This is a genomic window from Streptomyces misionensis (assembly GCF_900104815.1).
Lineage (GTDB): Bacteria > Actinomycetota > Actinomycetes > Streptomycetales > Streptomycetaceae > Streptomyces > Streptomyces misionensis.
Genome location: NZ_FNTD01000004.1, coordinates 7596209 through 7650761, shown reverse-complemented (window position 1 = coordinate 7650761; position 54553 = coordinate 7596209). Strand labels below are relative to the sequence as shown.

Genomic DNA, 54553 nt, shown 5'->3' with positions numbered 1-54553 from the left:
GAACAGGCCGACGGCGACCGGTCCCATCACGGCCCAGAACAGCGCCTGCGCGAGGGCGGTCAGCAGCCGCGCGAACAGCAGCAGCCCGTAGGAGTACGCCGACGCGGCGAGGAGGCTGGAGGCGACGAGGGCGGCCAGCAGTCCGGTGAGCACATGGCGCCGGGGCACGGCCCGGGTGCCGTGGGCGAGCGGCACGGAGGCGATCGCGACCGTCACGCCGTACCCGGTGACCAGGAGCCCCACCGCGGACAGCGGGACGTGCAGGCCGGCGGAGATCAGCTCCAGCAGCCCCACCGGCAGGTTCTCGGCCGTGTTGAAGGTGAAGGCGGCCAGCATCAGCGCGCCGAGCACCGCCGGTCCGCGCCAGGAGGCCGCCCGTCCCGCGACGGCATGGTCCGTCCTGTGCGCCGGTGCGGTGGCGCGTTCCGCTGCGTCCATGGGTCCAGCTCACCGAGGGCACCGGCCGCCCCGCAACACAATTCCCGGCCGCCGGGCGCGCCTGCGGCGGGAAGAAACCAGCCCCGCCGTGTGCGGGGAGGCTTCCGGACCTCGGGGCACGGCGGGGCGGTACGGCACTCACCCTGCCCCCGGAATCCCGGATTCGGAAGCGTGCGGTTGGCATATTCACGGCCTGCTCCGGGCCAATCACGGGCAAAAACACCAGGCCCGGGTGGCAGTCAGCCGGGCGGCCAGGTCAGGCGGTCCCCCGGTCGCCGCCGCGACGACCGGCGCGGAGCACGTCATCGACGGCGGAGCGGTCAAGACGGCGTAGCCCCCGCACCGGCCGGGCCGGGACGGCCCGGCCCGGATCAGCGGTCCGGGCCGCGCTCGCGGCGTCTGCGGGCCGTCACCCGGACCAGGTCGAGTGCCGCGGCCAGGGCGAGGACTCCGCAGATCACCGCGAGGGCGGTCAGCGGGCCTTGTCCGGGGCTGTCACCGGGGCGCTGGTGTGCGGCCCAGACGGCGAAGCCCGCGGTGGCGGCGGCGAACACGGGCAGGAAGAGGGCGGACAGGATCAGCCGCAGGCCGAGGGCGCTGCGCGCGGTGGCCGGCTCGCTGCCGCCGGGGGTGCGGCGGGCGGTGCCGGAGCGTGCGCGGGGCTCCGCCGGGGTCGGCCGTCCGTGCCGGTCGTCAGCCATGGGGGCCTCCTTCGGGTGACCACGCGGTGTGCCCTCCGCGTAGCCCGTGCCGATGCCCGCGAAACCGGCACCGGGCGGTGCTTGTGAGCAACCCCACGCGGGGCGTCAACCGGCGTACCGCAAGAGGGTGTTCGGGAGTCGTACGGCTCTGCCGGACGCGGTGCCCCGAGCGGTGGTCGCCCGCCGTCTGCCACGATGGTCGACGCCCTGACCGAATGGTCCGGCCGTGCAGCGCAGCCGGCCCGATGGCCACCGTCGGTCGCTTTCCCGACCCCCCTGGTTGTCGAGTACCCCGTCGTGCCCTCTTCCTCTGTCTCGGCCACGCCCGCCTCCCGTACCGCCCCCGCCTCGCGCGCTCCGTGGCGGTCCCTGCGCCACCGGGGCATGCGCTGGTGGTCGGCCGCGAACTTCGTCTCCAACGCCGGCACCTGGATGCAGCTCACGGTGCAGAACCTGCTCGTGCTGCACATCACGGGCTCCGCGGCGGCCACCGGTCTGTCGATGTCCGTGCAGGCCGCGCCCGCCCTGTTCGTGAGCCTGCTGGGCGGCGCCGCCGTGGACCGCTGGCCCCGCAAGCTGACGGTCGCCGTCAGCCAGGCCCTGCTGGGCGCGGTCGCCTTCACCACGGCGCTGCTCGTGGCGCTGGACCGGATCGACATGACGTCGCTGCTGGTGCTGGCCGCCGTGACCGGTGTCATCGCCACCGTCGACGGCCCGGCCTGCGCGCTGCTCGGCAACGACCTCGTACCCGTGGAGGACGTGCCGTCCGCGATCGGCGTCGGCGCCCTGGTGCACAGCGCGGGACGGCTCGCGGGCACCGCGCTGGCCGGGGTCACCGTCGCCCTCCTCGGCACGGGCGCCGCCTATGCGGCCAACGGCCTGTCCTTCCTGTTCGTGGCGGCGGTGGTGCCGTTCCTGCGGCCCGTGCGCGGGGCCGCCGAGCCGCCGGCGGGCGAGCCGCGGGCGGTGCCGGAACGGGCGGAGACGAGCGTGCGCGAGGGGCTCATGTACTTCGTGCGGCGGCCCCGGCTGATGGCGCTGGCCGGGATCACCGGCATCAGCTCGGTCTTCGGCCGCAACTACGGTCTCACCCTCGCCGTCCTCGTCACCGGGCCGCTCGCGGGCGGTGCCGGCTCGTTCGGCACCGTCTCCACGGTGCTCGCCGTCGGCGGCATCCTCGGCGCGGTGCTCGGCGCCCGGCTGCGCCGCCCGTCGGTGCGCACGGTGGGGCTGCTCGCGGCGGCGGGCGGCCTGCTCCAGGCGGTGGCCGGGGTGTCGCCGTCGCTCGCGGTGCTGCTGGTGCTGGTGCTGCCGATGGCCGTGGTGGAGTCCGTCTCCGACACCGCGGGCACGGCCGTGCTCCAGACCGATCCGCCCGCGCATCTGCGCGGCCGGGTGCTCGGCGTGTGGAGCAGCATCGGCACGGTGTGGAGCCTCGGCGGGCCGCCCCTGCTGGGCCTGCTGATGCAGAGTGCCGGGGCGCGCGGCGCCCTCGTCGCGGGCGGCCTGCTGATCGCCGCGTCGGTCGGCGCGGGCCTGCTGCTGCGCCGCCGTGGCGGTGTGCTGCCGGTGGCGGCGCTGCCCGCGGCGGACGGCGAGGTCACCGGGCGGGCCGCCCTGGGCACGGCCGCCTGACGCCCGCGTCAGCCCGGCCGGCCCGGCAGGTTGTACACGTGGAAGGCCTGTCCGATCACCGGCTGGGCGACATTGCGCACGCGTACGCCGCCGCTGGTCATGCCGTGTTCGGTGCCCGCGTGGGCATGTCCGTGGACGGCCAGGTCGGCGCCCGCGGTGTCGATGGCCTCCGCGAGGAGGTAGCTGCCGAGGAACGGGTAGATCTCCGGCGGCTCCCCGGCCAGGGTGTCCGGCACCGGCGAGAAGTGGGTGAGGGCGATCCGGACGTCGCAGCCGCACTGGTCCAGGTCCTTGAGGGCGCCGTGCAGGCCGTCGGCGCAGCGGCGGCTGTAGCGGACGAACTCCTTCATCAGGGGTTCGCCGAACTCGCCCGCGCAGCGGCCCACGAAGCCGCCGCCGAAGCCCTTGGTGCCGGCCACCCCGATCCTCGCCTCCCCGGCGGTGACCACGGCGGACTGGCCCTCCAGCACGTGCGCGCCGGCCTCGCGGAGGATCGCCGTGACCTCTTCGGGGCGTTCGTCGTGGTGGTCGTGGTTGCCGAGGACGGCGACCACGGGCACTCCGAGGTCCTCGATCTCGCGGGCGACGACCGCGGCCTCCTCGGGGGTGCCGTGCCGGGTCAGGTCGCCGGCCAGCAGCAGGACGTCGGCGCAGTCGGGCAGCGTTTCGAAGGAGGGGCGCAGCGTGCCCTGGCTTTCGGGGCCCATGTGGATGTCCCCGACGGCCGCGACGCGGATCATGTCAGGTCCTCTCCGTGGTCGGGCGAGGAGGTGCCGGCGATGAGCAGGTCGCTGTGGACCGGGTGGGGCGCCAGTTCCTCGCGGGCCAGGCGCAGGATCTCGTCCCGGCACTCGGTGGACGGGACGGTGCCGGTGAGCAGGACGGCGTCGCCGCGGGTCTCCAGGCGTACGCCGAGTTCGCCGAGCCGGCCGGCGGCGAGGCGCTCGGCGAGGTGGGCGACGCGGTAGTCCAGTCCGCTCTCCGGTGGTGGTGCGGCTGCGTCGGTCATGTCCGCTGCTCCCGGGGTGCGATCACGTCGAGGCGTTCGAGGAGGAAGAGGAAGGCGGCCGGCATGGGCTGGTCGCCGCAGGTGTCGCGGATCACGTCCCAGTCGACCTTCTCGCGCACCGCGCGGGCCACCGGCAGCACGGACCCGAAGTCGCAGTAGTGCTCGGAGAAGGCGCTGATCAGGCTGCGGATCAGATCGGTGGGGCAGAGCACCGGCATCAGCACCGAGTCCACGGGCAGCACGTGCGCGCGCTCCAGCATGTCCTTGGTGACGGGCTCGTGGGCGAGCGCGAAGATGATGTCCACGTTCTGCCCCTGGCACGTGGTCTTCAGCAGCCAGTCCTCCGGCGGGGTGCGGACGGCGAGCCCGGCCTCGCGCAGGGTCGCGGCCACCGCGTCGGCGTCGCCGGGCAGCACGCAGAAGTCGGCGTCGTGCTGGAGGTAGCGGCTGCCGCCGTGGGCGTAGACCGCGACGCTGCCGGCCAGGGCGAAGGGGTGGCCCGCGCGTTTGAGGAGGGCGCCGATCTGCTTGGCGGCCTCCAGGATGGCCTGGCTGCGGTCGTGCGGCAGGTCCGGCGCGTCGGCGCCCGGCGGGGTGCCGCCGTCCTGCGGCAGGTCCGCCGCGCCCGTCGAGGTGCCGCTGCCGTGCGGCCGACCCGGTGCTTCCTCGCCCGGCGGGGCGCTCCGGTCTCCCTGCGGGGCCTGGGGCCGCGGCCCGTCCGGCGGCAGCCGCAGCTCGGTCACCTCCTGGATCTGCGGCCTGCGCGCGGCCGCGGTCTCCTCCCCGTTGTGCGTCATGGGCCCTCCCTTCGCGCCGTACCTCCCCCGGGCGCGCGCCGGCCCGGGGGTCGTACGGGTACCCGGCGGTCCCGGGGCGACACTGCCCGAAGCGGCTCCCCGGCGACCGGCCCGGCCGTGGTGACCTGCGGGCATGGTCGCCGCTCGCGGTCCTTGGAGATCCGCGGACAGGTGCGGGCCGCCCTACGGCGGTGACGGCGGGCGCGGGCCCCTGCTCAGGCCCGCCCGTCGAGGACTCCCGGCCACCGTGCGGGAGCCGTCACGGCTTGCGGGCGACGGCTCCGTACATGGCGATGTCCTCGTCCCGGATGCCCTGCTCGCCCGTGCCGTCCGGGCGCCACTTGTGGACCTGCACGATGCCGGGCTCGATCAGGTCCAGGTCCTTGAAGAACTCCTCGGCCTCGGACATCGTGCGCAGACGCATCGGCATGTCGCGGGCCGCGTACTCGCGGGCGACCCGGCCCACCTCCTCGGGGGCGAACTCGGCGGTGCCGATGGACATCGCCAGGTGGCTGCCGGCGGGGAGGGGCTCCAGGAGACGGCGTACGGCCCCGACCGCGTCGTCCTCGTCCAGCATGAAGTGGACGATGGCGATGACCGTGAGGGCGACCGGGCGGTCCAGGTCCAGGGTCTCGCGCAGCTCGGGGGCGTTCAGGATGGCCGCCGGGTCGCGGAAGTCGGCCTCCAGGTACGCGGTGCGGCCCTCGGGGGTGCTGGAGAGCAGGCCCTGGGAGAGGGTGAGGACGATCGGGTCGTTGTCGACGTAGACGACGCGGGACTCGGGGGCCACGGCCTGGGCGATCTCGTGCAGGTTGGGCGAGGTCGGGATGCCGGTGCCGATGTCGAGGAACTGGCGCATGCCCGCCTCCTCGGCGAGCCAGCGCACGGCCCGGTTCATGAAGTCGCGGTTGGCGCGCATGTGGACGGGGAGCGCGGGCCACTCGCGCGCCATGGCGTCGCCCGCCTCCCGGTCGGCGGGGTAGTAGTCCTTGCCGCCGAGGACGTAGTCGTAGATGCGGGCCGAGTGGGCGTGCCGGGTGTCGATGCGGTCGGCCGGCCATCCGTTGTCGGGCAACGCCGTGTCTCCCATCCGGATCGGGGATGCGGACGGTGGCGGATTCCACCGTTCGCGCCAACTGTTCGGGCGTCAAAGGGAGTTCAGTTCTCTGCGGATCCTACCGAGCAGGGTCTCGGTCTTCGCGGCGGACGCCGCCTGCGCGCTCAGCCGGTCCAGGGCCTCGCGATAGGCCAGGACCTCGTCGGGCTTGTCGACGCGGACGGCGCCGAGCAGTCCTTCCACGTGGACGATGTCGGGCAGTTCCCGGGCCCGGAACCGGAAGAGGTGGTAGGCGCACGCGCGCATCGCGGGGTGCGGGCCGTGGTCGAACGGCATGAGCTGGACGGTCACATGGGGCAGCCGGCCGATCTCGACGAGGTGGTCGATCTGGGCGCGCATCGCCTCCGGGCCGCCGACCGGGCGGCGCAGCGCGGTCTCGTCCATCACCACCCAGAGCCGCGGGGGCGCCGCACCGGCCAGGAGTTCCTGCCGGCGCATGCGCAGGGCGACCCGGCGCTCGGTGTCCTCGGCGGACGCGTGCGGATGGCTCGCGCGCAGCAGGGCACGGGCGTAGCCCTCGGTCTGTAACAGCCCGTGCACACACTGGTTCTCGTAGGCGCGGATCTGCGTCGCGGCCTGCTCAAGGCCGAGGTGGACGGCGCACCAGCCGGGCATGACGTCACGGTAGGCGTGCCACCAGCCGCGCTTGTTGGCCTCGCGCACGGACCGCAGGAAGGCCTCGATCTCCCGCCGGTCGGTGACGCCGTAGACCTGGAGCAGCTTCTCCGCGTCGGTGAGCCGCAGCCGGGCCACCTTGGCGGCCTCCATGCGGCGGATCGTGGAGTGGCTGACCCCGATGGCGGCGCCCGCCTCGGCGTACCCGAGTCCGGCCCGCACCCGCAGCTGCTCCAGCTGCCGGCCGAGGATCATACGCAGCACGGAGGGGACGCCGCCCCAGTCGGTCTCCGCGGTCATCCCACCCCCTGGAACAGACATCAGGGTCCACCTTCACACACCGTCGCGCCGGGCGTGCCATGCGCACGCGTCCCCGGAGCGGGCAGCATGCACGGGACGCTGTGCAATTTTCAACTCGCAGGTTGCGAGCCGTTGTTGGCAGATGGGAAAGTGGGGCGACTGCTCCGGCCGACCGAGGAGCAGACGGTGTGGCCCGTCGGGGGAGACCGGGCCGCGGCACGGCTTCGTCCGAGGCGGTGCGTCGTCTGCTGCGCACGGCCGGCAGCCCGACCCCCCACCACGCACGGCCGGACGCATCCCACGCGAGGCCGGACGAAAGGCGCACGGCAATGGCTCCGCCCTCCGTCCCCCGACCACTCCACCGCCCCCTGAGCGACGTCGGCACGGACCGCTCCTCCGTCGAGGACGCGGGCCCCCGCGCGCCGATGGCGGCGCGCCCGCAACGGGTGGCCGAGGATCCGCACCGGGCCGCGTCCACGGCCCGGCCGCCGCACCGCGTGCCACCGGAACCGGCCGGCGCCCCGGCGGCGCGCGGCGTCCCGGAGTCCGCCGGTACCCCGGACTCCCCCGGCACCCGGACGCCGGGCGACGTCCCCGCGCCGGTCGCGGACCGGCGCCGCCCGCGGTTTTCCGGCCGGTCCGCCGCCGGGTCCGGACTCCTGGGTTCCACGGCCTCGTTCGACCTGCCGGCCCGGCCCACGGCCGTCGGCTCCGCCCGGCGGGTGGTACGGGAGCTGCTGACCGCGTGGGGCATACCGCAGGACGTGCGGGACGACGCCCTGCTGGTCACCTCCGAGCTGGTCACCAACGCGCTCGTGCACGCGGGCGGCGACCGGATCGCCTGCCGGCTGGACGGCACGGCGGACCGGATACGCGTCGAGGTCGAGGACGAGGCCGGGGACGAGGACGTCGCGCTCCCGGTGGCCTGCCGTCCCGGACCCGACGACCAGCACGGGCGCGGGCTGCTCCTGGTCGAGGCGCTGAGCCGCGGCTGGGGCGTCACCTTCCCGCCCGGCCGCCCCGCCCGCGTCGTCTGGGCCGAACTCGCTTCCGTCTGACGTCTGCCGACCGTCCGTCGCAGATCATCCCCCCACCAGTCCGGAGGACTTCCGTGCACCCCATCGCCCCCGTTCCCGTTCCCGTCCCCGCCGTCGATCCCTCCTGGACCGGCGCCCGCCCCAAGCCCGGCTCCGAGGAGCAGCCCGGCTGATCACCGGGCGGCGGGCCGGGGCTCCTGGGCCGGTCCCTCGCCGCGCACGTGGACCAGCAACGCCTCGGCGGCGGACCGCAGTCGGTCCGCCGCCGACGTGCAGGCGGCGGCCTGCCGGGCCAGCGCGGCCCGGCTCCCGCCGGGCGCCGCCGGACAGGTGCCGAGCGTGGCGGCGGTGGCGCGCAGGCGCCGGGCGTAACCGTCCATGAGGTCGGCGTCGGCCCGCAACCGGCCGGCGTGGGCGAGGAGTTCGTCGGCACGGGCCGTGCTCGCCCGGGGGGACTCGGTCACCATGGATACTCCCGGTCTGCTGTGGGGCTTCAGCGCGCGAGGACGGCACCGCCGCCGCGATGGGCCATGAACTGCGGGCAGGCCAGCACGAACAGGGGCCGGGCCGCGTCGATGCCGAGCCGGCGCAGCTGTCCGGCGAGGGGTTCGGCCGCCGCGGTGCCCAGCCGTACCCGCACGCCCGCGCCCGGGTGCAGCCGCAGTCCGCCGTGCGCCCGGACCAGGGTGCGCACCGTGCTGGTGGCGCGGCGGCCGTAGAGGGCCCGGTCGGCGTCGGGGCAGCGCACGCCCGGCCCGAGCCGGCCCTCGACCGCGAGGCCGAGGTCCTGGGAGCGGGCGCGGATCTCCCGGCCCGTCAGGTCGGCCTCGACGCGCATCCGCAGCGCGGGCTGCCCCCAGATCTCCCGGGCGACCACGCGGGCGGCCTCGGTGGTGACGGCGAGGGAGAGGACGTAGCGGCCGGTGCGGCGCAGGTCGACGCGGCGCAGCAGATCGGTGACGGCGTCGTGCGGGCGCGGCCGCCACAGGTCGTCCACCAGGACGGACAGGGCGATCTCGGTGTACGGGCCGATGGTGGTGCAGCGGTGCTCGTGCACGGACAGCACCGCGAGGGCCCGGCGGCCGAGCCGGCTCGGGGTCAGCCAGGGGGCGTCCGGCAGCAGGCTCCGGGCGGCGTCCGGATCGACGGGGAAGCAGAGATGGGCGGCTGCGGAGTCGTAGTAGCGCACCGGCACGTCGACGGGGCCGACCGTGGTGCGCACGGGCGCCGTGGCCAGGGTGAGGAAGGGGTGGCCCGCGGGTGGGTGGGCGTGGTCCTGGAGCCGGTAGGCCTGGGTGCGGACGACGGGGCCCCGGTAGGGCGTCAGCGCCTCGTCGATGTCCGCGCGGGCCACGGGCAGCAGCGTCCTGAGGTGTTCGATGTACTCGCGCAGCCGGTGGCACAGCGGGAACTCCCGGCTGGGACCGGCGTACTCGACGTCGTACCGGCCCGGCCGCGACGGGGTTGGTGCGGGATGGGTGTGGTCCGCGGGGGTGGCGGGGGCTGCGGGGGCTGTGTGATCCACCGCGGTTCCGCAGGCCCCCGGGGCCGCGCGGCCGCCGTCGGGGGCGGCCACCAGGTCGAACTGGTTGGTGACGGTGGCCACCCAGGTGCGCGGGTCGGCGGGTTTGCGGTCGCCGGCCGGGGAGCCCACGGCGATGACATGGGTGACCCGGTAGGTGCGGCAGAACTCCTCGTCCTGGGCGAGGTTCAGCACCGCGTTGCCGCCCTCGCCGTGCCCGATCAGCGCGAGTTCGGCGCCGCGCGGAATGCCGTGGCCGGCCACGGCCCGGGTGAGCGAGCGGGTGTACGGCGAGTCCGTGCCGCACAGATCGCGCCAGGCGCCGACGAGATCCTGCGGGGCGTCGCTGCGCGGGCGCCCGGGGGCCGTGCCGGGGGCCTGGAGCACATAGCGGACGACGCCGTCGGGGCCGCGCACGTTCTGGACGAGGATCCGCCCGTCGGTGGAGAGCACCTCGATGTTGCGCAGGAAGCCGAGGAAGGAGCCCTCGGTGGCGAGGGTCCGCCGGCGCTGGTCGGCGAGGTCGACGGCCTCGGCCCCGCCCTCGGCGCCGGCCGCCCCGCCGGTCTCGGACTTCCCGTCCAGCACGTCGCGCACCGCGAGGAGTTCGGCTATCAGCGGTGCGAGCCCGGACAGGGCGCGCTGGGCCGTACGGTCGTGCAGCAGGGCGCGCAGGGCCCGTACGGCGTCCCGGTCGCGGTCGGCGGCGACGGCCCGGGTCAGCAGGCGCATCCCGGGGGCGTGCGCCAGTTCGGGGTGGTCGGCGAGCACGGCGGCCACGCGCAGCCGCAGGGAGGTGAGCGCCACCAGGGCGGCCAGGCTTTCGCCGCCGAGCGCCCGGCCGGCGGCGCCCAGCACGCGGGCGACGCCGCCGCGGGGGCCGTCTGCGGTCGTGCCCGCCGGCTCGCCGAGTCCCTGACCGCCGGTGAGGGCCCGCAGCAGCGCCCAGCGTGCCGCGAGGCCGGTGCGGGGGCGGCGGGCGGCGGTCAGACCTGAAGCGCGCAGGGTGGTGGCGGTGCGCTCGGCCACCGCGCGGATGCCCTCGGCGACCTCCAGCACCTCCCGCGCGCAACCACGCAGCACTTCCCCTGGGTCAGGACCGCCCGGCGCGGGCCGTCCGGGTGCGGTGCCGTCCGCTCGCATCCGACGCTCCCTCGGCTCGACGACGTACGACGGCTGCGGCCGCGTCGAACGGGACACGACCCCGCGTCCATCGTGGGCCAGCGCCACCGGCGCCGCACCTTCGTCCGGGCCCGCGGCGGGGGTGGTCGCGGCGGTGCGCCGCGCCGGGTGCGGGCCGCTCGGCGCCGGACCGCCGGGCGGGCGCCTCCTACGATCCCGTGCGACGCCCCGTCACCCGTCCGGCCCAGTCGGCCCCCGGGGCGCCGGGAGCGCGGCGCTCGGCGAGGGGGTCAGCGGGCGCCCGGCCGGGCGAGCCCGTGGTCGTAGGCGAAGATCACCGCCTGGACGCGGTCGCGGGCGCCGGTCTTGGCCAGGACGCGGCCCACGTGCGTCTTCACCGTGGACTCGGACAGCACGAGGCGGGCGGCGATCTCGCCGTTGGTCCAGCCCTTGCCGATGGCGATCAGGATCTCGCGCTCCCGCTCGGTCAGCCGGCCGAGGCGGGGGTCGTCGGCGCCCGTGCGGGCGGCGCCGTAGCGGGCGAACTCGTCCAGCAGGCGGCGGGTGAGGGCGGGGGCGATCACCGCGTCGCCGGCCGAGACGGCGCGGATGCCGGCCAGCAGTTCGTCGGGGCGGGCGTCCTTCAGCAGGAAGCCGCTGGCACCGGCGCGCAGGGCCGCGTGCACGTACTCGTCCAGGTCGAAGGTGGTGAGCACGAGGACGCGCGAGCGGTGTCCGGCGGCGACGATGCGGCGGGTGGCCTCGATGCCGTCCATCCCGGGCATGCGGATGTCCATCAGCACGACGTCCGGGCGCAGTTCGGCGGCCCTGCGCACGGCCTCGGCGCCGTGCTCGGCCTCGCCGACCACCTCGGTGCCCGGCACGGAGCCGAGCAGCATGCGGAAGCCGTACCGTTGCAGCGGCTGGTCGTCCACGATGAGCACGGTGGTCACGCGGTGCCCTCCTGCGGGGTGAGGTCCAGGGTGGCCGCCACCGCCCAGCCGCCGCCCGGAGCGGGGCCCGCGCTGACCTGTCCGCCGTAGAGCGCGGCCCGCTCGCGCATGCCCAGCAGGCCCTGCCCTTCTTCCGTTCGCCGTCCCGTGCGGGTCCGGCCGGTGTCGCGGACGCGGATGCCGAGCCGGGTGTCCTCGACGTCGATCGCGAGGTCGACCCGGGTGCCGGTGCCCGCGTGCTTCAAGGTGTTGGTCATGGCTTCCTGCACGATCCGGTAGACGGTCAACTGCACGCCCCCGTCGAGGGCTTCGGTGTTCCCCGCGGTCCGGTAGACGACGTCGAGACCGGCGGCGCGCACGCCCTGGCAGAGCGCGCCGATGTCCGCGAGGCCGGGCTGCGGGCTGAGGTCGGACGGGCCGAGGCCGTACCGGCCGGGCGCGGGGCCGGCGGCCGGGCCGTCGGCGTCGCGCAACACGCCCAGCACGCGCCGGAGTTCGCCGAGCGCCTGGCGTCCGGTGTCGCCGATCAGCCCGAGTGCCTCCGCGCCGCGCGCGGGGTCGGCCGCGCAGGCGTGGGCGCCCGCGTCGGCGAGGGTGATGATGACGGACAGGTTGTGCCCGACGATGTCGTGCATCTCCCGTGCCATCCGGGCCCGTTCGGAGGCGGCGGCCAGTCTGCTGCGCTGGTCGCGCTCCGTCTCCAGCCGTGCCGCCCGGTCCCGCAGCGCGGCGAGCTGGGCGCGGCGGATCCGGATCACCAGGCCGAGCGCGAGGGCCGCGGTCGCCGTGCTCAGCAGGAAGAACAGCGCGTCCACCATGGACACGACCACCGAGGCCCGCGCCGCGACCAGGGCGAGGGCCACCGCCATCACCGCGCAGGCAACGGGCAGTCGGCGCGGCCGGCCGTGCAGGGCCAGGCTGTACAGGGCGAGGAAGAGGGCGACGTCCGCGTGCAGGGCCGCGCCCAGGGTCCATTGGAGGACGAACACGGCGGCGATCGCGCCGAAGGCGGCCGTGGGGCGGCGCCGGCGCCACAGCAGCGGCAGCACCAGGCCCGCCTGGAGGGCGAGCATGGCGACGGGCGGCAGCCTGGTGAAGGCGAGCCGGAACCGGCGCGGGCCGTCGGCGTCCACGACGCCGCCGTGCAGCAGGTCCGGCAGGCAGAACAGCAGGAAAACCACCGCCACCAGCGCGGTGTCCAGCACCCAGGGGCGGGCACGGTCGGCGCGCCGCAGCCGCCGGCCGGCCCGGCCGAGCCGGGCGGCGAGCGGCCCCATCGCGCCGAGGTCCGCCGTGGTGGTGGCGGTTCCCGCGCCGTGCGGGCGGTCAGACGTCACCGCGGCGCAGCCGGTACGCGGCGCCCGCGAGCGCGAGCGCGGTCCAGCCGAGGAAGACGAGCAGTCCGGTGCCGGGCGCCAGGGTGGTGGCGTCGTGGGTGAGGGCGTACATCGCCTGGCCCGCGTTGCTCGGCAGGTAGGGGGTGAGGTCGTCCCGCCAGGAACCCGGCAGCAGCGAGGCGAGGCCGGGGACGAGCATGAAGACGGCGACCAGGACCGAGATGCCGCCGGCCACCGAGCGCAGCAGGGCGCCCAGGGCGGCGCCGATCACCCCGACCAGGCCGAGGTAGAGCCCGGCGCCCAGCAGGCCCCGGACGACGCCCGCGTGACCGAGGGTCAGGGCGGCCGGGGTGTCGGCGACGATACGGCTGCCGATCAGGAAGGCGATCCAGGCGCCGACGGTGCCGACGACCAGCGCGACCAGCCCGTACACCGCCGCCTTGCACCACAGCACGGGCAGCCGGCGCGGCACCGCGGCCATGGTGGAGCGGATCATGCCGGTGGAGTACTCCCCCGCGGTGACCAGCACGCCGAGTACGCCGAGGGCGAGTTGGGCGAAGTTGGCGCCGAACAGGGACAGGCTCAGGGCCGTGGAGCGGGCGAAGTCCCGGTCCATCCGCGGCGATCCGGTCATGGACGTGTAGCGGCTCGCGGCGATGACTCCGAAGGCGACCAGGAACAGCAGTCCCAGGCCAAGGGTGATCCAGGTGGAGCGCAGGGACCAGAGCTTGGCCCATTCGGAGGCGAGGACCCGCCGTCCGGTGACGCGGTAGGCGGGGCGGCCGGGCGCGGCCTCGGCGCTCCCGGTGGGGTTGCCGGTCTCGGTGAGGGTGCTCATGCGGCGCTCCCGGTGCGGTCGGTGCCGGTGGTGGTGCCGTGGTACTCGACGGCGTCCCTGGTCAGTTCCATGAAGGCGGATTCGAGCGACACGACCTTGGTGGTCAGCTCGAACAGGGGGATGCCGTGCTCGGCCGCGGTCAGTCCGATCTGGCGGGCGGTGACCCCGGTGACCTGGAGTTCCTCCGAGCCGACCCGGCCGGTGATCTCCACGCCGGGTCCGGCGAGCACCTCCCGCAGCCGCGCCGGGTCCTGGGTGGCGACCGTCACGGTGTCGCCGCCCGCCTCGCGCACCAGGTCCCGGACCGTCGTGTCGGCGAGCAGCCGGCCGCGGCCCACCACGATCAGGTGGTCCGCGACCAGGGCGACCTCGCTCATCAGGTGGGAGGAGACGAACACGGTCCGGCCCTCGGCCGCGAGCGAGGTCAGCAGGTTGCGGATCCACAGGACGCCCTCGGGGTCGAGGCCGTTGACGGGCTCGTCCAGCATCACCGTGCGGGGGTCGCCGAGCAGGGCGGCGGCGATCCCGAGCCGCTGGCCCATGCCGAGCGAGAAGGAGCCGGCCCGTTTCCCGGCGACGCCGGCGAGGCCGGCGAGTTCGATGACCTCCTCGACCCGGCGGCGCGGGATGCCATGGGTCAGCGCGAGGGCGCGCAGGTGCTGGTAGGCGGTGCGTCCCGGGTGCACGGACTTGGCCTCCAGCAGCGCGCCGACCTCCTGGAGCGGGGCGCGGTGACCGGCGTAGCGGCGGCCGTTCACGGTGACGGAGCCGCTCGTCGGGGCGTCGAGGCCGACGATCATGCGCATGGTGGTGGACTTCCCGGCGCCGTTGGGGCCGAGGAAACCGGTGACGGTGCCGGGTCTGACCACGAAGTCCAGTCCGTCGACCGCCGTCTTCTCGCCGTACCTCTTGGTCAGTCGTCGCGCGTCGATCATTCGTACTCCCTCTGTCGCGGGCGTGGCGTCCGTCACTCCTGACGCCTCACTCGCCACGCTAGGCGCCGCGACCCCGCCAACCCGTGGTACCGGGGGCTGAACGGGGCAGAGGGGGTGGTACCGGGGTACTACAGCGGCCTGGTGTGCCGGTGCGGGTGGCAGTGCGGATGCCGGTGCGAGGCGCCGTCCCGGTCGGTGGCGACCGGGGCCGGGCGGGCGGTGGCGCACTGCGCCGAACGCGCCGTCACGACCATGCGCTCGCTGTCGGACGCGGCCTCGGCGAGGCTCGCGCAGCACAGCGCCAGCAGCACCGCGCCAGCCACGAACGGCAGGGCGCGCGGCGCGGGAGGGGGAGCCAGCAGCGCCCGCACCCGCTGCGGCACGGCGCCGCCGGTCGCGGCGAGTTGGCGGTGGCGGTGCGCGGCGGCGGAGGCCAGGGCGGCCCGGCCGACGGCGCGGGCGACCACCGTACGGCTGCCCACGTGCGTGGCGGCGTCCTCGTCGGCCCAGCGTTCCAGCACGAAGCCGCCCGCGTCGGCGAGGGGGCGCAGCAGCGGGGTGACGGCGGCCGTGAGCCGCCACAGCGCGAGGTAGAGGTGGTGCCGGCCGCGCAGATGGGCCCGTTCGTGGGCGAGCAGGGCGGCGCGTTCGTCCTCGTCGAGGCAGCGCAGCATGCCGCGGGAGACCACGATCCGGCCGGGCGCGCCGGGCAGCGCGAAGGCCTGTGGCACCTCGTCGTCGAGGACGGTGAGTTCGGTGTCGCCGGGCACCGCGGCGGCCTCCCGCCGGGCCCACAGCAGTTGCCGGGTCTGGCGTACGGCGGCCACGGCGAGCGAGCCGAACGCGGCGATCAGGCCGAGCGCCCCCAGTGCCGCGACGGCGAGGGAGACCGGGTCCTCGGCGCGCAGCGCGGCCACCGACCAGTGGCCCTGCTCGGCGACCTCGGGTATCTGCGCGAGACCGGTGAAGGCGAGCAGGGCGAGGGAGCCGAGCCAGCCGGTGGCCGTCACCAGCGCGGCGCAGGCCAGGGAGCGGGCGGCGGCGCGGGGCGGCAGCCGGCGGGCGGCGGGGGCGAGCACCGCGAGGACGACGGTCACCACCAGCGGCACGTAGACGGTGAAGGTCACCCGTTCACGCCCTCTCGCCGGGGCGGCCCGGGTCGGACCCGCCGAGCAGCCGCTGGAGCAACTGCTCGTCGGCGGCGGAGAGTTCGGAGACGAACCGGGCGAGCACCGCCTCCCGGTCCGAGCCGCGGTCCAGCAGGGTGCGCATCCGGGCGGCGGTGTCGGAGGCCTCGTCGCGGGCGGGGGCGTAGGCGTAGCCGCGGCCCTCGCGCCGCCGGACCAGCATGCCCTTGCCGTGCAGGCGGGACAGGATGGTCAGCACGGTGGTGTACGCCAGGTCGCCGGGGAGCCCGTCGAGGACCTGCCGGGCGGTCAGCGGCCGGTCCGCGGCCCAGAGCACGGCCAGCACGCCGCTCTCCAGTTCGCCGCGCGCCCTGCGGCCGGGCGACTCCCCGGCCGCGTCGCTCGCTCGGTCGCGCATTGTCTTCCCTCCTCGCGCCCCCCGTCGGGCTTTTGCCCGGCCTTGACGGTCCGGCGGAACAGCCTACCCGCCTGCTACTACATCTCGTACGAGACTATCTACTACATGTTGTAGAGTGCGGTCGCTCCGCCCGGCTCCCGCGCGGAACTCCCCCTCCTGCTGCTCCGCGCGGAAGGCACACCCATGCCCCACCTCGGAAGTACGGCCCATCTGCGTGCCCTGGCGGCCGCCACCCTGCGCACCGCACCGCCCGCCGGGCCCACGGCACCGGCCGAGCGGGTCACGCTGCTGTCCGCCGGCATCGGCGCCGGGCACGACGGCGCCGCCGCCGAACTGGACCGCCGGCTCACGGCGGACGGCTTCACGGTGGACCGGCTCGACCTGCTGGACCTGCTGCCCGCCCGCACCGGCCGGCTCATCCGGGACGGCTACCACCGGATGCTGCTCACCGCGCCCTGGGCCTACCAGCGCATCTACCGCAGCACCGAACGCGCGGGCGGCGGCGGCCCGCTCGCCGCGGCGCTGCTGCGCCGCACCGAGGAACGGGTGCTGCGGGCCCTGCCCGCGGGCACCCGGGCGGTCGTCTCCACCTATCCGGGCGCCAGCCGGGTCCTGGGCGGGCTGCGCCGCTCCGGCCGGCTGACCGTGCCGGCGCTCACCTATCTGACCGACTTCTCGGTGCACCCGCTGTGGGTGGCCGACGGCATCGACGTCCACCTCGCGGCGCACGCCGTGCCCGCCGGGCAGGCCCGGGGCGCCGGGGCGCGGGACGTGCGGGTGACCGGGCCGGTCACCGACCCCCGCTTCCGTCCGGCCGACGAGGACGCGCGCGCCGCCGCCCGGGCCCGCTTCGGCCTGCCCGCGGACGCGCCGCTGGCCCTGCTGGTCGCCGGTTCGTGGGGCGTGGGCCCGGTCCGGCAGGTGGCCCTCGAACTGCGGGCGTCCGGGGTCGCGGTGCCGGTGGTGGTGTGCGGCCGCAACGCGGCGCTGGCCGCGCGGCTGCGCGCCGACGGCGTCGAGCACGCCTTCGGCTGGGTGGACGACATGCCAGGGCTGATGCACGCCGCCGACGTGCTGGTGCAGAACGCGGGCGGGCTGACCTCCCTGGAGGCCTTCGCCGCGGGCCTGCCGGTCGCGAGTTACCGCTGCATACCCGGCCACGGGCAGACCAACGCCGCCGCGCTGGAGCAGGCGGGCGTCGCCGCGTGGATCCGGGACCCCGGCCAACTGGCACCGGTCGTCGCGGAGCTGGTCCAGGGGGCGCGGGGGCTGCGGCAACGCGCGGCCGCACTGGCGCTGTTCGCCGACGCCGGGCGCGGGCCGGCCGCCGAGATCGCGCGGATCGCCCGGAGGTCCACCGCGGGCCTGCCCGTACCGGCTGCGGTGCGGCGGCGCGCCGGCCGCCCGCGCCGGTTCGTCGCCGTCGCCTCGGCCGCCTGCGCGCTGTGGGCGACCGCCATCGGCACGGCGGTCGCCACCACCGACGACGGCCCCCGCCTGATCCACGCCCTCGGCCACGAGCTGCACTTCGAGGGCGCGGGCCACACCCCCAACACCGGCGCCCCGGGCGCCGCGCACCGCAGGAGCCACCGCTCATGACCGTCGTACCCGCCCTGCGCGGCGCCGCTCTGGCCGCGCTGCCCGTTCTCGCCGCCGCGCACGCCGCGCCGGTGGTCACCACGTTCGGTCCGCTGCGCAATCGCGTCACGCCCCGGCTGGCCGGGCGGGGCCGGGCCGGCCATGTCGCCCTGACCTTCGACGACGGTCCTGATCCGCACTCCACCCCGCTGTTCCTCGGCGCGCTGGCCGCGCGCGGGGTGCGGGCGACGTTCTTCCTGCTCGGCGGCGAGGCCCGGCGCAGCCCCGGGCTGGTCCGCGAGATCGCGGCCGAGGGCCACGAGATCGGCGTCCACGGCTGGCTGCACCGCCCGTTGCTGCTGCGCGGACCGCGGGCGACGTACGACGACCTCGCCCGCGCCCGGGACCTGGTCGGCGAGCTCACCGGCCGGCGTCCCACCCTGTTCCGGCCGCCCTACGGCGTGATGTCGTCCGCCGCCCATCTGGCCGCACGCCGGCTGGGCCTCACACCGGTGCTGTGGACCTGCTGGGGCGAGGACTGGACCGCCCGGGCCACCCCCGCGTCCGTGCACCGCACGGTCGTGCGCGATCTGAGCGGCGGCGGCACCATCCTGCTCCACGACTCCGACTGCACCTCCGCCCCCGGCTCCTGGCGCGCCACCCTCGGCGCGCTGCCGCGCATCCTGGACACCTGTGACCGGCGGGGCCTGGAGGTCGGTCCGCTGTGTGAGCACGGGTGGGCGGGGAGCCGGCGGACGGCGTGAGCGGCCGGGTCAGCCGGCCAGGCCCGCCGCGAGGGTGGCGCCCAGTTCCCAGCACGCCTCCGTGTCGGCCCTGCCCGGCGCTCCCGTCACGGTGACCGGTTCGGCCGCGCGGCGCCAGCCGAGGCCGGTGGTGATGGAGTCGAGGGCGCGCACGGCGCCGGTGACGTCGCTGCCCCCGTGGATGTAGGAGCCGAAGGGGCGGCCCCGGGTCTCGTCCAGGCAGGGGTAGTAGATCTGGTCGAAGAAGTGCTTGAGGGCGCCGGAGATGTAGCCGAGGTTCGCGGGCGTGCCGAGGAGATAGCCGTCGGCTTCGAGGACATCGGTGGCGGTGGCCGCGAGGGCCGCGCGCCGGACCACCCGGACGCCCTCGATCTCGGGTGCCGTGGCGCCCGAGACGACGGCCTCGAACAGCGCCTGACAGTTGGGCGACGGGGTGTGGTGGACGATCAGCAAGGTGGGCACGGCAGCACCCTGCCGGGTCCGGCGCCCGGTGCGCAAACGGGCCCGGCCCGCGGTCGTTGTGGGCGGCCGCGCGGGGTGCGAGGATGCGCGGCATCGATGCCGTGCGACGGGAGGAGCCGTGGTGGCCGAGGAGGAACGCCGGGCGCCGGCGGCCGAGGTGTTCGACGCGCTGGGACTCGACTACGAGAAGGCGTTCGCCTCCTCCGCGGCCCACCGGGCGTCCCTGCGGTGGCTGCTGGAGCGGCTGGCACCGGGCAGCCGGGTGCTGGACGTGGGCAGCGGGACCGGGCGGCCGACCGCCGAGACCCTCGCCGGGGCAGGCCACCGGGTGCTCGGCGTCGACGTCTCCCCGGTGATGGTGGAGCTGGCCGCCCGGCAGGTGCCCGGCGCCGAGTTCCGCCGCGCCGACGTCCGTGAACTCCCGCTGGACGAGGGGTCGTTCGACGCGGCCTGCGCCTACTTCTCGCTGCTCCAGATGGACCGGTCCGAGCAGGAGGCCGTGGTGCGCCGGCTGGTGCGGGCGGTACGGCCGGACGGGCTGGTGGTGCTGGCCACCGTGCCCTTCGACGTGGAGGGCGCCCAGGGGCTGTTCATGGGGCAGCCGGTGCGGGTGACGAGCTTCGCCGCCGAGGCCTTCGAGGACATGGCGGTCCGCGCCGGGCTGACCGTACTGGCGACGGACCGCGTCGAGTTCGCGCCGGCCCACCCCGCCGCCACGCCCGAGCCGCACCTGTTCCTGCACTGCCGGCGCCGCGCGGAGTGAGCACCGGCCGGCCTCTGGTCTTCCTCAAGCCGCTTGGCGCCGCCCGTCCTTGACGGCCAGGATGGCGGGCATGGCAGGACTGACGGGACTGAACAGGAAACACAACAGCGTGCTGGTCATCCGGGACGCGGACGTGGTGGCGGCGGCGCTGCGCGAGGCGCTGGCCGGAGCCTCGCCCGAGGAACGGCCGGGCCTGGAACGGGCCCTCGCGCTGGTGGAGTCCACCGCCGAAGCCACCGCGACACAGCTGCGCGCCGACTGGACCCGCTCCCGGCTGGCGGCCGTCGGCTTCACCGGCGACCTCTCCTCGGTCGCCGCGACGAAGGCGCTGCGGCAGGCGGAGCCGAGCCTGAGCCTGCTGGCGGCGGTGCAGTTGCAGAAGGAGGCGCTGACCCACCCCGCCTGATCCGGGCGGGAGCCGCCGTCACCCTCGGCTACAGTGACCGCGCTGAACCGGAGGGGAGACGGACATGCAGGTCGACGTGGGGGTGCGGGCGGTCGTGGCGGTGGCGCTCGCGGCGGTGCTGGGCGGCTGCGCCGGACAGGACGACGCGGGCACACCGCGGGCGAGCGGAACGAGAACCGGGGCCGCGGCGAAGGACCCGGCGGTGGTGAGCGGCGGCACGATCGGCGCCGCCGGTTCGCCCTGCGCGCTGCCCGTCCGGTTCGACGTCGCCGAGGACTGGAAGGCCGAGTCGGTCGACGCGCGGGGCGCGCAGGACGACGGGCTCGGGGCGGCGCTGCTGCGGCAGGGCCCGGTGACGGCCGCCTGCGAGATCGACGCCAAGCCGGCCGGCCACATCGGCTTCCTGCGGGTGTGGACCGGCCGGGCGGGTGACGCCGACGCGCGCGGCGTGCTGCGGGGGTTCGTGGCCGCGCAGGGCCACGTCGGCAAGGAGCGGTACCGGGCGTTCACGACGGGCGGCGGTCTGCGGGGCACCGAGGTGGAGTACTCCTCCACCAGCGAACTGCTGGACGAGACCAGGAAGGAGTGCGCCTTCGCCGTCGGCACTCCCGGTGGTCCGGTGGTCGTCCATCTCGGCGGGATGGACTCGGCGGAGCACGACGCCATGCTCCCGGCCTACGAACTGGCCAAACGGACACTGAAGGTGGCCGGCTGAGGGACCCGGTGGAGCGGCCGGGCAGAGCGCCGGAGGTCTCCATAAGGCGCCCCTGGAGAGGTCATAAGATGCCCTTATGAGGTCATAGACCGGACCCGCGTACCTGGTTAGGTCTGCCTTAGCTTAGGCTTCCCGATCGAGTCGACTGTTTCACGCTCGAAGGGAAACTGATCATGCCGCGCCCCCTGCGGGTAGCCATCGTCGGAGCCGGTCCCGCCGGGATCTACGCCGCCGACGCCCTGCTCAAGTCCGAGGCGGCCACCGACCCCGGTGTCTCCATCGACCTCTTCGAGCGCATGCCCGCCCCGTTCGGCCTGATCCGCTACGGCGTCGCGCCCGACCACCCGCGCATCAAGGGCATCGTCACCGCCCTGCACCAGGTGCTGGACAAGCCGCAGATCCGGCTGTTCGGCAACGTCGCCTACCCGACCGACATCAGCCTGGACGACCTGCGCGCCTTCTACGACGCGGTGATCTTCTCCACCGGTGCGATGGCCGACCGCGCGCTGTCCATACCCGGCATCGACCTGGACGGCTCCTACGGCGCCGCCGACTTCGTCTCCTGGTACGACGGCCACCCGGACGTGCCGCGCACCTGGCCGCTGGAGGCCGAGAAGGTCGCCGTGCTCGGCGTCGGCAACGTGGCCCTCGACGTCGCCCGGATCCTCGCCAAGACCGCCGACGAGCTGCTGCCCACCGAGATCCCGCCGAACGTCTACGACGGGCTCAAGGCCAACAAGGCCCTGGAGATCCACGTCTTCGGCCGCCGGGGCCCGGCGCAGGCGAAGTTCAGCCCGATGGAGCTGCGCGAGCTGGACCACTCCCCCAACATCGAGGTCATCGTCGACCCCGAGGACATCGACTACGACGCGGGCTCGATCGAGACCCGGCGCGGCAACAAGCAGGCCGACATGGTCGCCAAGACGCTGGAGAACTGGGCGATCCGGGACGTCGGCGACCGTCCGCACAAGCTCTTCCTGCACTTCTTCGAGTCGCCCGCGGAGATCCTCGGCGAGGACGGCAAGGTCGTCGGCCTGCGCACCGAGCGCACCGCCCTCGACGGCACCGGCAACGTCAAGGGCACCGGCGAGTTCAAGGACTGGGACGTCACCGCCGTCTACCGCGCGGTCGGCTACCTCTCGGAGAAGCTGCCCAAGCTGCCCTGGGACATCGACTCGGGCACCGTCCCGGACGAGGGCGGCCGGGTCGTCGAGGAGGGCGGCACGCACCTCCAGTCCACCTACGTCACCGGGTGGATCCGGCGCGGCCCGGTCGGCCTCATCGGCCACACCAAGGGCGACGCCAACGAGACGGTCGCCAACCTGCTGGACGACCACGCCAACGGCCGGCTGCACACCCCCTCCTCGCCCGCCCCGGAGGCCGTGGACGCCTTCCTCGCCGAGCGCGACGTCCGCTACACCACCTGGGAGGGCTGGTACCGCCTCGACGCCGCCGAACGCGCCCTGGGCGAGCCGCAGGGCCGCGAGCGCGTGAAGCTCGTCGAGCGCGAGGACATGCTGCGCGAGAGCGGCGCCTGAGCCGCGCCGGCTCCGTCCGCTCCGTTCCCAAGGCACCCGCCTGCGGGCGGAGCGGACGCGGCCGGGGGCGGTGCCCACGCGCCGTCCGTTAAACTCCCCGCCGAACATGGCCACTCGGGGGGAGACATATGTTCACCAGGCGCGCGACAGTGATCACCGCGGCGGCGACGACGGCGGTCCTGCTGACCGGAGCCGGCGCGTACGCCTACTTCGACCGCGACCGGCGCTCCGCTCCCGAGACCGTGACCGGGCTGCGCGACACCGTCCAGCACCTCACCGAGCGGACCACCCCGGCCACCCGGCCCCACCTGATCACCCGCTGCACCACCGGCACCCACCGGGTCAGGCACACCTCCCGCAGCGGATCGGGCGCCCACCGCACCTCCCGCACCTGGTACACCACCGAGCGCCACCGGGACTGCCACACGATCCGCAGCGGCACGGAGACGTACCTGCGCGTGCTCCGGCCGGAGCGGTGGTGCGTGCGGCTGGACGACGTCGACGGGGACACCGGCCGGGACGACGTCTGGTACCGCGTCGAGCGCTCCGACTACTACACGGCCCTCGCCGCCGACGACCACGCCCGTCTGGAGTTCGTCCCGCTCGACCAGGTCCCCGCCTGCTGAGCACGCGTCCGGCCGCGGCGGGAAGCCGCCGGGCGGAGCGCGCGGCACGCGGCGCGCGGGGCCGTCTACGTTTCGGCGGGCCGAGCGGTGATACTGGGAGGCGCACCCGCACCCATCAGCAGATTGGCCCATGTCGAACTCCGCCACCGACCGCGCCGCCATCCCCCAGACCGTCTGGGCGGCCCGCGGCCGTCACACCGGTCCCGATCCCGACGACGTCGTCCGCCGTACTCTGCGCCGGCACAAGGAGAGCGGGGACCTCGACGACTTCGCCGAACCTCCCGCGCCCGAGGACTCACCCGGCACGGTCTTCGAGGCGCGCTGGCGGGCCGGCGGCACGGTGACCGTGCGGGCCCGGCTCACCCTCGTACCCCGGCACGGCAGGCCACAGGGGCACGAGTGGCGGCTGGTCGCGGAGGCCGAGCAGCCGTGGGACGAGAGCTGGCCCTCGCCCGCGACCCTGTTCTGGCCCGAGGGCGGCTCCGGTGACGACGGCTCCTGGGACCATCACCCCACGGTCGCCGGGCTGCGCTTCCGCCAGGTCAACGCGCTGCCCGCGGACGACAAGGAGATGCGCCGCCGGCTGCGCGAGGCCGCCCAGGAGGCATGGTGCGTCAATCTCGTCGTGCACGAGGCGATGACCCCCGACGAGCAGGGCAAGCTGCCGCTGGCCCGGCTGCTGCCGCCCGGCCTCAGGCACCGCGTCGTGGAGCACCGCGCCGCACCGCACCAGCTGCGCGGTGTCAACTGGGCGCTGAAGGACCTCGATGTCGAGGTGCCGCGCGGCGGCGCCGTGCTGCTGCCCCCGAACCCGGCCCCGGAGGACTACGACGGCGCACCGCACCGGGTGCGCAACGTCTTCCTCGACGGCTCCGAGCCGGCCGAACTCGTCGCGGCGCTGCGGCACTTCGTCGCCCTGCCCCGGCCCGCCCCGCAGGACGCCGCCGAGGCGCTGGCGGACCTCAGGGACAACTGGACGCTGATGACCCACCAGGAGGAACTGGACCGGGAGCGGCGGCTGGTCGCCATGTACGCCGAGGCGCTGGAGGCCATGACCAAGTCCCGCGACCTGTACAAGCAGGCCGCCGAGCAGGCCCTGGAGGCACTGGCGGCCTACCGCGACGTCCCCGCGCCCGCGTTGCCGCAGCAGCGGCCCGCGGCCCGGACCCCCGCCGCGCTCCAGCAGCTCACCCAGACCTTCGGACGGCTGAAACTGCCGGGGTTCACCGGCAGGGCGAAGGCGGTACCCGAGGACACCGGGGACGGCGCGGACCTGCCGTCCCCGGACCGGCCCTCGTAGGCCCCGACAGCGCCCAAGGAGCCCCGATGGATTCCACCACCACCCTGCTGCTGATCGCCGGCGTCCTCGCGGCCGGCCTGCTCGCCGGTGCCGTCGCCCTGCTCGTGCGGCTGGTCCGCACCCGGCGCACGCTGCTGCGGGCCGGGCTGCCGACGGGCCCGCGGTGGGTGTTCTGGGGCGCGGTGGCCTATCTGGTGCTCCCCACCGACCTGCTGCCGGACCCCGTCTACCTGGACGACATCGGCGTGCTCCTGCTCGCCCTGCGCAGCCTGCGCTCCGCCCTGCCCGCCTCCTCGGAGCCGACCCGGCTGCCCTGAGCGCCGCCGGGCGGGGCACCGGACGGGGCACCCGTGCCGGGGTTCGGCCTCGCCAACTCCCCCGCCCGGCTGCGTGCACCGGACGTGCGCGGCCGGACGATCGTGCAGTGCACGACCGCCGGCACGGCCGGGGCGCTCGCCGTGGCGGACGCCGGTCCGCGGCCGCCGGGCGGCTCGCCGAGGGCGTGCGGCGCGGCCGGGGCGGGGTGCACCCCGAGGACGTGGAGCTGTGCCTGGAGGCGGACGGCGACCCGTTCGCGATGGCCGCCGCCCGTCCGGGCGGGCATCTGGTGCCGCGGCCGGTGAGCTGACTCAACTCCCGCCGTGCGCGCGGCTGCCGGGGCCGAGCAGCACGGCCAGCACCACCCCCAGCGCGGCGCACGCGGCCGCGGCCGCCGCCGTGCCGGCCAGCCAGGGCGGGGCGAGGGTCGCCGCCCACAGCCGGGCCGTATCCGGCAGCCCGAACCGGCCGCCGAGCACCTGGCCCGCGCCGAGCACCGTCGTGACCGCGACGGCGGCCGTCGCCGCGGCGAGCCGGGCCAGCGCCGCGCGCGCGGGCAGGGCGAGGCCCAGCAGCATGCACAGCGCGGAGGCGACGAGGGTGGCGCCGAGCAGGCCGTGCGAGAGACCGGCCCAGTAGCGCGGGGCGTGGGCCGCGCCGCACAGGAACACCAGCGCCGCGGCCGCCCGGGTGCGGGTACCGGCGAGGGCGGACGAACCGGTCCGGGGCTGGTCGGCCGGTTCCGGGGCGGGCGGTGCGACGAGGGCGGCGGGCCCGGGGTCCGCGATGTCGTGGGCGGCCGGTTCCGGCTGCCGCTCCGGGCCCTCGGCGGCCAGGTGGCCGAGCAGTTCGGCAACCTCCTCGACGGGCCGGCCGGCCGCGGCCCGTACGGCGAGCCGCGCGCAGCGCGGCGCCAGGGGCGGCCGGTGCAGCATCCGCAGCAGCCGGCCGACGTCCCGCGGGGGGCGGAGCCCGGCGGCGGCGCGCACCACCGCGTCCGCGCCGTCCGGTTCCCCGGACGGCCGGCCGAGCAGCGCCACCAGCCGGGTGACGTCCGTCACGGACCGGACGACGCCCGCCGAGCGCAGCGCCTCCGCCCTGGTCAGGGCGTGCTCCGGCGAGCTTTCCAGCAGGGTGAGGAGCCGGACGACGTCCTCCAGCGGACGGTCGGCGACGGCCGTCTGCACCAGGTCCAGCAGCGGGTCGCCGTACCGGTCGTCGTCGTTCCCGGCGCCGTCCCCGGGCGGCCCGCCGACCCGCGACCCGGGCGGCGGCGCGAACCGCGTCAGGACCCGGACGGACGGGAGGCGCACCCCGGCCGGGACCGGGCGTATGAGGGAGTCGTCGGAACAGGCGGACGAAGAGCGGGTGGTCATCTCGGCTCCAGTCGAGGAGTGCGGCCGCGTCTGACACCCCCGCACGCGGCACGCGCGGTACGCAGTCCATTACTAGGAGCGGCCGCCGCGCGCCGCCACCCGGGTGCGGCACTGGTGTGAGCCCCCGTCACCCCGGTCCGCGGCCGAAGTGCGGCCCCCGCCGTCCCTGGCGCATTCTTGCTTGTGTGATCCATCCGGAGGCGCAGGGGACGAGGTAGGACCGATGGCGGGGAGCGGGGAGCAGGCGGTCCGCGGGCGGGCCCGGCTGGCCGCGCTGCTCGCGAACGCCGCGACCGCGGCGCTCCGTGCGACGGACGGCCGGGTGGCGGGCGTGTATCTGCGCGGGGGCGGCCCGGGGCACGGCGAGGTCCCCGAGCTGGTCGGCCCCGCCGACTCCCCCACCGTCCTGCGCCTGGCCGTCCTCGCCGGTCTCCCGGGCCCCCTCTTCCGCCCGTGGTGGCGGCTGCACGCCGCCCGGCCCTTCCCGGTCTCCGACGCCTACCGGCTGGGCGGGCCGGTGGTGCTGCCGAACGCGACGGAGACGGTGCGCCGCTACCCGCAGTTCGCGGCGGGCCTGCCGTTCCCGTTCGGGTCGGTGCACATGCCCGTGCCGGGCGGGCGCGCCCCCTTGGGGGTGCTGAGCGTCCTGCGCCCGTCGGTGGCCGGCGCGGAGGAGTCGCTCGACCGGGAGCTGCTGGCGCGGCTGGCCGAGGGCCTGGGCGTGGAGCTGCTCGCGCTCGCCGACGGGGACGCGAGCGCGCTGGTCTGGGACGGCGAGCCGCAGTGCGTGCGGCCGCCCGCGCGCCGGCCCCCGCAGGCCGCGATGGGACGGTTCACCTGGGACCCGGTGACCCACGCGGTACGGGTCGACGACCGGCTGCACGCCCTGCTCGGGCCGGCGCCCGAGGGGTTCGAGGGAACGGACACCGCGCTCGCCGAGGCCCTGGCCCCGGCCGAGGCGTACCGGGTGCTGGGCGCGCTGCGCGACACCGCCGCCGGGAAGCCGCCGCCCGCCCCGCTGAGCCTGCGGGCCGGCGACGGCGCCCCACGGCTGCTGGACCTGTGGCCGGCCGGCGAGGGCAGCTCGGTGCCGGCGGTCGGCGGGGTGGTGCTCGACCCCGGTTCCGTCTCCCTCGCGGACGGCGCGGCCGACCTGCTGCCGCAGGGGGTGTTCTGCCTGGACCGGCTCGGTGTGATCGTGTACGCCAACGACGCCGCGGCCCGGCTGGCGGGGGCGCCGGACGGACTGCGCGGGCGGCCGCTGTGGGAGGCGATGCCGTGGCTGACCGCAGCGCCCTACGACGACCATCTGCGGGCCGCCCTGCTGTCCCCGGAGCCGGTGCACTTCCATGTGCGGCGCAAGGGCGGGGAGACGGGCGGGTACGACGGGCTCGCCGTGTCCGTGCATCCCGGCGAGGACCTGCTGACCTGCACACTCGTTCCGGCCAGCCGGATGGAGACGCCGGCCGGGCCGGTGCCGCCCGCGGAGCCGGTGGCGGACGATCCCGCGACGGCGGCGGTGTACCGGCCGATCGCGCTGGCCATCGCGCTGACCGACGCGGTGACGGCCCAGCAGGTGTCGGCGGTGGTCATGCGGGAGCTGCTGCCCGCGTTCGGGGGCCGCCGGCTCGCCATCTACCTGCTCCAGGACCGGCACATGTACCTGGCGTGGGAGACGGGTTTCCCGCCGGGTTTCCTGGAGCAGTTCGACGGCGTGGGGCTCGATGTGCGGATCCCGGGCGTGGAGACCCTGTCGACGGGCCGGCCGCTGTTCTTCGAGTCGATGCCGCAGCTCGCGGCGACCTATCCGGGGATGCCGCTGGACGCCGAGGAGGGATCGCGCGCCTTCCTGCCGCTGATCGCCTCCGGCCGGATGGTCGGCTCCTGCATCCTCGGCTTCGACCGGCCGCGCCGTTTCAGCACGGAGGAGCGCACCGTGCTGACCGCGCTCGCCGGGCTGATCGCGCACGCCATGGAGCGGGCGCGGCGCTACGACAGCGAGGCGGCCCTCGCCCGCGGCCTCCAGCAGGCGCTGCTGCCGAGCCGGCTGTCGGCGCATCCGCGGGTGGAGACCGCGGGCCGCTATCTGCCGGGCACCGACGGCCTCGAGGTGGGCGGCGACTGGTACGACGTGGTGGAGGCCGGCCCGGGGCTGGCGCTGGTCATCGGGGACGTGCAGGGGCACGGGGTGCAGGCGGCGGCGACCATGGGCCAGCTGCGCAGCGCGGTACGGGCGTTCGCGCTGGGCGACCGGCCGCCGGACGAGGTGCTGAGCGGCACCAACCGGCTGCTGATCGGCCTGGACCCGGGCCAGTTCGCCAGCTGCTGCTATCTGCGCCTGGACCCGGACACCGGGCGGGTCCGGATCGCCCGGGCGGGTCATCCTCCGCCGCTGCTGCTCTCCCCCGGCGGCCGGGCACGGGCGCTGGACGTCCCCGGCGGGGTGGTCCTCGGGGTCGATCCGGAGGCCCGGTACCCGGTGACCGAGCTGGAGCTGGAGCCGGACGCGATCCTCGCGCTGTACACGGACGGCCTGGTGGAACGGGTGGGCGCCGACATCGACGAGGGGATCGCGGAGCTGTGCGCGGCCCTGACCCGGGCGGGTGCGGCGGCCGGCCGGCGCGACGGGCTGTCCCTGGACGGGGTCGCCGACCGCCTCACCGCCGCGGTCCGGCACGCCGGTGCCCGCCCCGACGACGTGGCCCTGCTGCTCGCGGCGCGGAGCCTGCGCCGTGCGTAGCGGCGACCGCGCGGTGTCCCCGGGCGGGGCGCGCCCGTCGCCCGTCACCTCTTCCGTACCCCTGTCACCTGCCGCGACGGCGGCGGCCGGGGTGACGGCCTCGCCTGACGGCGTCGGGCAGTGTAGACATGGGCACATGGTGCGACTGCCCGGCCGGCCCGTGTCCCGGCCGCCCCGACCTTTCGGGCAACCGCGCGCACCACTGGCCCCGCCGCCGGACGGCCCCGGCGCGAACGGCGACCGGCCGGGGGTGCTGTGGGCGGCGGTGACCGGACGCAGCGTGGCCGGTCAGGTGTTCGTGCTGCAAGTCGTGATCGTGCTGCTGCTGGTGGTCTCCGCGGTGGTGGCGCAGGTGCTCCAGGTGCGGCACGACACCGAAGCCGAGGCCCGCAACCGTTCCCTGGCCGTGGCCCAGACGTTCGCCAACGCGCCCGGCACGGCCGCCGCGCTGCGCACCCCCGACCCGACGGCGGTGCTCCAGCCGGAGGCCGAGGCCACCCGCAAGGCGACCGGCGTGGACTTCGTCGTCGTGATGAACACGCAGGGCGTGCGCTACACGCATCCCCTGCCCGACCGGATCGGGAAGAAGTTCGTCGGCACCATCGGCCCGGCGGTGGCCGGGGGCACGGTCGTGGAGCAGGTCAACGGCACGCTCGGCCCGCTGGTGCAGAGCGTGGTGCCGGTCAGGGACGCCAGTGGCACGGTGGTGGGGCTGGTCTCCGCGGGCATCACCACCGCGCACGCGGGCGGGGCGGCCGACCAGCAGCTGCCGTTGCTGCTCGCGGCGGCCGCCGCCGCGCTCGCACTGGCCACCGCGGGCACGGCGCTGGTCAGCAGACGGCTGCTGCGCCAGACACACGGTCTCGGGCCGTACGAGATGACCCGGATGTACGAGCACCACGACGCGGTGCTGCACGCGGTCCGCGAGGGGGTGCTGATCGTCGGCCGCGACGGCCGGCTGCTACTCGCCAACGACGAGGCGCAACGCCTGCTGGACCTACCCGAGGACGCCGAGCGACGGCACGTGCTGGAGCTGGGCCTGGACGACGAGACGGCGCGGCTGCTGGCGTCCGGGCGGACGGCGACCGACGAGGTGCGGCTGGTCAAGGACCGGTTGCTGGCGATCAACCAGCGGCCCACCGAACTGCGCGGCGGCCCGGCGGGCAGCGTCACCACGCTGCGCGACTCCACCGAGCTGCGGGCGGTGTCCGGGCGGGCCGAGGTGGCCCGCGAGCGGCTGAACATGCTGTACGAGGCCGGGGTGGGCATCGGCACCAGCCTGGACGTGACCCGTACCGCCGAGGAGCTGGCCGAGCTCGCGGTGCCCCGGTTCGCGGACTTCGCCACCGTGGACCTGTACGAGCAGGTGCTGAACGGGGAGGAGCCGCGGCCGGGGAGCGCGCTGCGCCGGGTGGCCTGTGTGGGCGTCCGCAAGGACTCCCCGCTGTACCCGCTGGACGAGCGGCTCCGGTTCGTGCCGACGTCGCCGCAGGCGCGCAGCCTGACGAGCGGGCGGTCGGTGGTGGAGCCGCGGCTGCGCGACGCGCCGGGCTGGCGGGCGCAGCAGCCGGAGCGCACCGACCAGGTGCTGGAGTACGGCATCCACTCGCTGATCACCGTGCCGCTGCGGGCGGGCAGTCTGGTGCTGGGGCTCGCCACCTTCTGGCGGTCGGAGAAACCGCAGCCGTTCGACGCCGAGGAGCTGGCGCTCGCCGAGGAACTGGTGGCGCGGGCGGCGGTGTCCATCGACAACGCCCGCCGGTACACGCGTGAGCACAGCATGGCGGTGACGTTGCAGCGCAGCCTGCTGCCGCGGACGCTGCCCGAGCAGGGCGCGCTGGAGCTCGCGTACCGGTATCTGCCGGCGCAGTCCGGGGTGGGCGGCGACTGGTTCGACGTGCTGCCGCTGTCCGGGGCGCGGGTGGCCCTGGTGGTGGGCGACGTGGTGGGGCACGGGCTGCACGCGGCGGCGACCATGGGCCGACTGCGCACGGCCGTGCACAACTTCTCCGCGCTGGACCTGCCGCCGGACGAACTCCTCGGTCTGCTGGACGAGCTGGTGAGCCGGATCGACCAGGACGAGAGTTCGGACGAGGGTGCCGCGGTGACCGGCGCGACCTGTCTGTACGCGGTGTACGACCCGGTGGCACGGCGGTGCACCATGGCCCGGGCGGGTCATCCGCCGCCCGCGCTGGTGCGTCCCGACGGGCGGGTGGAGTTCCCGGAGCTGCCGGCCGGGCCGCCGCTGGGCCTGGGCGGGCTGCCGTTCGAGACGGCCGATCTGGAGCTGGCCGAGGGCAGCCGCCTGGTGCTGTACACCGACGGTCTGGTGGAGGACCGGGAGCGGGACATCGACGTCGGCCTGGAGCTGCTGGGAGACGCCCTGCGCCAGGCGCCGGACGCCTCCCCGGAGGCCACCTGCCGTACCGTGCTGGAGCGGCTGCCGGCCCGGCCGAGCGACGACGTCGCGCTGATCGTGGCCCGGACCCGGGTGCTGGGGCCGGACCGGGTGGCGCAGTGGCAGGTGCCGTCCGATCCGGCGGCGGTCGCCGAGGTGCGCGCCTCGGTGACCCGCACGCTGGAGGAGTGGGGGCTCGACGAGCTGGCGTTCTCGACGGAGCTGATCCTCAGCGAGCTGGTCACCAACGCCATCCGCTACGGGCGGCCCCCGATCGAGGTACGGCTGCTGCGCGACCGCACGCTGATCTGCGAGGTCTCCGACCGCAGCACGACCTCGCCGCACCTGCGGTACGCGGCCAGCACCGACGAGGGCGGCCGGGGCCTGTTCCTGGTGGCGCAGGTCGCCGAGCGCTGGGGCACCCGCTACACGCCGAACGGCAAGATCATCTGGGCGGAGCAGCCGCTGCCGTAGACCCTGCCGTCCGGCCCGCCGTCAGGCGGCGGTGGGTGCTCCGGCGACACGGCGCTCGCCGCCGTTGCGGCGCTGCCACAACCGGTAGACCTCGACCGCGTCCGCGCGCGGCTCGTGCCGCATCGGCAGCCGGCGCTCGTCCCAGTTCTTGCCGAACTCCTCGTAGAAGGTGTCCAGTTCGAAGTACTTGCGGTCGTCGACGTAGTGCGGTTCGTAGGCGTCGCGGGTGGTGAGGAAGACGACCTCGTCGGGCGAGCAGTAGTACAGCGCGCCCAGGCACATGGGGCAGGGGTGGGCCAGGACGTAGATGGTGGTCCCGGTCAGGTGCTCGGTGCCCAGCCGCACGCAGGCCTCGCGGATGGCGAGGATCTCCGCGTGCGCGGTGGGGTCGTTGGTCTGGGCGACCTTGTTGGGGCTCTCGGCGAGGATCTCGCCGTCCTTGACGATGACGGTCGCGAAGGGGCGGCCGCCCTCCTCGACGTTGCGGCGGGCGAGGTCGACGGTGCGCTGGACGAAGTCCATGGTGGCCTCCGGAAATAGAAGGGGGTGGGCGGTCAGAAGGGCTTGGTCGGCAGGTACTTGCCGTCCAGGGTGATGACGGCGCGCTCGCCGCCCTCGGGGTCGGCGACCTTCTTGACGTCGAGCCTGAAGTTGATCGCGGAGATGATGCCGTCGCCGAACTGCTCGTGGACCAGCGCCTTGAGGGTGGTGCCGTAGACCTGGAGCATCTCGTGGAAGCGGTAGATCGTCGGATCGGTGGGGATGCCGCCGGGGATCGAGCCGCGGGTGGGGATGGTGGCCAGCAGCATGGCCGCGTCCTCGTCGAGGCCGAGGAGTTCGGCGACGGCCCGGGCGGAGTCCTCGGGCAGGGCGTGCTGACCGAGGACGGCGGCGGTGGTGAAGGCGACCGACAGTCCGGCGGTGTCGGCGATCCGCTGCCAGGTGAGGTTCTTGCGGGTCTTGGCCTCGACCGCGGCGGCGGCCAGCGTCTGGCGGGCGGCGGGGTCGAACTGGGCGTGGATCATGGGTGGGTGCTCCTTGTGTGGTGGAGGGGCGTGGTGGAGGAAGGGGGCCCGGGTCAGGCCGCGAGCGGGGCGCCGGCGGCGGTGGCGGTGGCGGTCAGTTCGTCGATACGGCCGGTGGCGATGTCGAAGACCCAGCCGCGCACGGTCATCTCGTGCCGTGCCAGGGCGCGGGCGACCGAGGGGTGGGTGGCCAGGTTGGCCAGCTGGGCCAGCACGTTCTGCCGTACCAGGGCGGGCACGTCGGCGGCGCCCTCGGTGCGGGCCACCGAGGTGTCGGCGAGCCGCAGCCAGTCGGCGACGGCCGGGGCGCCGCTGAGGTCGTGACCGTGGGCGAGGGCGGTCATCGCGCCGCACCCGGAGTGCCCGCAGACGACGATCTCCCGCACCCCGAGGGTGCCGACGGCGTACTCGATGCTCGCCGCGACCCCGTCGGCGCCCGGGGTGCGGGCGGGCACGAGGTTGCCGGCGGTGCGGATGACGAACAGCTCGCCGGGCTCGCAGCCGGTGATCAGCTCGGGCACGACACGGGCGTCGGAGCAGCCGATGAACAGCGTGTGCGGCGCGTGCCGCGCGGCCAGACGGGCGAACAGTTCCTGTTTGGCCGGGAAGACGTCCTGCTGGAAGCGCGCGACGCCCTGGTCGAGGTCATGCATGGGGTCACTCCCTTTCGTGGCGGCCGGACCCGTGGGGCCCGGCGAAATCCACCATGCATGACCTCGGCCTATAGCGTCCAAGACACACTGGACATCACCGCTATTGGTGTCATCTATAGTTCTGGTCATGGCCCTGGAACTGCGCCATCTGCGCTATCTGCTCGCCGTGGCCGAGCACGGCAACTTCACCCGCGCCGCCGAGGACCTGCACATCTCCCAGCCCACGCTGTCCCAGCAGGTCAGGCAGCTCGAACGGACCCTCGGCATCCAGTTGCTCGACCGCACCGGCCGTACCGTGCGGCTGACCGACGCGGGCGAGGCCTACGCCCATCACGCCCGCGGCGCGCTGCACCAGCTCGCCGCCGCCGAGCGCGCCGTCCACGACGTGCGGGACCTCTCACGCGGGCAGCTGCGGCTGGCGGTCACCCCGACCTTCACGGCCTATCTCGTCGGCCCGCTCACCGCCGAACTGCACGACCGCCACCCCGGCATCACCCTCACCGTGCGGGAGACGACCCAGGACCGCATCGAAGCCGGGCTGCTGGCCGACGAGTTCGACCTCGGCATCGCCTTCCAGGGCGCCCACCTGCCCGGCATCACCGCCACCGCCCTGTTCACCGAGACGCTCACCCTGGTCACCGGCACACTCCACGCCGCCACCGCCGAACCGGCCGCGCTGCCGGTACGCGCCCTCGCCGACCGGCGACTCGCCCTGCTCAGCGGGGACTTCGCCACCCGCGGCCACATCGACGCCTATCTGGAACGGCACGGCGTCAGCCCGCGCATCGCCGTCGAGGCCAACTCCATCCAGGCCCTGACCGAGGTCGTCCAGCGCACCTCCATCGCCACCGTCCTGCCGGACGCGATCACCCACGACCACCCGCGCCTCACGCCCGTGCCGCTCGACCCGGCCCTGCCGACCCGCACTGTCACCCTCCTCGGCCGCGCCGACGCCTACCGCAGTGCCGCCACGCGCGCCTTCACCCGGCTCACCCAGGAGCTGGTGCGGGCGCGCGGCTACGCCGGGGCCGCCTGAACGCACGACGGGGCGGGCCCCGGCGGGCCCGCCCTGAAGGTCCGGTCGCGCCCCGGCTGGGCGGCCCGATCAGGCGCTGAGCCGCGAACGCAGCAGCTGCTTGCCGAGTTCCGCGCCCTTGCGGCTGTCGGCCTGGGCCTTGCGGAACAGCTCCACGACCTCGTTGTCCTTGTCCCGCTCGGCGTCCTGGATGTACGTCTCCAGTCGCAGGGCGTTGTTCAGGCACGACTCGACGTACCAGATGAGGTTGTAGTCCTTGTCCCGGGTGCCGGTGACCTGGCCGGTCTCACTGGTGCTGGTCATACGGGGTCTCCTCCTTCTGTCGACCCTGTCGGTCGCCTTTCGCAGCCCCGGGTACCCCTGCGACCTGCGGACACACGGCCGCGGCCGGGTCAGCCGAGAGCGCGGTCGAGGTTGAAGGCGGCACTGATCAGCGACAGATGGGTGAACGCCTGCGGGAAGTTCCCCTGTTGCTCTCCGGTACGGCCGATCTCCTCGGCGTACAGGCCGAGATGATTGGCGTAGGTGAGCATCTTCTCGAAGGCCAGCCGGGCCTCGTCCAGGCGGCCGGCCCGCACCAGCGCCTCCACGAACCAGAAGGAGCAGATGGAGAAGGTGCCCTCGTCGCCGCGCAGCCCGTCCGGGCTGACCAGGGGGTCGTAGCGGTAGACCAGCGAGTCGGAGACCAGTTCCGCGGTGAGCGCGTCCAGGGTGGACAGCCACTTGGGGTCGGTGGGGGCGATGAACTTGGCGAGCGGCATCATCAGCACCGAGGCGTCCAGGACGTCGCCGTCCTCGTGCTGCACGAAGGCCTGCCGGCGCGCCGACCAGCCGCGGTCCATGATCCGCCGGTAGATGGTGTCCCGGGTAGCCCGCCAGCGGGGCAGCTCGGCGGGCAGGCCGCGCCGGTTGGCGAGCCGGATGGCGCGCTCGACGGCCACCCAGCACATCAGTCGCGAGTACAGGAAGTTCTTGCGCCCGCCGCGGGTCTCCCAGACGCCCTCGTCGGGCTGGTCCCAGTGCTCGCAGACCCACTCGACCAGCTGGCACACGTCGTCCCACTGATCGCTGGAGATGGGCTGGGCCCACTTGTCGAAGAGGTAGACGGAGTCGATCAGGGCGCCGTAGATGTCGAGCTGGAGCTGGTCGGCGGCGGCGTTGCCGATCCGGACCGGGGCCGAGCCCTGGTGGCCCTCCAGATGGGGCAGTTCCCGCTCGGGCAGCTCGGCGCGGCCGTCGATGCCGTACATGATCTGCAACGGGCCGGAGGCGGCGCCGTCGCCGGGGCTGATGTGGGTGGTCAGGAACCGCATGAAGGCCTCGGCCTCACCGCTGAAGCCGAGCCGCAGCAGTGCGTAGACGGCGAAGGCCGCGTCGCGCACCCACACATAGCGGTAGTCCCAGTTGCGCTCGCCGCCGAGCTGCTCGGGCAGGCTGGTGGTGGGAGCGGCGACGATGGCACCGGTGGGGGCGTACGTGAGCAGCTTCAGGGTGAGCGCGGAGCGGTGCACCATCTCGCGCCAGCGGCCCCGGTAGCGGGACTGGGCCAGCCAGCGCCGCCAGTAGACGACGGTCGCGTTGAACTCGTGCTCGGCCTCCGCGTGGGCGCAGCCGCGCGGGGCGATCGTCGCGCCGGCCTGGTCCAGGGCGAACACCGCGGTCTCGCCCTCGCCGAGCTTGAAGTCGGCGCGCGCGTCGCGGCCGTCGCACTCCACCGCCACGGTCGCGGTGAGCGCGAGCGCCTGCTCGGGGGATTCGAACAGCAGGACTCCGTCGAGATCGCGGACGGTGTGCGGGGCGGCGCCGTAGTCGAAGCGGGGCGCGATGAGCGCGCGGAAGGGCACCCGGCCGCGCACGCACACCACGCGCCGGATCAGCCGGTGCCGCACCGACTCGCAGGGCCGCCCCTCCTGCACGTCGACCGGCATGAAGTCCTGCACCTCGCCGACGCCCTCCTCGGTGAAGAACCGGGTGATCAGCACGTTGGTGTCGGGGAAGTAGAACTGCTTGGTGCGGGCCGGGACGGCCGCGGCCAGCTCGAAGCAGCCGCCCCGCTCCGCGTCCAGGATGGCCGCGAAGACGCTGGGCGAGTCGAAGGACGGCGAGCAGTACCAGTCGATCGTGCCGTTGCTGCCGACCAGGGCCACACTGCGCAGGTCGCCGATCAGACCGTGCTCGGCGATCGGCAGATAGCGGGGGCCCCCGGAACTGTCCGCGGGGAACGGCGTCTGGGTCATCGACGGCCTCCCAGGACGGGTGCGCGATGTATCCAGCTTAGGGGTGACTGGGGTGCCACGGGATGGGCACACGCATCTCACCCGTCGCCGGGGTGCCTTCCGGATGCAGGGTGCGCCGCGGCGGGCAATGGTGAGAGTGTGCCCCATTCGGCGGCACCGGCACGGATGCGGTCATCCGGACCGAGGAGGAGGCAACATGTCGACATCCGCACCTGGAGGGTCCCGGTCGTCCGACGACCACTGCACCCCGGACTCCCTGCTCCACTCGGCTCCCCAGCAGGACGTCACCCCGGAGGACCTGGTGATGGCGGCCGGCAGGGACGTGACTCCGAAGACGCTCGACTGGGCGCGCCGCAAGCTGGAGACGGAGGGTCCTGCGGCGATCGAGAAGCTGCTGCCTTAGGGGGTAACGGGGAACCAGGGCGGGCGGCGCCGTGCGGCGCCGCCCGCCCTGGTTCACGTCGTCCCGACCCCTGGGAGCCGGACGCCGGCCTACCCCGGCAATTCGGTGTCGTCGGGCACGACATGCATTGCGGCCTCCTCGGCGCCCGCCGCCCCGCCGTCGATGCCGACGTCCTCGGCGACCTCTTCCTTGGTGGTGTCGGAGTGCGCGCCCTCGTCGGGCGCGAGCAGACGTCCGGCCCGGGCGTCGCCCGCCTCCGGGTCGACCGGTTCGCCCTCGCCGCCGGGCAGGTCGCCGATGTCGTCCCCGGCCGGGGGGTCCGTGTCGGGCACCTCCTGACGGAGCCGCTCGTCCAGGGTCTCGCCCTCGCGCTGCTCGGCGGCGGTGGTGCCGCGCTTGGTGACGCCCAGCGGGCGCTCGGGCGGAGAGTAGCCCTCGTCGAGCATGTCGTCGTACGAGCGCCCGCCGATCGCGTCCTGCGGGTCCAGGGGCGCCGCGTCCTCCTGCTCCTCGTTGGTCCCGGTGGGCTGGTAGGCGTCGTCTCCCATCGGGGTCCGGTCGCTCATCGCCGACTCCTTCCGTGCGCGTACGGCGGTCACGGTCCGCGTTTCCCGCAGCGGGGAGATCAACCCCGCCGGGCCGGATTCAGTCGGCGGACCGCTCGGCGAGTCCCGCGCTCCACTTCTCCTCGATCCGGCCCGCCTTCCACACCAGCAGCGCCAGCGCCCAGGTGACGAAGAACAGGCCGACGATGACGAAGCCGACCGTGTTGAGGTCGAGGCCGGAGATCCAGTCCCAGAAGAAGCCGTGCAGGTCCAGCTTGTCGGCGAGCAGGCCGAGGAGTTCGACGGAGCCGATGATGAGGGCGACGGCGACGGACAGCCCGGTGATGGTGAGGTTGTAGTAGACCTTGCGGACCGGCTTGGAGAACGCCCAGCCGTAGGCGAAGTTCATGAACGAGCCGTCGATGGTGTCCAGCAGCGCCATGCCGGCCGCGAACAGCACCGGCAGGGTGAGGATGGCGTACCAGGGCAGGCCCGAGGCGGCGCCGGAGCCGGCGAGGACGAGCAGGGCGATCTCCGTCGCCGTGTCGAAGCCGAGCCCGAACAGCAGCCCCAGCGGGTACATCTGCCAGGGCTTGCTGATCGAGCCGGTGACCCGGCCCAGCAGGCGGTTCATGAAGCCCCGGTTGTCGAGCTGGGCCTCCAGGGCGGCCTCGTCGTAGTGGCCGGTGCGCATCCGGCGGAACACCTTCCAGATGCCGGCCAGGATGACGAGGTTGATCACGGCGATCAGGTAGAGGAAGGCGCCGGAGACGGTCGTGCCGATGAGGCTGGTGACCTGGTGCAGGTGGGAGTCGTCGTCGCGCACCGGCCCGGCCAGGGCCTTCATGCCGAGCGAGAGCAGCAGGGCGAGGCCGAAGACGATGCTGGAGTGGCCGAGGGAGAACCAGAAGCCGACCGAGAGCGGGCGCTGTCCGGAGCCCATCAGCTTGCGGGTGGTGTTGTCGATCGCGGCGATGTGGTCGGCGTCGAAGGCGTGCCGCATGCCCAGTGTGTAGGCGGTCACGCCGATGCCGATGCCGAAGGCCGCCGGTTTTCCGGCGGCCGTGGTGCCGACGCTGAAGTGCTGCGGCGCGATGATGCCGACCAGCGTGCCCCAGCCGATGACGTGCAGCGCGAGCACGAAGGCGGCCATGGAGCCGACCCTGATCCACTCCTGGCGCGTCATGGAACCGCGGACGCGTTGCCAGGCCGACGGCTTGGCGTCGGCCTGGGCGGGGAGGGGCGGAGCGGAACCAGGGGCGGCCGTCATCGGGAAGGTCGTTCCTCACGTCGTAGGGATGGTGCGGCCGCGCATCGCAGCCTCATGCCATCCTCCCGTACTTGCAATTGATGTGCAGTAAAGGGGGCGGCAGACCTTTCCCAATGGACAGGAAAAAGAGGAGGCGGGAAAGCGCCAAGAACAGGAAAAAACCGCTCCCCCCGGGGAGAGGGAGCGGTAATGGAAGGAGGGGGTGGGCGCGGGTCAGGCGGAGAACATGCCCCGGCCCAGCCAGTCCTCCTTGTCGCGGACCCCGGGCAGGGCGAAGAAGTAGCCGCCGCCGGTCGGCGAGATGTAGTCCACCAGGGGCTCGTCGATCAGCCGGGTCTGCACGGCCTCGAACTGGCGCTTGACGTCCTGCTGGTAGCAGCAGAAGACCAGGCCCATGTCGAGGTTGCCGACGTTGTCCACGCCCCGGTCGTAGTTGTAGCCGCGGCGCAGGATGCGCGAGCCGTCCGTCGACGCGGTGCGCGGGTTGGCCAGGCGGATGTGGGCGTCCAGCGGGATGGCGTTGCCGTGCGGGTCCTTGGCGTAGTTGGGGACGTCGGTCTCCTTGGCGCCGTCGAGCGGGGCGCCGGTGTCCTTGCGGCGGCCGAACATCTTCTCCTGTTCGGTGAGCGAGACCCGGTCCCAGAATTCGACCAGCATCCGGATGATCCGGATCACCTGGTAGCTGCCGCCGGTGGCCCAGGCGGGCTCGCCCTGGCCGTCGCCGACCCAGATCAGCTTGTTCGTCTCCCGGGCGGAGTTGACGTCCGGGTTGGCGATGCCGTCCTTGAAGCCGAGCAGGTTGCGCTGGGCGCCGGTGGGACGCGGCGCGTTCTGGAAGCCGTCGATGCGCCACTTGATCTGCATCGCGCCGCGGGTGTGCCGGGCGATGTCGCGCAGGGCGTGCAGCACGGTGTCCTGGCTCTGCGCGCAGATCTGGAGGGAGAGGTCGCCGTGGCACTCGGCCGGGTTGAGGTTGTCGTTCGGGAAGGTCCGCATCGGCACCAGCCGGGCGGGCTTCGCCTTGGCGAGGCCGTAGCGGTCGTCGAAGAGCGAGGGGCCGACGCCGAGGGTGAGGGTGAGGGCGTCCGCCGGGACCTCGGGGCCGAGGATGCCGTTGTCGGAGGGCGGCGCGCCCACGCCGAGGTCGGCGGGGGCGCCGCCGGAGGTGAGGAACCGGGCCCGCTCGGTGACGGTCTTCAGCAGGTCGGTGAGGCCCTTGCGGTCGTCGGCTATGACGTCGAAGGAGACGAACGCGGCGGCGGCCGGCTGCGGGGTGACGATCCCGGCCTGGTGGGCGCCGTGGAAGGGCACCTTCGCCCGGCCGTCCGGGCCCGCGGGCGCCGCCTGGGCCGTGCCGCCGCTCTCGCCGAGCGCGAAGCCGCCGCCGGCCAGGACCGCCCCGGCGGCACCGGCGCCCAGCGCGGTGCGCACGAAGGAGCGGCGGGCGGGACCGACGGGGCAGGACGGCGTGTCGGCGGTGGGCATGGGCGGGTTCCCTTCGGGGTGCGGGTGCTGGGTGGTCATCAGGCGGACTTCCGGATCTCCAGCAGGTCCGGGACGGGGGCCAGGTCCTCGAGCAGCTGGCCGGTGGCCCCGTCCAGGCGCTGCCGGCCGGCCGCGGGGAGCTTCTCGACGGGGGTCCAGTGGCCGCCGTCGTGGGCCGCGTCCAGCAGCTTGTGCACCCGGTCGATGTCGGCGTCGACGGTGGGCAGCAGCCGGGGCGAGCGGCTGGTGAGCAGCGGCTCGAGGACGGTGAGCAGCTCGCGGGTGCCGGTGAGGTTGGCGTCGGCGGTGGCGAGGTTCGTGCCGCTGCCCTCGTCGGTGTCGCCGGTCAGCTCGAACTGGAGGGTGTTCTCCAGGATCTCGTGGGCGCGCAGCGGCAGGTCGCCGGGGTCGAAGTCCTGGCTCGGGAAGGCCTTGCGCAGCCCGGCGGCGTCCGTGTCCAGCTGCCGGGCGGGGCCGGTCAGCTCCTTGGCCGACTGGCCGTGCCACAGGCCGTACTCCAGACGGAGGAAGCCGGTGAAGTCCTTGTCGTGCTCGCCTCCGGGCAGGCCGTCGGCGCGGCCGTCGATCTTCTTGTCGAAGTCCTCGAAGGTGCCGTAGGCGGCGCCCAGCGAGGCGTAGGTGCGGTGGGCGGTGAGCCAGTCGGTGCGGGCCTTGTCCAGGTGGCCGCCCTCGATGTCGCGGCGGAGGGTGCCGGTCTGGCCGACGAGGGTGTCCAGGCCGTGGCCGACGTACGCCTTGTACGCCTTCAGGGGGCCGGCGAGGTCCTGCTCGGAGACGGGGGTGACCGGCTTGGCCGCGCCGCCGCCGCGCACCGTGACCGGCTTGGAGGTGACGGCCTTGCCGCTGGCCGGGACGCAGCGCCAGGCGTAGGTGCCGCCCGCGACGGTGGCGACGAGGTCGCGGGTGGTGCCGGGGGCGAGGCCCTCGATCTCGCCGTAGACCGCGTTGGTGGACGGATCGACCAGGTAGACCTCGGAGGCCTGCCGGCCGGTGTTGTGCATCCGGAAGGTCTGCCGGCCGGGCGTGGGCGCGGTGAAGCCCTTGCCGCAGTCGGTCTCGGAGACGGCCACGGTCTGGTCCCCGGCGGGCTTGGGGCGGCCGAGGGCGACGACCAGTGCCGCGATCACGGCGGGTACGGCGACCACGGCGACCGGAACCACCCAGGCCGGGCGGCGCCCGGTGCGGGACCGCGGGCCGGCGGGCTCCTCGGCGGCGGGCCGCTCGGCGGGCTCGGGCTTCGGCTTCGGAGCGGTGGCGCGCACGCCGCGCACGAACAGGGTCATCACCACGACGAGGTAGCCGACGTAGGCGACGACCTGGAGCCAGGTCATGGTGGGCATCAGGTTGAAGACGCCCTGGACGAGGGTGCTGTACCAGGAGCCCGCGTCGATGCTGCCGGCGAGGTCCACGGCGTAGGCCGTCCTGCCGGGCAGCACGCCGCCCTCCTGGAGGTCGCGCAGGCCGTAGCCGAGCACACCGGCGGCGATCACGACGAGGACCACGCCGGTGGCGGTGAAGAATTTGGTCAGGTTGATTTTGAGGACCCTGCGGTACAGGCCCCAGCACAGGCCGGCCGCGAGCACCAGTCCGATGGCGGCGCCGGTGAGCGGGCCCGCCGACTCACCGGCCGCCTGGGCGGTGGTCCACAGGAAGAGGGCGGTCTCCAGGCCCTCGCGGCCGACGGCGAGGAAGGAGGTGAGGACCAGCATCCCGGAGCCCATGGCGAGGGCGCCGGTGACCTTCTGCTTCAGCTCGCTGGAGAGGTTGCGGGCCGAGCGGCGCATCCAGAACACCATGGCGGTGACGAACGCGACGGCGATCACGCTGAGGGTGCCGCCGAATGCCTCCTGGGCGGTCTGCGGCATGGAGGCGGCGGTGAAGGTGAGGACCGCGCCGAAGCTCATCGCCACGGCTATCGCGGCCAGGACGCCGGTCCACACCTGCGGCAGCCGGGAGCGCGCCTCGGCGCGCACCAGTGTCGCGACCAGGATGGAGACGATGAGTCCGGCTTCGAGTCCCTCCCTCAGTCCGATCAGGAAACTCGGAAACGCGTCGTCCCACATGCCTGGCGGCCCTCCCAGTAACTTAGCGAAGGCATGCCTTACCTTCGCGACCATGATGACCACCCGTTCGTAGGCATCCGGTCATCAACCGGCAATCGCCGGGCAAAGCCCGGGCAGGAACCCCTGTCCGTGTTCGTCGGCACGAGGGGCTACCGTCTACAAATGTGTAGTCACATGTTGTCGAAGCAAGTCGAAGGAAAGGGCGTGCGGCGATGGCCACTCCCCCACATCTGGCGTCGCAGCTCGCGGTCAACGTGCTCGACGCCCACTCGCTGCTGGCCGCCTTCGGCGTGTTCGGCGTCGGCGTGGTGCTCTTCGCGGAGACAGGTCTGCTGATCGGGTTCTTCCTGCCCGGGGACTCGCTGCTGTTCACGGCGGGCCTGCTGTGCACCGGCTCGGCCGAGCACGGGCTGCACCTCTCGCTCGGACCGCTGCTGGTCGCGGCGGCGCTCGGCGCGCTGGTGGGCTCCCAGTGCGGGTTCCTGATCGGCCGGAAGGCGGGCGGCGCGCTGCTGGCCCGCACCCGCTCGGCGAAGCTGCGCGAGGGCGCCCGCCGCGCGGAGGAACTGCTGGAGCGGTACGGCCACGCGAAGGCGATCGTGCTGGCCCGGTTCGTGCCGGTGGTGCGCACGGTGCTCAATCCGATGGCGGGCGCGCTCGGCGTGCCGACCCGCACGTTCACCGTGTGGCAGGTGGTCGGTGGCCTGGTCTGGAGCCTCGGCCTCACCCTGGGCGGGTACGCGCTCGGCTCCTCGATCCCGAACGTCGACAAGTACCTGCTGCCGCTGATCGCCCTGATCGTCGTGGTCTCCCTCGTCCCGCTCGCCGCGGAGGTGCTGCGCTCGCGCAGGGCGGCGAAGGAGACACCGTGAGGTCCGCCCCGTGCCGAGGAGTGTTCCGGGCGTGCTCGGTCCGGTGAGCCGCAAGGGCCTCGCGGGGCTGGCCGCCTGGCCGGCCTTCGCCGCGCTGACCGTGCTGGTGGTCCTGGGCCACGGCGCCCCGCTGGCCCCCGACCGGGGCCTGCACGCCTGGTCCCTCGCACACCGGCCGCCGATGGCGGCTGCCGTGGCGCGGGGACTGACCGACACCGGCACCGGGGTCGTGCCGTACGCCCTCGCGGTACTGGCGGGCGTGATCGCGGCCCGTACGCGACGGCAGCGGGGCACCGCCGTGCTGCTGGCGCTGGGCTGTCTCGTCCTGGGGCAGGTCGCCCGGTACGGCGTGATGGCCCTGGTCGCCCGGGCCCGGCCCCCGCACGCGGACTGGCAGGCACTCGCCTCCGGCTGGTCGTACCCCTCCGGGCACACCACCACGTCGGCCATGACCGCCGGGCTGCTGATCGCGGCGCTGTACCTGCGCTCCCCGCGCGGCCGGGGGCCGCTGATGGCGCTGGCCGCCTGCTGGGCGGTGGGGGTCGGGCTGACCCGGGTCTTCCTGGGCGTGCACTGGTTCACCGACGTGGTGGGCGGCTGGCTGTTCGCGGCGGGCTGGCTCTGCGCGTGCGGTGCCGTGGCGGCCCGGTGGCTGCCCGGCCGGCTCGCCCCCGGCGCTCCGGAACCGGATCCGGCCGATCCGTCCGACGAGGCCGAGGCGCCGCTGGAGAGGGATACGGCCGAGGACCCTCGCCGTCGAGGCGGAGCACGCCCTGCGTGAGGTGCCGCGGCGGGGCCTCGCGGGCGCGGGCGTCGGGCCGGTCACCGCGACGGACGGCGCGAGCGCGCTGAGGACTGCGGCGTCGGAGGTGTCCGCCGTGCGTCTCGGACACGGAACCGCCGACCGCGGACGGCCCCGACGCGTGCCGGGTCCTGCGCGCCAACGGCTTCGCCACGGCGGTCGTGCCGCCGCCCGCGGGCTCGGGCCGACGGACCGGCTGTCGGATTCGCCGCGGCGCGGCGACGCTGTCTGCCCAAGCCGTCCCACCGCCGCGGAACCGGCCACCCGGCCGCCGGCGCGCTGCGCAGGAGCGCCACGCGGGCTCCGATGCGGACGGCCGCGACGGCGAGACCGCGCGCGGTGACCACAGGCCCGGACGGGTCCGCGACGGCCGGACCGGACGCGGCGGCTTCTGGCCCGGACGGGCTGTGACTGGACGCCGGCCGGCACAGCGCAGCACCCCACGGCCGTCGCGTCGCGTCGGCCTCACCCCCGGCGGAGTTCCGGTCCCGGCAGCTCACCAGGTGCGGTGAGCAGCTCACCACGGTCCGAGGGACCAGCCTGCCGTCCGGCGTGAACCGCCCGGCACCGGCCGGAACTCAGCCGAGCGCCGCAGCACCGTGGCCGCCGCGCCCAGCGGCCCGCGAACCGGCCGAGCGGACAGGATTTTCCGGCCGTCGAATTCGCCCTCCGCGGCGAAGCCGTCGCTGTAACGTCGGCCGCGGGCCCTCGCGAGGAGGGTCCGGGGAGGCAGGGGGAGGACCGTGTCAGACATTTCCCGGCGCACCGTCCTGGGCGCCACGGGCGCAGTCGCCGCTTCGGCGCTTCTCACGGCACCCGGCACGGCGCAGGCCGCCGAGGCCGCCGGCGGCAAGGGCGTGAGCACACCGCGCAACACCTCGAAGGAGACCGTGACACCCATGGCCGGTGGCAGCCAGACCCTCAAGTACGTGGCGTACGTCTCCAGTCCCGACATGGAGGTGCTCAACGACGCGACGTTCGGCGTCGACGCCGACCCCGCCGACATGTGGGCGTATCTCGACGACGCCACGGCGCGGCTGAAGGACAGACGTCCCTCCTATTCCTTCACCCCTCACCTCGTCCGGTACGACGAGGTCACCACCGAGATAGCGCACCCCTGACACGTACCGCGCCGACCCGGCCGGCGCGCGACCGTGCGCGGGGCATGACACCTCCCCTCGCGGCCGGCGCCGTGGTCGACTTCCCTCCCACCGGTCGGCGCACGGGCCGACCGGTGCCGGAAACGAGCGCAGGAGGCGGAGTTGATCCTCGAACGAGCGCTGGCGCCCAGCGAGGCGGCGATGGTCCTGGCCGGCAACCCCGTCGCCGTCGGCTGGACGGTGCACGGACGCCTGGACGTCGAGCTGCTGCGGGCCGCCGTCCACGAGCTGTCGCGCCGGACGCCCGTACTCGCGGCCCGGGTCGTCGAAGGACCCGACGGCCCGGTGCTGCGGCGCGACCTCGCCGACGCGCCCGTCGGCCTGGACCTCGCGCCCGACGGCTGGGCACCGCAGGACGCGGCCTTCCTGCGGCCCGGCGAGCGGGTGCTGCGCGTCCTGCTCCACCGCGACGCCCCGGACCGGCACACCCTCACCCTGCTCGCCTGGCACGCCGTCAGCGACGGCGCCTGCCTGATGGCACTGCACAGACGGCTGTGGTCGATCTGCCGGGAACTGGCCGGCGGGGCCGGTACGAGGGCCTCCGCGCCCGGTGAGCTGCCCCGGCCCGTGGAGGAACGGCTCCACGAGCGGTACGGCGCCGCGGACATCGCCGCGTACGCCACCCAGTGGTCGGCACGGCTGGACGCGTCGCGGTCGGCCGCCCTGGTGCCGCGGGCCGCCCGCGACGGCGGCCCGGGCCCGGCACAGGGAGCCCACCGCCACCGGTTCGTGCTGTCCGCCGACCAGACCCGGTCACTGATCCAGCAGGCACGCCGTGCCCGGGCGACCGTCAACAGCCTCGTCTGCGCCTTGGCGATGACGGCCGTCCGCGGCTTGCTGTCGCCCGACGACGGCCCGCTGCGGCAGAGCTGTCTGATCCCCGTCGACCTGCGGTCGCGGCTGCGTCCCCCGCTGCCGGCCGACGAGTTCGCCTTCGCCGCCTCCACGACCTCCGCCACCGCCCTGGTCGGCCCCGGCACACCGGCCGGCGCCCTCGCCGGGCAGATCAGCCGTCAGGTCCGGGACTCCCTCGGCGCCGGGCACGCCGAACTGGAGTACCTGGCCACCGCGCGGATGCTCGGCCGGCTGGCCTCCGCCGCCCTCACCGTGGCCGTCAGCAACGTGACCCACCACTGCACTCCCCCGGCGCTGCCCGACGGACTGACCGCCACGCGCCCGTTCGTCCTCACCATCCCTCCCGGCCCGCTCCCCACCCTCTTCGTCACCCGCCACCGCGAAGCCGTCTGCCTGGACCTCGTCCAGCCCCGCGCCTGGTACACCCGGGAACAGGCCGGCCAACTGGCCGACGCCCTGCGAAGCGCCGTCGCCGCCGTCACCGGGACACCCGACGTGGAAGACCTCACCCGCCCCGGAACCTGACCCTTCCTCACCCGCGACTCCCGGCCGTCCGGCGGCGGCCGGCACCCGGCGTCCCGACGGCCCCCGGACGACGACCGGGGGCCGGGCAGGACCGGGCGGTGGGACCGGCGCCCCTTCGGGCGGGGTCAGTCGGTGGCGGCGGCCAGCGACTCCCCGGTGGGGTCCGCGGGGCCCGCCGGCGCCCGAACGGCGTCGGTGCCGCTCACCGCCGTGGTGATCTCGTCCGCGACCGCGGACGGCTGCGGGAAGACCAGTCCGACGACCAGGTACAGGGCGAGGGAGGTCACCAGCGGCGTCGCGATGGTGAGCGTCTGGTCGGTGCTGTCCATGACGTACTTCACCACGACGAAGCTCGCCAGGCCGCACGCCCAGGAGATCAGCGCGGCCAGGGACCCCCAGCGGCGGAACGCCGGCAGCAGGCCGAGCAGCATCGGGATGGAGATCGGTCCCATCACCGCGGCGACGAGGGCGGTGATGATGCCCAGCGGCCCGCCGAAGTGCTTCGCCTCCATGGCGACCACCATGCTCACCGCGATGAACGAGACCGTGCAGACCCGCGCGGCGAGCAGTCCGGTCCTGGCACCGAGCGCCCGGCCCTTGCGGGCGACCGCCGGGATGATGTCCCGGACGACCACGGAGGCGATGGCGTTGGCGTCCGACGAGGCCATCGCCATGGTGTGCGAGAACATGCCGGCCAGGGTCAGGCCGACCAGACCGGCCGGCAGCAGGTTCTCCGCCATCAGCGCGTACACCTGCTGCGGGTCCGCGATGTGCGGCATCAGCACCGGCCCGACGACGGACGGGAAGAGCAGCACGGCGGGCCAGATCAGGTAGAGCACCGCGGACAGGACGGCCGAGCGCTTGGCGGCCGGGGCGGATTCCGTGGCCATGTAGCGCTGGGCCAGGTTCCACATGCCGCCGTTGTACTCGAAGAGCTTGACGACCACGTACGCCGTGAGGAAGCCGGCCGTGTACGGGCCCACCAGCGGGTGGGTGTGGCCGTCGGGCAGCCGGTGCCAGAGGGAGCCGAGGCCGGAGAAGCCGCCGACGTGGTCCAGGGTGACGATCACCATGGACAGCGCGGCGACGCCCTGGATGACGAACTGGCCGAAGTCGGTGAGGGCGTCCGCCCACAGGCCGCCGACGGTGCAGTAGACCAGGGTGACGACACCGGTGATCAGGATGCCGATGTTGAGCGAGACCCCGGTGAACACGTTCAGCAGGATGGCGACCGAGGCCCACTTGGCGGCGACGTCGAAGACCTTGAGCAGCGCACCGCTCCACGCCAGCGCCTGCTGGGTGGCGACGTTGTACCGCCGGGACAGGTACTCGAGCGGCGAGGCCACGTGGTAGCGACGGCGCAGCCGGTTCCAGCGCGGGGCGAACAGCCAGGCCCCGACACCGGTCGCGACGGCGAGCGGCAGGAACGCCCAGACGTAGATGGTGATGCCGTAGCTGTAGGCGACCGCCGCGTAGGCGACGAAGACGGCGGCGCTGTACCCCGACATGTGGTGCGAGATGCCGGACAGCCACCAGGGCATCCGGCCGCCGCCGGTGAAGTAGTCGCTCACGTCGTTGACGCGTCTGTGCGACCAGACGCCTATCAGCAGCATCACCACGAAGTAGCCACCGAGGGCCACCCAGTCCGGCCAAGCCATGCGAACTCCTCGATACCGACGGCGCGTCGGCAGTAGCGAGCGGTAGGGGGCGGAGGCGGTGCGTCGGCGCGCCGGGGCCCGGCCTCCATGCATGGACGAAAGCTCGACTTGACCACGTCGTCTACATATGTAGACTCAATTCTCATCCATGCTTTCCAGCGCGCACGTTAGCCTGGCGTACAGGGGCGGTCAACGTTTCGGGAAGTTTTCGTTGACGCGACGGGCGGACGCCCCGCCTCCGGTACGGCGAGGGACGCCGTCGGCGTTCGGGGACGGCGCGGCGGCCGGGGAGAGACAGGTGAATGGGGTGGAGCCAATGGCGGAGACGGGCGACGGCGCCCGCGGGCCGGTGAAGTCGGCGGAACGCACGGTCCAGATCATGGAGGTGCTGTCGGCCTCCCCGGAGCGGCTCACACTGGGCCAGCTCCAGGAGCGCACCGGATACCCGCGTTCGAGCCTGTACGCGCTGCTGCGCACCCTGGTGGGGCTCAAGTGGATCGAGGTCGAGGAGGGCGGCGATGCGGCCGGCTTCGGCATCGGCCCGCGCGCCCTGCTGTGCGGGACGGCGTACCTGGACCGGGACCCGGCGCTGCCGTACGCGGTGCGGCAGATCGAGCAGCTGCGCGCGGACGTCGGCTACACCACGCACTACGCCCGACTGGACGGCTCCAACGTCATCTATCTGGCCACCCGTGAGGCCACCGACTCCCGCCGGCTGACCTCCCGCGTGGGCAGGCAGCTCCCGGCGCACGCGACGGCCCTCGGCAAGGCGCTGCTCGCCGAGCTGACCGCGCGGGAGGTGGACGGGCTGCTGCCGGAGCGGCTGGACGCGCTCACCCCGCACACGGTCACCCGGCGCCCGGCGCTGCGGGAGGAACTGGAGCGGACGCGCACCCGCGGCTGGGCGCTGGAGAGCGAGCAGAACACCCCCGGACTGTGCTGCGTCGCCGCGGCGGTGCCGTACCGCATCCCGGCGACCGACGCGATCAGCTGCTCGATCCCGCTGGACCACGCCACGGACCAGGAGACCGAGCGGGTGGCGGAGGCGGTGAGCAGGCACGCCGCGGCCCTGGCCCAGACCCTGCGCCGCGACGGCATCCGCTGACGCGCGTCTGACCGATGGTGCCCCGCCGTCGGCGGGGCGCCATCGGTCTCACCGGCCCGGGGCCGGGGCCCTCACCAGCGGGGGACCTTCTTCTCGTACGACGGGTCGATCCGCCGCATGTAACCGGTGTCGTCGCGGTTGCGCAGTCCGCAGGACACGTACTGCTCGTGCAGGCGGGCCAGCGCGTCCCGGTCGAGTTCGACGCCGAGACCGGGCGCGGTGGGCACGGCGACGGAGCCGTCGCGGAACTCCAGGGCGCCCGGCGCGACGACCTCCTCGGTCTTCCAGGGCCAGTGGGTGTCGCAGGCGTACGTCAGGTTCGGCGTGGCCGCCGCCAGGTGGGTCATCGCGGCGAGGCTGATGCCCAGGTGCGAGTTGGAGTGCATGGACAGGCCCAGGTCGAAGGTGTCGCAGATCCCGGCGAGCACCTTCGAGCGCTGCAGACCGCCCCAGTAGTGGTGGTCGGACAGCACCACCTGGACCGCGTCCAGGGCGACCGCGGGCCTGAGTTCGTCGAAGGCGACCACGCACATGTTCGTGGCGAGCGGCATCGGCGCCTCGCGCGCGACCCGGGCCATGCCCTCCTGCCCCGGCGTGGGGTCCTCCAGGTACTCCAGGACGCCGTCCAGCTCGCGGGCCACCCTCAGGGAGGTCTCCACCGTCCAGGCGGCGTTGGGGTCGAGCCGCAGCGGCCGGCCGGGGAAGGCCTCGCGCAGGGCGCGGACCGCCTCCATCTCCTCCTCGGGCCGGAACACACCGCCCTTGAGCTTGAGGGCCGAGAAACCGTACTCGTCGATCATGCGGCGGGCCTGCGCCACGATCCCCTCGGGGTCGAGCGCCTCGCCCCAGGAGTCGGGCTCGTCACCGGGATGCCCGGCCCACTTGTAGAACAGGTAGGCACTGAAGGGCACGTGGTCCCGCACGGCGCCGCCGAGCAGGTCGGACACCGGGCGCCCGGCCGCCTTGCCCTGGATGTCCAGGCAGGCGACCTCGAAGGGCGAGAAGACCCGGTCCACCGTGCTGCTGGTGGTGATCATGCCGGTGAGGCCGTGCCCGTCGCTGCCGGTGTCCCCGCCGAGCGCGGCGGCGACCACGGCGTGCATCCGGCCGAGCCGGTGGACGTCCAGGCCCACCAGGGCGTCGGCGGCCTGCCGCAGCCGGCGCAGATGGCCCTCGTCGGCGTAGGTTTCGCCGAGACCGGTGATCCCCTGGTCGGTGTGCACCTCCAGGACGGCGCGCAGCGCGTACGGCTCGTGCACGCCGACGGCGTTGAGCAGGGCGGGGTCGCGGAAGGCGACGGGGGTCACGGTGACGTCGGTGATGCGGATCGCGTCGCTCATCGGGCGATGTCCTCCACGAGGGCCAGGCCTGCGTCGGTGATCCGGCGCAGGGCGTCGAGGTGTTCGGGGGCCGGGTCGACCAGCGGGGCGCGTACCCCGCCGACCTCCAGGCCCCGTTGCCGCACGCCCGCCTTGACCAGCGATACGGCGTAGCCCGGCACCTGGTCGCGCAGCGCCACGAGCGGGTGGAAGAACTCCCGCTGCAACCGCTCCACCGTGTGCCGGTCGCCCTTCTCGACCGCCTGGTAGAAGGCGTTGGAGATCTCCGGGGCGAAGCAGAAGACGGCGGAGGAGTACAGGTCGACGCCGATGCCGCGGTACGCCGGGACGGTCACCTCGGCGGTGGGCATGCCGTTGAAGAACTGGAACGGCTTGCCGGTGCCCGCGAGTTCGTGCCGTACCGCGGTCACGATGCGCGAGAGCCGGTCCAGGTCGCCGACCCCGTCCTTGAGGCCGACCACCTTGTCGTGGCGGGCCAGTTCGGCGGCGGTCGCGGCGTCGAAGCGGGCGTTGGAGCGGTTGTAGACGATGACCGGCAGATCGCCGGCGTCCGCGACCTGCCGCGTGTAGGCGGCGAGTCCGGCCGCCGGGGCCTGCACCAGGTAGGGCGGGAGCAGGAGCAGGCCGTCGGCGCCCGCGTCCTGGGCGATGCGCGAGTACCGGCGGGCCAGCGGCAGCGGGCCGCCGGTACCGGCGAACACCGGGACGCGGCCGGCCACGGTCTCGACCGCGGTGCGGACGGCCTCGCCGTGCTCCTCGGGGCTCAGGGCGTGGAACTCGCCCGTACCGCAGGCGACGAACACCCCTCCGGGACCGGCGGCGAGGCCGCGGCGCAGATGCTCGGCGAGCACCTCCCGGTCGACCTGCCCGGACGCCGTGAAGGGCGTCACCGGAAAGAACAGCACGCCGTCGAACATGGGCACTTGGCACTCCTCCGTCGTCTACATACGTAGACAGCCTCCACATTTGCGAACTTGCCTTCGAACTGTAAGACTCGGCCAGGAGCACGGTCAAGACGGCCCGGAGCCGCCGAGAGGAGATGGGGCGAGTGACCCAGCGCATCGTGATCACCGGAGCCGCGGGAGGGATGGGCACCTTGCTCCGCCCCCGGCTGGCCCGGAAGGGCCGGACCCTGCGGCTGCTGGACGTGGCGCCGGTACCGGACGCGGCCGAGGGCGAGGACGTGGAGTGCGTCCGGGTGTCGGTCACGGACCTGCCGGGGATGCGCGCCGCCCTCGCCGGGGCCGACGCGGTCATCCACCTCGGCGGCCTGAGCGTCGAGGGGCCGTGGGACCGCATCCTCGACATCAACATCAACGGCACCCGCACGGTCCTCGAAGCGGCCCGCCGGGCCGGCGTGCCCCGGGTGATCATCGCGAGCAGCAGCCACGCGGTGGGCTTCCACCCCCGGGGCGAGGGCGAGGCGCCGGACTACCTCTTCCCCCGGCCCGACACCTACTACGGCGTCAGCAAGGTGGCCGCCGAGGCCCTGGGCAGCCTCTACCACGACCGCTACGGCCTGGACGTGGTCTGCGTCCGCATCGGCGGCTGCTTCGAAACCCCCATCGCCACCCGCCAGTTGGCCACCTGGCTGTCCCCGGACGACTGCGCGCGCCTGATGGAGGCGCTCATCGCCACGCCCTCGCCCGGCTTCCGCGTGGTGTGGGGCGTCTCGGACAACACCCGCCGCTGGTTCTCGCTGGACGAGGCACGCGCCCTGGGCTACGAGCCCCGGGACGACGCCGAGCGCTTCGCCGACGAACTCCAGGGCCGGCACGACCCGTTGGACGAGATCCACCTGGGCGGCGCCTTCTGCTCGCCCGAACTCGACGCGGACGCGGACGACTGACACGGCACCCGCCGCCACGGCCCGCCGCCCCGCGGTTCCCCCGAATCCCCCTGTACGACCCGGAGGTTCGACCGATCCGATGACCGACACCACGACCGCCCCGCTGCGGGGCATCAGCCCGCGTACCGGTGAGCCCGTCGGCGACCCGGTCCCCGTGTCCACCGCGCAGGACGTCGACGCCGCGGCCCGTGCCGCCGCCCGGGCCTTCCCCCTCTGGTCCGCGCTGCCCGCCGCCGACCGGGCCGCGGCCCTCGACGCCGCCGCCGACGCGCTGGACGCGGCCCGCGAGGAACTCGTCGCGGTCGCCGACGCCGAGACCGCGCTCGGCGAGGTCCGACTGACCGGCGAGGTGGGCCGCACCAGCGGCCAGCTGCGCCTGTTCGCCGAGGTGCTGCGCGACGGCGGCCATGTGCAGGCCGTCCTCACCCCGGCCGACCCGGCCGCCGGGCGTCCCGACATCCGCCGGATGCGCCAGGCGATCGGTCCGGTGGCCGTGTTCAGCGCCTCCAACTTCCCGTTCGCCTTCTCCGTGGCGGGCGGTGACACCGCTTCCGCCCTCGCGGCCGGCTGCCCGGTCGTGGTCAAGGCGCACGAGGGCCACCCGGCGACCTCGGTCGCGGTCGCGCGCGTCGTCGCCGGGGCGCTGCGCGCCGCCGGCGCCCCCGACGGCGTCCTCGGCCTGGTCACGGGCTTCGAGGCGGGTACCGCGCTGGTGAACCACCCCGCCGTCAAGGCCGTCGGTTTCACCGGCTCGCAGTCCGGCGGCCGGGCCCTGTTCGATCTCGCCGCCGCCCGCCCCGAACCGATCCCCTTCTACGGCGAACTCGGCAGCGTCAACCCGGTGGTGGTCCTGCCGGACGCCGCCGCACGGCGCACCGGGGAGATCGCCGAGGGGTACGCCCGGTCGCTCACCCTGGGCACCGGCCAGTTCTGCACCAACCCCGGCCTGCTGTTCGTCCCCGAGGACGGCCCGCTGGTGGACGCCGTCGCCGCCGCGGTCGGCGCCACCGCGACCGGAGCCATGCTGACGGCCGGCATCCGGGACGGGTACCGGGCCCGGGTCGCCGCACTGGACGAGTCGACCGGCCTCGTCCCGCTGGCCTCCGGAGACGCGAACGACGACTCCTTCGCGGTGGCACCGCGCGTGTGGCGGTGTTCCCTGACGTCCTTCGCCGAGCATCTGGACGTCCTTGCCGAGGAGTGCTTCGGCCCGGCCGGCCTGGTGGTGACGTACCCGGACCCGGACGCGCTGGCCGAGGCACTGGCGGCCCTCCCGGGCAGCCTCACCGGTTCGGTGCACGCCACAGCCGGTGACGCGGCGGCGGCCGCCCGGGTGGCCGCGGTGCTGCGGCACCGCGTGGGCCGCCTGGTCCACAACGGCTGGCCGACCGGCGTCGCCGTCTGCTGGGCCATGCACCACGGCGGCCCGTGGCCGTCGACGACGGCTTCGCTGCACACCTCGGTGGGGGCCACGGCGATCGACCGCTGGCTGGTCCCGGTCGCCTACCAGGACTGGCCGGACGAACTGCTCCCGCCCGAGCTCCAGGACGCCAATCCGCTGGGGCTTCCCCGCCGGGTGGGCTGATCGGACCGCCGGAGCGCGGGCGTTCCGATCGGCTAGGCGCCCACCTCGTAGCGCCCGTGCTCCAGGAAGTAGCGCAGCGCCTCCGGCGTGCCGTCGTCCAGGGTTTTCTCCGCCGCCGCGCGGAGGGCCGGGCTGGTGGCCGGGTCGGCGAGGATGCGGAAGATCGCCACCCTGTCGTCCTCGGCCTGAGCCGTTCGGTAGCCGGTCTCCAGGAAGGCGCGCAGGGCCTCCGGGGAACCGTCGTCCAGCGCCGCGTTGGCCGCCCGGACGACCGCCTTGTCGTTGTTCTGCTGGGCGAGGTACAGGATGCGGGCGATCGCGACGGCGTCGTCCTCCGCCTGGGCCTGCCGGTAGCCCGTCTCCAGGAAGGCACGCAGGGCCTCCGGGGAACCATCGTCCAGCGCCGCGTTGGCCGCCCGGACGACCGCCTTCTGGTTGTTCTGCTGCGCGGCGCCCAGGATGCGCAGGACGGCGACCCGGAGGTCGTCGTCCGGCATGTCGCCGACCAGGGTCTCGGTGGCCGCCGTCGCGGGCGTCGCCACGGCCGTGGTGGTGGACGTGCCCTCGGCGAAGGCCGGAGCGCTGAGCAGGAGTGCCGGGGTCAGTGCGGTGGCCGCGACGGTCAGGGCGGCGCGGGTCAGTCTCATACGGGAACGCTCCTTGCTGGCCTGGAAGTGCGGGCGGAGTGCGCACGCGGACATCGTG

Annotated in this window: 53 protein-coding genes and 1 pseudogene (1 of these 54 only partly in view); 24 read left to right on the top strand and 30 right to left on the bottom strand. The window is 74.5% G+C overall.

Annotated elements, in window-relative coordinates; all coding sequences use genetic code 11:
- Positions 1-336: the 5' portion of an MFS transporter gene (locus tag BLW85_RS35605; RefSeq protein ID WP_208624989.1), read on the bottom strand. The gene continues 774 nt to the left of window position 1, outside the view; 336 of the gene's 1110 nt are visible here — the first part of the coding sequence; the start codon lies at positions 334-336; its stop codon lies off the left edge, out of view.
- A gap of 473 nt (positions 337-809) precedes the next feature.
- Positions 810-1139 carry a DUF6343 family protein gene (locus tag BLW85_RS35600; RefSeq protein WP_070023408.1) on the bottom strand — a complete coding sequence of 110 codons (330 nt, stop codon included), beginning with the start codon at positions 1137-1139 and terminating at the stop codon, positions 810-812.
- A 384-nt stretch (positions 1140-1523) separates the two neighbouring features.
- Here BLW85_RS35600 and BLW85_RS35595 point away from each other — a divergent pair, with 384 nt between their 5' ends.
- Positions 1524-2774: an MFS transporter gene (locus BLW85_RS35595; RefSeq protein WP_244175061.1), complete on the top strand. Its 1251-nt coding sequence runs from the start codon at positions 1524-1526 to the stop codon at positions 2772-2774.
- A gap of 8 nt (positions 2775-2782) precedes the next feature.
- Here BLW85_RS35595 and BLW85_RS35590 read toward each other — a convergent pair whose 3' ends face one another.
- From BLW85_RS35590 to BLW85_RS35570, 5 genes are all read right to left on the bottom strand, one after another.
- Positions 2783-3514, bottom strand: coding sequence for a metallophosphoesterase family protein (locus tag BLW85_RS35590; RefSeq protein WP_070023406.1), 732 nt, complete (start codon positions 3512-3514; stop codon positions 2783-2785).
- Complete coding sequence (locus BLW85_RS35585; RefSeq protein ID WP_070023405.1) at positions 3511-3783, bottom strand: BON domain-containing protein; 273 nt, start codon at positions 3781-3783, stop codon at positions 3511-3513. Before BLW85_RS35585 ends, BLW85_RS35590 begins: the two co-directional genes overlap by 4 nt.
- Positions 3780-4580 (bottom strand): nucleotidyltransferase family protein, encoded by an 801-nt coding sequence (locus tag BLW85_RS35580; RefSeq protein ID WP_244174973.1) that lies wholly within the window; start codon positions 4578-4580, stop codon positions 3780-3782. Before BLW85_RS35580 ends, BLW85_RS35585 begins: the two co-directional genes overlap by 4 nt.
- Positions 4581-4839: 259 nt before the next feature.
- Entirely contained in the window at positions 4840-5655 is an 816-nt protein-coding gene (locus BLW85_RS35575; RefSeq protein WP_074996336.1) for an SAM-dependent methyltransferase, read from the bottom strand.
- A 72-nt stretch (positions 5656-5727) separates the two neighbouring features.
- Entirely contained in the window at positions 5728-6612 is an 885-nt protein-coding gene (locus BLW85_RS35570) for a helix-turn-helix domain-containing protein (RefSeq protein ID WP_070023404.1), read from the bottom strand.
- Positions 6613-6941: 329 nt separating this feature from the next.
- Here BLW85_RS35570 and BLW85_RS40395 point away from each other — a divergent pair, with 329 nt between their 5' ends.
- Positions 6942-7670 carry an ATP-binding protein gene (locus tag BLW85_RS40395; protein WP_167381460.1) on the top strand — a complete coding sequence of 243 codons (729 nt, stop codon included), beginning with the start codon at positions 6942-6944 and terminating at the stop codon, positions 7668-7670.
- A gap of 152 nt (positions 7671-7822) precedes the next feature.
- Here the strand turns inward: BLW85_RS40395 and BLW85_RS38610 are convergent, their stop codons facing one another.
- The 8 genes from BLW85_RS38610 to BLW85_RS35525 all read right to left on the bottom strand — a co-directional run bounded on the left by BLW85_RS38610 (position 7823) and on the right by BLW85_RS35525 (position 15901).
- Positions 7823-8116: a hypothetical protein gene (locus BLW85_RS38610; RefSeq protein WP_074995482.1), complete on the bottom strand. Its 294-nt coding sequence runs from the start codon at positions 8114-8116 to the stop codon at positions 7823-7825.
- 26 nt (positions 8117-8142) lie between these two features.
- Complete coding sequence (locus BLW85_RS39650) at positions 8143-10254, bottom strand: acetoacetate decarboxylase family protein (RefSeq protein ID WP_167381459.1); 2112 nt, start codon at positions 10252-10254, stop codon at positions 8143-8145.
- A gap of 329 nt (positions 10255-10583) precedes the next feature.
- A complete protein-coding gene (locus tag BLW85_RS35550; protein WP_074995477.1) occupies positions 10584-11246 on the bottom strand; it encodes a response regulator in 663 nt (220 codons plus the stop codon).
- Positions 11243-12523 (bottom strand): sensor histidine kinase, encoded by a 1281-nt coding sequence (locus tag BLW85_RS35545; RefSeq protein ID WP_074995474.1) that lies wholly within the window; start codon positions 12521-12523, stop codon positions 11243-11245. Before BLW85_RS35545 ends, BLW85_RS35550 begins: the two co-directional genes overlap by 4 nt.
- Positions 12524-12572: 49 nt before the next feature.
- Positions 12573-13421 carry a hypothetical protein gene (locus BLW85_RS35540; protein WP_074995471.1) on the bottom strand — a complete coding sequence of 283 codons (849 nt, stop codon included), beginning with the start codon at positions 13419-13421 and terminating at the stop codon, positions 12573-12575.
- The gene (locus BLW85_RS35535; protein WP_074995468.1) at positions 13418-14356 is read right to left on the bottom strand and encodes an ABC transporter ATP-binding protein; all 939 of its coding nucleotides are present in this window, start codon (positions 14354-14356) and stop codon (positions 13418-13420) included. Before BLW85_RS35535 ends, BLW85_RS35540 begins: the two co-directional genes overlap by 4 nt.
- 128 nt (positions 14357-14484) lie before the next feature.
- Positions 14485-15483 carry a M56 family metallopeptidase gene (locus BLW85_RS35530; RefSeq protein ID WP_079172535.1) on the bottom strand — a complete coding sequence of 333 codons (999 nt, stop codon included), beginning with the start codon at positions 15481-15483 and terminating at the stop codon, positions 14485-14487.
- Positions 15484-15487: 4 nt separating this feature from the next.
- Entirely contained in the window at positions 15488-15901 is a 414-nt protein-coding gene (locus BLW85_RS35525) for a BlaI/MecI/CopY family transcriptional regulator (RefSeq protein WP_070023397.1), read from the bottom strand.
- Between the two features lie 183 nt (positions 15902-16084).
- Between BLW85_RS35525 and BLW85_RS35520 the strand changes: the two genes are divergently transcribed.
- Positions 16085-17500, top strand: a complete 1416-nt coding sequence (locus BLW85_RS35520; protein WP_074995466.1) for a glycosyltransferase — start codon at positions 16085-16087, stop codon at positions 17498-17500.
- A complete protein-coding gene (locus BLW85_RS35515; protein WP_074995463.1) occupies positions 17497-18243 on the top strand; it encodes a polysaccharide deacetylase family protein in 747 nt (248 codons plus the stop codon). The genes BLW85_RS35520 and BLW85_RS35515 overlap by 4 nt, the downstream gene beginning before the upstream one ends.
- A 9-nt stretch (positions 18244-18252) precedes the next feature.
- On the opposite strand, the gene BLW85_RS35510 is transcribed toward BLW85_RS35515, so the two are convergent.
- Positions 18253-18705: a flavodoxin family protein gene (locus BLW85_RS35510; protein ID WP_070023394.1), complete on the bottom strand. Its 453-nt coding sequence runs from the start codon at positions 18703-18705 to the stop codon at positions 18253-18255.
- A gap of 121 nt (positions 18706-18826) precedes the next feature.
- Here BLW85_RS35510 and BLW85_RS35505 point away from each other — a divergent pair, with 121 nt between their 5' ends.
- The 9 genes and pseudogenes from BLW85_RS35505 to BLW85_RS35470 all read left to right on the top strand — a co-directional run bounded on the left by BLW85_RS35505 (position 18827) and on the right by BLW85_RS35470 (position 24681).
- Entirely contained in the window at positions 18827-19468 is a 642-nt protein-coding gene (locus BLW85_RS35505; protein WP_070023393.1) for a class I SAM-dependent methyltransferase, read from the top strand.
- A gap of 70 nt (positions 19469-19538) precedes the next feature.
- Positions 19539-19874, top strand: a complete 336-nt coding sequence (locus BLW85_RS35500) for a hypothetical protein (RefSeq protein WP_074995460.1) — start codon at positions 19539-19541, stop codon at positions 19872-19874.
- Positions 19875-19938: 64 nt separating this feature from the next.
- Positions 19939-20589, top strand: coding sequence for a lipoprotein (locus BLW85_RS35495; RefSeq protein WP_074995458.1), 651 nt, complete (start codon positions 19939-19941; stop codon positions 20587-20589).
- A 173-nt stretch (positions 20590-20762) separates the two neighbouring features.
- Positions 20763-22127 (top strand): FAD-dependent oxidoreductase, encoded by a 1365-nt coding sequence (locus tag BLW85_RS35490; RefSeq protein WP_070023390.1) that lies wholly within the window; start codon positions 20763-20765, stop codon positions 22125-22127.
- A 128-nt stretch (positions 22128-22255) separates the two neighbouring features.
- Positions 22256-22753 carry a hypothetical protein gene (locus BLW85_RS35485; RefSeq protein WP_074995456.1) on the top strand — a complete coding sequence of 166 codons (498 nt, stop codon included), beginning with the start codon at positions 22256-22258 and terminating at the stop codon, positions 22751-22753.
- A gap of 130 nt (positions 22754-22883) precedes the next feature.
- Positions 22884-24053, top strand: coding sequence for a DEAD/DEAH box helicase (locus BLW85_RS35480; RefSeq protein ID WP_074995453.1), 1170 nt, complete (start codon positions 22884-22886; stop codon positions 24051-24053).
- Positions 24054-24079: 26 nt separating this feature from the next.
- The gene (locus BLW85_RS35475) at positions 24080-24370 is read left to right on the top strand and encodes a DUF1232 domain-containing protein (RefSeq protein WP_070023387.1); all 291 of its coding nucleotides are present in this window, start codon (positions 24080-24082) and stop codon (positions 24368-24370) included.
- A 33-nt stretch (positions 24371-24403) separates the two neighbouring features.
- Positions 24404-24460: pseudogene (locus BLW85_RS40825) on the top strand (hypothetical protein); the annotation flags it as partial.
- A gap of 17 nt (positions 24461-24477) precedes the next feature.
- On the top strand, positions 24478-24681 hold the full coding sequence (locus BLW85_RS35470; RefSeq protein ID WP_205009769.1) for a hypothetical protein: 204 nt from the start codon (positions 24478-24480) through the stop codon (positions 24679-24681).
- Position 24682: 1 nt separating this feature from the next.
- Here BLW85_RS35470 and BLW85_RS35465 read toward each other — a convergent pair whose 3' ends face one another.
- Positions 24683-25747, bottom strand: a complete 1065-nt coding sequence (locus tag BLW85_RS35465) for a hypothetical protein (protein WP_244174972.1) — start codon at positions 25745-25747, stop codon at positions 24683-24685.
- A gap of 223 nt (positions 25748-25970) precedes the next feature.
- Between BLW85_RS35465 and BLW85_RS35460 the strand changes: the two genes are divergently transcribed.
- Together BLW85_RS35460 and BLW85_RS35455 are read left to right on the top strand one after the other, a co-directional pair.
- The gene (locus BLW85_RS35460; RefSeq protein ID WP_074995450.1) at positions 25971-28487 is read left to right on the top strand and encodes a SpoIIE family protein phosphatase; all 2517 of its coding nucleotides are present in this window, start codon (positions 25971-25973) and stop codon (positions 28485-28487) included.
- Between the two features lie 136 nt (positions 28488-28623).
- Positions 28624-31359, top strand: a complete 2736-nt coding sequence (locus tag BLW85_RS35455) for a SpoIIE family protein phosphatase (RefSeq protein WP_167381458.1) — start codon at positions 28624-28626, stop codon at positions 31357-31359.
- Positions 31360-31380: 21 nt separating this feature from the next.
- On the opposite strand, the gene BLW85_RS35450 is transcribed toward BLW85_RS35455, so the two are convergent.
- From BLW85_RS35450 to BLW85_RS35440, 3 genes are read right to left on the bottom strand one after another with little or no spacing between them, the layout of a single operon-like run.
- Positions 31381-31881 carry a nucleoside deaminase gene (locus tag BLW85_RS35450; RefSeq protein WP_074995448.1) on the bottom strand — a complete coding sequence of 167 codons (501 nt, stop codon included), beginning with the start codon at positions 31879-31881 and terminating at the stop codon, positions 31381-31383.
- 32 nt (positions 31882-31913) lie between these two features.
- A complete protein-coding gene (gene cynS / locus BLW85_RS35445; RefSeq protein ID WP_070023383.1) occupies positions 31914-32384 on the bottom strand; it encodes a cyanase in 471 nt (156 codons plus the stop codon).
- A 53-nt stretch (positions 32385-32437) separates the two neighbouring features.
- Positions 32438-33037 (bottom strand): carbonic anhydrase, encoded by a 600-nt coding sequence (locus tag BLW85_RS35440; protein WP_074995445.1) that lies wholly within the window; start codon positions 33035-33037, stop codon positions 32438-32440.
- Between the two features lie 127 nt (positions 33038-33164).
- Here BLW85_RS35440 and cynR point away from each other — a divergent pair, with 127 nt between their 5' ends.
- Complete coding sequence (gene cynR / locus BLW85_RS35435) at positions 33165-34073, top strand: transcriptional regulator CynR (protein WP_074995442.1); 909 nt, start codon at positions 33165-33167, stop codon at positions 34071-34073.
- Between the two features lie 69 nt (positions 34074-34142).
- Here the strand turns inward: cynR and BLW85_RS35430 are convergent, their stop codons facing one another.
- Both BLW85_RS35430 and BLW85_RS35425 read right to left on the bottom strand, forming a co-directional pair.
- Positions 34143-34376 (bottom strand): hypothetical protein, encoded by a 234-nt coding sequence (locus tag BLW85_RS35430; RefSeq protein WP_070023380.1) that lies wholly within the window; start codon positions 34374-34376, stop codon positions 34143-34145.
- Between the two features lie 89 nt (positions 34377-34465).
- Positions 34466-36310, bottom strand: a complete 1845-nt coding sequence (locus tag BLW85_RS35425) for a glycoside hydrolase family 15 protein (RefSeq protein ID WP_070023379.1) — start codon at positions 36308-36310, stop codon at positions 34466-34468.
- A gap of 196 nt (positions 36311-36506) precedes the next feature.
- On the opposite strand from BLW85_RS35425, the gene BLW85_RS35420 reads away from it, so the two are divergent.
- Positions 36507-36713, top strand: a complete 207-nt coding sequence (locus BLW85_RS35420; RefSeq protein ID WP_070023378.1) for a hypothetical protein — start codon at positions 36507-36509, stop codon at positions 36711-36713.
- 89 nt (positions 36714-36802) lie between these two features.
- On the opposite strand, the gene BLW85_RS35415 is transcribed toward BLW85_RS35420, so the two are convergent.
- From BLW85_RS35415 to efeU, 4 genes are all read right to left on the bottom strand, one after another.
- A complete protein-coding gene (locus BLW85_RS35415) occupies positions 36803-37279 on the bottom strand; it encodes a DUF5709 domain-containing protein (RefSeq protein WP_074995439.1) in 477 nt (158 codons plus the stop codon).
- 79 nt (positions 37280-37358) lie between these two features.
- Positions 37359-38528: a Nickel transporter NicT gene (gene nicT, locus BLW85_RS35410; protein ID WP_070023376.1), complete on the bottom strand. Its 1170-nt coding sequence runs from the start codon at positions 38526-38528 to the stop codon at positions 37359-37361.
- 213 nt (positions 38529-38741) lie between these two features.
- On the bottom strand, positions 38742-40013 hold the full coding sequence (efeB, locus tag BLW85_RS35405; RefSeq protein WP_074996334.1) for an iron uptake transporter deferrochelatase/peroxidase subunit: 1272 nt from the start codon (positions 40011-40013) through the stop codon (positions 38742-38744).
- A gap of 38 nt (positions 40014-40051) precedes the next feature.
- Positions 40052-42097: an iron uptake transporter permease EfeU gene (gene efeU / locus BLW85_RS35400; RefSeq protein WP_074995436.1), complete on the bottom strand. Its 2046-nt coding sequence runs from the start codon at positions 42095-42097 to the stop codon at positions 40052-40054.
- A 212-nt stretch (positions 42098-42309) separates the two neighbouring features.
- On the opposite strand from efeU, the gene BLW85_RS35395 reads away from it, so the two are divergent.
- The 4 genes from BLW85_RS35395 (at position 42310) to BLW85_RS35380 (ending at position 46311) form a co-directional block, all read left to right on the top strand.
- Positions 42310-42969 (top strand): DedA family protein, encoded by a 660-nt coding sequence (locus tag BLW85_RS35395; RefSeq protein ID WP_070023374.1) that lies wholly within the window; start codon positions 42310-42312, stop codon positions 42967-42969.
- A 31-nt stretch (positions 42970-43000) separates the two neighbouring features.
- Positions 43001-43750 carry a phosphatase PAP2 family protein gene (locus tag BLW85_RS35390; protein ID WP_244174971.1) on the top strand — a complete coding sequence of 250 codons (750 nt, stop codon included), beginning with the start codon at positions 43001-43003 and terminating at the stop codon, positions 43748-43750.
- A 764-nt stretch (positions 43751-44514) separates the two neighbouring features.
- Complete coding sequence (locus tag BLW85_RS35385) at positions 44515-44892, top strand: hypothetical protein (RefSeq protein ID WP_074995434.1); 378 nt, start codon at positions 44515-44517, stop codon at positions 44890-44892.
- A 141-nt stretch (positions 44893-45033) separates the two neighbouring features.
- On the top strand, positions 45034-46311 hold the full coding sequence (locus tag BLW85_RS35380; RefSeq protein WP_074995432.1) for a phthiocerol/phthiodiolone dimycocerosyl transferase family protein: 1278 nt from the start codon (positions 45034-45036) through the stop codon (positions 46309-46311).
- Between the two features lie 125 nt (positions 46312-46436).
- Here the strand turns inward: BLW85_RS35380 and BLW85_RS35375 are convergent, their stop codons facing one another.
- The gene (locus BLW85_RS35375) at positions 46437-47969 is read right to left on the bottom strand and encodes a sodium:solute symporter family protein (protein WP_074995430.1); all 1533 of its coding nucleotides are present in this window, start codon (positions 47967-47969) and stop codon (positions 46437-46439) included.
- A gap of 316 nt (positions 47970-48285) precedes the next feature.
- On the opposite strand from BLW85_RS35375, the gene BLW85_RS35370 reads away from it, so the two are divergent.
- Positions 48286-49074, top strand: coding sequence for an IclR family transcriptional regulator (locus BLW85_RS35370; protein WP_074995428.1), 789 nt, complete (start codon positions 48286-48288; stop codon positions 49072-49074).
- A gap of 71 nt (positions 49075-49145) precedes the next feature.
- Here BLW85_RS35370 and BLW85_RS35365 read toward each other — a convergent pair whose 3' ends face one another.
- Together BLW85_RS35365 and BLW85_RS35360 are read right to left on the bottom strand one after the other, a co-directional pair.
- Positions 49146-50414 carry a glucarate dehydratase family protein gene (locus BLW85_RS35365; protein WP_070023369.1) on the bottom strand — a complete coding sequence of 423 codons (1269 nt, stop codon included), beginning with the start codon at positions 50412-50414 and terminating at the stop codon, positions 49146-49148.
- Positions 50411-51331, bottom strand: coding sequence for a 5-dehydro-4-deoxyglucarate dehydratase (locus BLW85_RS35360; RefSeq protein WP_070023368.1), 921 nt, complete (start codon positions 51329-51331; stop codon positions 50411-50413). Before BLW85_RS35360 ends, BLW85_RS35365 begins: the two co-directional genes overlap by 4 nt.
- A gap of 122 nt (positions 51332-51453) precedes the next feature.
- Between BLW85_RS35360 and BLW85_RS35355 the strand changes: the two genes are divergently transcribed.
- Together BLW85_RS35355 and BLW85_RS35350 are read left to right on the top strand one after the other, a co-directional pair.
- The gene (locus BLW85_RS35355; protein ID WP_074995425.1) at positions 51454-52263 is read left to right on the top strand and encodes an NAD-dependent epimerase/dehydratase family protein; all 810 of its coding nucleotides are present in this window, start codon (positions 51454-51456) and stop codon (positions 52261-52263) included.
- 79 nt (positions 52264-52342) lie between these two features.
- Positions 52343-53848: an aldehyde dehydrogenase (NADP(+)) gene (locus BLW85_RS35350; RefSeq protein WP_079172534.1), complete on the top strand. Its 1506-nt coding sequence runs from the start codon at positions 52343-52345 to the stop codon at positions 53846-53848.
- Positions 53849-53880: 32 nt separating this feature from the next.
- On the opposite strand, the gene BLW85_RS35345 is transcribed toward BLW85_RS35350, so the two are convergent.
- A complete protein-coding gene (locus tag BLW85_RS35345) occupies positions 53881-54495 on the bottom strand; it encodes an ALF repeat-containing protein (RefSeq protein WP_074995422.1) in 615 nt (204 codons plus the stop codon).
- Positions 54496-54553 lie beyond the last annotated feature (58 nt).

Excerpts from the sequence above, each read along its gene's own strand:
- BLW85_RS35600 (WP_070023408.1), bottom strand. The coding sequence starts at position 1,139 with ATGGCTGACGACCGGCACGGACGGCCGACCCCGGCGGAGCCCCGCGCA.
- BLW85_RS35595 (WP_244175061.1), top strand. The coding sequence starts at position 1,524 with ATGCGCTGGTGGTCGGCCGCGAACTTCGTCTCCAACGCCGGCACCTGG.
- BLW85_RS35590 (WP_070023406.1), bottom strand. The coding sequence starts at position 3,514 with ATGATCCGCGTCGCGGCCGTCGGGGACATCCACATGGGCCCCGAAAGC.
- BLW85_RS35585 (WP_070023405.1), bottom strand. The coding sequence starts at position 3,783 with ATGACCGACGCAGCCGCACCACCACCGGAGAGCGGACTGGACTACCGC.
- BLW85_RS35580 (WP_244174973.1), bottom strand. The coding sequence starts at position 4,580 with ATGACGCACAACGGGGAGGAGACCGCGGCCGCGCGCAGGCCGCAGATC.
- BLW85_RS35570 (WP_070023404.1), bottom strand. The coding sequence starts at position 6,612 with ATGACCGCGGAGACCGACTGGGGCGGCGTCCCCTCCGTGCTGCGTATG.
- BLW85_RS40395 (WP_167381460.1), top strand. The coding sequence starts at position 6,942 with ATGGCTCCGCCCTCCGTCCCCCGACCACTCCACCGCCCCCTGAGCGAC.
- BLW85_RS38610 (WP_074995482.1), bottom strand. The coding sequence starts at position 8,116 with ATGGTGACCGAGTCCCCCCGGGCGAGCACGGCCCGTGCCGACGAACTC.
- BLW85_RS35545 (WP_074995474.1), bottom strand. The coding sequence starts at position 12,523 with ATGGGGCCGCTCGCCGCCCGGCTCGGCCGGGCCGGCCGGCGGCTGCGG.
- BLW85_RS35540 (WP_074995471.1), bottom strand. The coding sequence starts at position 13,421 with ATGAGCACCCTCACCGAGACCGGCAACCCCACCGGGAGCGCCGAGGCC.
- BLW85_RS35535 (WP_074995468.1), bottom strand. The coding sequence starts at position 14,356 with ATGATCGACGCGCGACGACTGACCAAGAGGTACGGCGAGAAGACGGCG.
- BLW85_RS35525 (WP_070023397.1), bottom strand. The coding sequence starts at position 15,901 with ATGCGCGACCGAGCGAGCGACGCGGCCGGGGAGTCGCCCGGCCGCAGG.
- BLW85_RS35520 (WP_074995466.1), top strand. The coding sequence starts at position 16,085 with ATGCCCCACCTCGGAAGTACGGCCCATCTGCGTGCCCTGGCGGCCGCC.
- BLW85_RS35515 (WP_074995463.1), top strand. The coding sequence starts at position 17,497 with ATGACCGTCGTACCCGCCCTGCGCGGCGCCGCTCTGGCCGCGCTGCCC.
- BLW85_RS35500 (WP_074995460.1), top strand. The coding sequence starts at position 19,539 with ATGGCAGGACTGACGGGACTGAACAGGAAACACAACAGCGTGCTGGTC.
- BLW85_RS35495 (WP_074995458.1), top strand. The coding sequence starts at position 19,939 with ATGCAGGTCGACGTGGGGGTGCGGGCGGTCGTGGCGGTGGCGCTCGCG.
- BLW85_RS35490 (WP_070023390.1), top strand. The coding sequence starts at position 20,763 with ATGCCGCGCCCCCTGCGGGTAGCCATCGTCGGAGCCGGTCCCGCCGGG.
- BLW85_RS35485 (WP_074995456.1), top strand. The coding sequence starts at position 22,256 with ATGTTCACCAGGCGCGCGACAGTGATCACCGCGGCGGCGACGACGGCG.
- BLW85_RS35480 (WP_074995453.1), top strand. The coding sequence starts at position 22,884 with ATGTCGAACTCCGCCACCGACCGCGCCGCCATCCCCCAGACCGTCTGG.
- BLW85_RS35475 (WP_070023387.1), top strand. The coding sequence starts at position 24,080 with ATGGATTCCACCACCACCCTGCTGCTGATCGCCGGCGTCCTCGCGGCC.
- BLW85_RS35465 (WP_244174972.1), bottom strand. The coding sequence starts at position 25,747 with ATGACCACCCGCTCTTCGTCCGCCTGTTCCGACGACTCCCTCATACGC.
- BLW85_RS35460 (WP_074995450.1), top strand. The coding sequence starts at position 25,971 with ATGGCGGGGAGCGGGGAGCAGGCGGTCCGCGGGCGGGCCCGGCTGGCC.
- BLW85_RS35455 (WP_167381458.1), top strand. The coding sequence starts at position 28,624 with ATGGTGCGACTGCCCGGCCGGCCCGTGTCCCGGCCGCCCCGACCTTTC.
- BLW85_RS35450 (WP_074995448.1), bottom strand. The coding sequence starts at position 31,881 with ATGGACTTCGTCCAGCGCACCGTCGACCTCGCCCGCCGCAACGTCGAG.
- cynS (WP_070023383.1), bottom strand. The coding sequence starts at position 32,384 with ATGATCCACGCCCAGTTCGACCCCGCCGCCCGCCAGACGCTGGCCGCC.
- BLW85_RS35440 (WP_074995445.1), bottom strand. The coding sequence starts at position 33,037 with ATGCATGACCTCGACCAGGGCGTCGCGCGCTTCCAGCAGGACGTCTTC.
- cynR (WP_074995442.1), top strand. The coding sequence starts at position 33,165 with ATGGCCCTGGAACTGCGCCATCTGCGCTATCTGCTCGCCGTGGCCGAG.
- BLW85_RS35430 (WP_070023380.1), bottom strand. The coding sequence starts at position 34,376 with ATGACCAGCACCAGTGAGACCGGCCAGGTCACCGGCACCCGGGACAAG.
- BLW85_RS35425 (WP_070023379.1), bottom strand. The coding sequence starts at position 36,310 with ATGACCCAGACGCCGTTCCCCGCGGACAGTTCCGGGGGCCCCCGCTAT.
- BLW85_RS35420 (WP_070023378.1), top strand. The coding sequence starts at position 36,507 with ATGTCGACATCCGCACCTGGAGGGTCCCGGTCGTCCGACGACCACTGC.
- BLW85_RS35415 (WP_074995439.1), bottom strand. The coding sequence starts at position 37,279 with ATGAGCGACCGGACCCCGATGGGAGACGACGCCTACCAGCCCACCGGG.
- nicT (WP_070023376.1), bottom strand. The coding sequence starts at position 38,528 with ATGACGGCCGCCCCTGGTTCCGCTCCGCCCCTCCCCGCCCAGGCCGAC.
- efeB (WP_074996334.1), bottom strand. The coding sequence starts at position 40,013 with ATGCCCACCGCCGACACGCCGTCCTGCCCCGTCGGTCCCGCCCGCCGC.
- efeU (WP_074995436.1), bottom strand. The coding sequence starts at position 42,097 with ATGTGGGACGACGCGTTTCCGAGTTTCCTGATCGGACTGAGGGAGGGA.
- BLW85_RS35395 (WP_070023374.1), top strand. The coding sequence starts at position 42,310 with ATGGCCACTCCCCCACATCTGGCGTCGCAGCTCGCGGTCAACGTGCTC.
- BLW85_RS35375 (WP_074995430.1), bottom strand. The coding sequence starts at position 47,969 with ATGGCTTGGCCGGACTGGGTGGCCCTCGGTGGCTACTTCGTGGTGATG.
- BLW85_RS35370 (WP_074995428.1), top strand. The coding sequence starts at position 48,286 with ATGGCGGAGACGGGCGACGGCGCCCGCGGGCCGGTGAAGTCGGCGGAA.
- BLW85_RS35365 (WP_070023369.1), bottom strand. The coding sequence starts at position 50,414 with ATGAGCGACGCGATCCGCATCACCGACGTCACCGTGACCCCCGTCGCC.
- BLW85_RS35360 (WP_070023368.1), bottom strand. The coding sequence starts at position 51,331 with ATGTTCGACGGCGTGCTGTTCTTTCCGGTGACGCCCTTCACGGCGTCC.
- BLW85_RS35355 (WP_074995425.1), top strand. The coding sequence starts at position 51,454 with ATGGGGCGAGTGACCCAGCGCATCGTGATCACCGGAGCCGCGGGAGGG.
- BLW85_RS35350 (WP_079172534.1), top strand. The coding sequence starts at position 52,343 with ATGACCGACACCACGACCGCCCCGCTGCGGGGCATCAGCCCGCGTACC.
- BLW85_RS35345 (WP_074995422.1), bottom strand. The coding sequence starts at position 54,495 with ATGAGACTGACCCGCGCCGCCCTGACCGTCGCGGCCACCGCACTGACC.